The organism is Streptomyces sp. Ru72 (assembly GCF_002920635.1).
In the GTDB taxonomy this organism is placed as follows: domain Bacteria; phylum Actinomycetota; class Actinomycetes; order Streptomycetales; family Streptomycetaceae; genus Streptomyces.
This window is the reverse complement of record NZ_PQSR01000019.1, coordinates 1-55,607: the sequence shown is the minus strand read 5'-3', so window position 1 is coordinate 55,607 and position 55,607 is coordinate 1. Positions and strand designations below refer to the sequence as shown.

The 55,607-nt window shown below is 71.7% G+C and carries 53 protein-coding genes, 4 pseudogenes and 1 riboswitch (1 of these 58 running past the window's edge); of the genes and pseudogenes, 35 read left to right on the top strand and 22 right to left on the bottom strand.

Going from position 1 to position 55,607, the window contains the following annotated elements; genetic code table 11:
* Positions 1-669 carry the 5' portion of a DUF4142 domain-containing protein gene (locus C3488_RS12195; RefSeq protein ID WP_103839403.1) on the bottom strand. The gene continues 93 nt to the left of window position 1, outside the view, so only the first 669 of its 762 coding nucleotides appear in the window; its start codon is at positions 667-669; its stop codon lies beyond the left edge, outside the window.
* Positions 670-919: 250 nt separating this feature from the next.
* On the opposite strand from C3488_RS12195, the gene C3488_RS12190 reads away from it, so the two are divergent.
* The 3 genes from C3488_RS12190 (at position 920) to C3488_RS12180 (ending at position 3,463) form a co-directional block, all read left to right on the top strand.
* On the top strand, positions 920-1,945 hold the full coding sequence (locus C3488_RS12190) for a permease (protein WP_103839402.1): 1,026 nt from the start codon (positions 920-922) through the stop codon (positions 1,943-1,945).
* Positions 1,942-2,700: a TIGR03943 family putative permease subunit gene (locus tag C3488_RS12185; protein ID WP_103839401.1), complete on the top strand. Its 759-nt coding sequence runs from the start codon at positions 1,942-1,944 to the stop codon at positions 2,698-2,700. Before C3488_RS12190 ends, C3488_RS12185 begins: the two co-directional genes overlap by 4 nt.
* Positions 2,701-2,929: 229 nt before the next feature.
* Complete coding sequence (locus C3488_RS12180) at positions 2,930-3,463, top strand: hypothetical protein (protein ID WP_103839400.1); 534 nt, start codon at positions 2,930-2,932, stop codon at positions 3,461-3,463.
* Between the two features lie 16 nt (positions 3,464-3,479).
* On the opposite strand, the gene C3488_RS12175 is transcribed toward C3488_RS12180, so the two are convergent.
* The 6 genes from C3488_RS12175 to C3488_RS12150 form a co-directional block, all read right to left on the bottom strand.
* Positions 3,480-4,160, bottom strand: coding sequence for a DUF6445 family protein (locus tag C3488_RS12175; protein ID WP_103839399.1), 681 nt, complete (start codon positions 4,158-4,160; stop codon positions 3,480-3,482).
* 101 nt (positions 4,161-4,261) lie between these two features.
* Positions 4,262-5,446 carry a serine/threonine-protein kinase gene (locus C3488_RS12170; protein ID WP_308460664.1) on the bottom strand — a complete coding sequence of 395 codons (1,185 nt, stop codon included), beginning with the start codon at positions 5,444-5,446 and terminating at the stop codon, positions 4,262-4,264.
* Between the two features lie 338 nt (positions 5,447-5,784).
* On the bottom strand, positions 5,785-6,663 hold the full coding sequence (locus tag C3488_RS12165) for a hypothetical protein (RefSeq protein WP_103839397.1): 879 nt from the start codon (positions 6,661-6,663) through the stop codon (positions 5,785-5,787).
* 819 nt (positions 6,664-7,482) lie between these two features.
* Entirely contained in the window at positions 7,483-7,974 is a 492-nt protein-coding gene (locus tag C3488_RS12160; protein WP_103839396.1) for an RNA polymerase sigma factor, read from the bottom strand.
* A 138-nt stretch (positions 7,975-8,112) separates the two neighbouring features.
* Complete coding sequence (locus C3488_RS12155; protein WP_103839395.1) at positions 8,113-8,739, bottom strand: class F sortase; 627 nt, start codon at positions 8,737-8,739, stop codon at positions 8,113-8,115.
* Positions 8,736-9,098, bottom strand: a complete 363-nt coding sequence (locus C3488_RS12150) for a Tat pathway signal sequence domain protein (protein WP_103839394.1) — start codon at positions 9,096-9,098, stop codon at positions 8,736-8,738. Before C3488_RS12150 ends, C3488_RS12155 begins: the two co-directional genes overlap by 4 nt.
* Before the next feature lie 338 nt (positions 9,099-9,436).
* On the opposite strand from C3488_RS12150, the gene C3488_RS12145 reads away from it, so the two are divergent.
* Positions 9,437-10,363 carry a LysR family transcriptional regulator gene (locus C3488_RS12145; RefSeq protein ID WP_181138984.1) on the top strand — a complete coding sequence of 309 codons (927 nt, stop codon included), beginning with the start codon at positions 9,437-9,439 and terminating at the stop codon, positions 10,361-10,363.
* 140 nt (positions 10,364-10,503) lie between these two features.
* Positions 10,504-10,623 (top strand): annotated as a pseudogene (locus tag C3488_RS41505) (esterase); the annotation flags it as partial.
* A gap of 8 nt (positions 10,624-10,631) precedes the next feature.
* Here the strand turns inward: C3488_RS41505 and C3488_RS12135 are convergent.
* The gene (locus tag C3488_RS12135) at positions 10,632-11,417 is read right to left on the bottom strand and encodes a TetR/AcrR family transcriptional regulator (protein WP_103839393.1); all 786 of its coding nucleotides are present in this window, start codon (positions 11,415-11,417) and stop codon (positions 10,632-10,634) included.
* A 186-nt stretch (positions 11,418-11,603) separates the two neighbouring features.
* Here C3488_RS12135 and C3488_RS12130 point away from each other — a divergent pair, with 186 nt between their 5' ends.
* The 3 genes from C3488_RS12130 (at position 11,604) to C3488_RS12120 (ending at position 15,472) form a co-directional block, all read left to right on the top strand.
* Entirely contained in the window at positions 11,604-12,626 is a 1,023-nt protein-coding gene (locus tag C3488_RS12130) for an aldo/keto reductase (RefSeq protein ID WP_103839392.1), read from the top strand.
* A 26-nt stretch (positions 12,627-12,652) separates the two neighbouring features.
* Positions 12,653-13,399 carry an SDR family oxidoreductase gene (locus C3488_RS12125; RefSeq protein ID WP_103839391.1) on the top strand — a complete coding sequence of 249 codons (747 nt, stop codon included), beginning with the start codon at positions 12,653-12,655 and terminating at the stop codon, positions 13,397-13,399.
* A gap of 282 nt (positions 13,400-13,681) precedes the next feature.
* Positions 13,682-15,472 (top strand): LPXTG cell wall anchor domain-containing protein, encoded by a 1,791-nt coding sequence (locus C3488_RS12120; protein ID WP_258053378.1) that lies wholly within the window; start codon positions 13,682-13,684, stop codon positions 15,470-15,472.
* Between the two features lie 109 nt (positions 15,473-15,581).
* On the opposite strand, the gene C3488_RS12115 is transcribed toward C3488_RS12120, so the two are convergent.
* Positions 15,582-16,076, bottom strand: a complete 495-nt coding sequence (locus C3488_RS12115) for a GNAT family N-acetyltransferase (protein ID WP_103839389.1) — start codon at positions 16,074-16,076, stop codon at positions 15,582-15,584.
* Between the two features lie 114 nt (positions 16,077-16,190).
* Between C3488_RS12115 and C3488_RS12110 the strand changes: the two genes are divergently transcribed.
* The 6 genes from C3488_RS12110 to C3488_RS12085 all read left to right on the top strand — a co-directional run bounded on the left by C3488_RS12110 (position 16,191) and on the right by C3488_RS12085 (position 22,943).
* On the top strand, positions 16,191-16,976 hold the full coding sequence (locus tag C3488_RS12110) for a DeoR/GlpR family DNA-binding transcription regulator (protein ID WP_103839388.1): 786 nt from the start codon (positions 16,191-16,193) through the stop codon (positions 16,974-16,976).
* Positions 16,977-17,009: 33 nt separating this feature from the next.
* A complete protein-coding gene (locus C3488_RS12105) occupies positions 17,010-17,390 on the top strand; it encodes a DUF4406 domain-containing protein (protein WP_258053377.1) in 381 nt (126 codons plus the stop codon).
* Complete coding sequence (locus tag C3488_RS12100) at positions 17,387-18,061, top strand: NUDIX domain-containing protein (protein ID WP_103839387.1); 675 nt, start codon at positions 17,387-17,389, stop codon at positions 18,059-18,061. The genes C3488_RS12105 and C3488_RS12100 overlap by 4 nt, the downstream gene beginning before the upstream one ends.
* A gap of 186 nt (positions 18,062-18,247) precedes the next feature.
* Entirely contained in the window at positions 18,248-19,192 is a 945-nt protein-coding gene (locus C3488_RS12095) for an RNA polymerase sigma-70 factor (RefSeq protein WP_103839386.1), read from the top strand.
* A 117-nt stretch (positions 19,193-19,309) separates the two neighbouring features.
* Positions 19,310-20,518 carry an NAD(P)/FAD-dependent oxidoreductase gene (locus C3488_RS12090; protein ID WP_103839385.1) on the top strand — a complete coding sequence of 403 codons (1,209 nt, stop codon included), beginning with the start codon at positions 19,310-19,312 and terminating at the stop codon, positions 20,516-20,518.
* A 124-nt stretch (positions 20,519-20,642) separates the two neighbouring features.
* The gene (locus tag C3488_RS12085; RefSeq protein WP_103839384.1) at positions 20,643-22,943 is read left to right on the top strand and encodes a hypothetical protein; all 2,301 of its coding nucleotides are present in this window, start codon (positions 20,643-20,645) and stop codon (positions 22,941-22,943) included.
* Between the two features lie 118 nt (positions 22,944-23,061).
* Here C3488_RS12085 and C3488_RS12080 read toward each other — a convergent pair whose 3' ends face one another.
* The gene (locus C3488_RS12080) at positions 23,062-24,438 is read right to left on the bottom strand and encodes a YncE family protein (protein WP_103839383.1); all 1,377 of its coding nucleotides are present in this window, start codon (positions 24,436-24,438) and stop codon (positions 23,062-23,064) included.
* A 161-nt stretch (positions 24,439-24,599) separates the two neighbouring features.
* Between C3488_RS12080 and C3488_RS12075 the strand changes: the two are divergent.
* Both C3488_RS12075 and C3488_RS12070 read left to right on the top strand, forming a co-directional pair.
* Positions 24,600-24,875: pseudogene (locus C3488_RS12075) on the top strand (alpha/beta hydrolase); the annotation flags it as partial.
* 78 nt (positions 24,876-24,953) lie between these two features.
* Positions 24,954-25,697, top strand: coding sequence for an SCO4225 family membrane protein (locus C3488_RS12070; protein ID WP_103839382.1), 744 nt, complete (start codon positions 24,954-24,956; stop codon positions 25,695-25,697).
* Positions 25,698-25,936: 239 nt separating this feature from the next.
* On the opposite strand, the gene C3488_RS12065 is transcribed toward C3488_RS12070, so the two are convergent.
* Positions 25,937-26,149 (bottom strand): hypothetical protein, encoded by a 213-nt coding sequence (locus C3488_RS12065; protein ID WP_181138983.1) that lies wholly within the window; start codon positions 26,147-26,149, stop codon positions 25,937-25,939.
* Between C3488_RS12065 and C3488_RS41500 the strand changes: the two are divergent.
* The 4 genes and pseudogenes from C3488_RS41500 to C3488_RS12045 form a co-directional block, all read left to right on the top strand.
* Positions 26,109-26,195 (top strand): annotated as a pseudogene (locus C3488_RS41500) (DNA-binding response regulator); the annotation flags it as partial. The gene C3488_RS12065 and the pseudogene C3488_RS41500 overlap by 41 nt on opposite strands.
* Positions 26,196-26,336: 141 nt before the next feature.
* Positions 26,337-26,879 (top strand): MOSC domain-containing protein, encoded by a 543-nt coding sequence (locus tag C3488_RS12055; RefSeq protein WP_103839381.1) that lies wholly within the window; start codon positions 26,337-26,339, stop codon positions 26,877-26,879.
* Positions 26,880-27,169: 290 nt separating this feature from the next.
* Positions 27,170-28,519 carry a DUF5933 domain-containing protein gene (locus C3488_RS12050; protein ID WP_181138982.1) on the top strand — a complete coding sequence of 450 codons (1,350 nt, stop codon included), beginning with the start codon at positions 27,170-27,172 and terminating at the stop codon, positions 28,517-28,519.
* 105 nt (positions 28,520-28,624) lie between these two features.
* Positions 28,625-29,845, top strand: coding sequence for an FG-GAP-like repeat-containing protein (locus C3488_RS12045; RefSeq protein ID WP_103839380.1), 1,221 nt, complete (start codon positions 28,625-28,627; stop codon positions 29,843-29,845).
* Between the two features lie 436 nt (positions 29,846-30,281).
* Here the strand turns inward: C3488_RS12045 and C3488_RS12040 are convergent, their stop codons facing one another.
* Positions 30,282-30,863: a histidine phosphatase family protein gene (locus C3488_RS12040; protein ID WP_103839379.1), complete on the bottom strand. Its 582-nt coding sequence runs from the start codon at positions 30,861-30,863 to the stop codon at positions 30,282-30,284.
* Positions 30,864-30,957: 94 nt separating this feature from the next.
* Positions 30,958-31,114: riboswitch (cobalamin riboswitch) on the top strand.
* Between the two features lie 34 nt (positions 31,115-31,148).
* Here C3488_RS12040 and C3488_RS12035 point away from each other — a divergent pair.
* Entirely contained in the window at positions 31,149-31,370 is a 222-nt protein-coding gene (locus tag C3488_RS12035; protein ID WP_103839378.1) for a CbtB-domain containing protein, read from the top strand.
* Between the two features lie 25 nt (positions 31,371-31,395).
* The gene (locus C3488_RS12030; protein WP_103839377.1) at positions 31,396-32,169 is read left to right on the top strand and encodes a CbtA family protein; all 774 of its coding nucleotides are present in this window, start codon (positions 31,396-31,398) and stop codon (positions 32,167-32,169) included.
* A 202-nt stretch (positions 32,170-32,371) separates the two neighbouring features.
* Here the strand turns inward: C3488_RS12030 and rpsN are convergent, their stop codons facing one another.
* The gene (gene rpsN, locus C3488_RS12025; protein WP_103839376.1) at positions 32,372-32,677 is read right to left on the bottom strand and encodes a 30S ribosomal protein S14; all 306 of its coding nucleotides are present in this window, start codon (positions 32,675-32,677) and stop codon (positions 32,372-32,374) included.
* Entirely contained in the window at positions 32,677-32,913 is a 237-nt protein-coding gene (gene rpmB / locus C3488_RS12020; RefSeq protein ID WP_103839375.1) for a 50S ribosomal protein L28, read from the bottom strand. The genes rpsN and rpmB overlap by 1 nt, the downstream gene beginning before the upstream one ends.
* A 75-nt stretch (positions 32,914-32,988) precedes the next feature.
* Here rpmB and rpmG point away from each other — a divergent pair, with 75 nt between their 5' ends.
* The 4 genes from rpmG to rpsR all read left to right on the top strand — a co-directional run bounded on the left by rpmG (position 32,989) and on the right by rpsR (position 34,903).
* Positions 32,989-33,153: a 50S ribosomal protein L33 gene (gene rpmG, locus C3488_RS12015; RefSeq protein ID WP_026252351.1), complete on the top strand. Its 165-nt coding sequence runs from the start codon at positions 32,989-32,991 to the stop codon at positions 33,151-33,153.
* A 5-nt stretch (positions 33,154-33,158) separates the two neighbouring features.
* Positions 33,159-33,416, top strand: a complete 258-nt coding sequence (locus tag C3488_RS12010; RefSeq protein WP_103839374.1) for a type B 50S ribosomal protein L31 — start codon at positions 33,159-33,161, stop codon at positions 33,414-33,416.
* Positions 33,413-34,588 (top strand): GTP-binding protein, encoded by a 1,176-nt coding sequence (locus C3488_RS12005; protein ID WP_103839373.1) that lies wholly within the window; start codon positions 33,413-33,415, stop codon positions 34,586-34,588. Before C3488_RS12010 ends, C3488_RS12005 begins: the two co-directional genes overlap by 4 nt.
* 72 nt (positions 34,589-34,660) lie before the next feature.
* Complete coding sequence (gene rpsR, locus C3488_RS12000; protein ID WP_103839372.1) at positions 34,661-34,903, top strand: 30S ribosomal protein S18; 243 nt, start codon at positions 34,661-34,663, stop codon at positions 34,901-34,903.
* A gap of 15 nt (positions 34,904-34,918) precedes the next feature.
* Here rpsR and C3488_RS11995 read toward each other — a convergent pair whose 3' ends face one another.
* The 7 genes from C3488_RS11995 to C3488_RS11965 all read right to left on the bottom strand — a co-directional run bounded on the left by C3488_RS11995 (position 34,919) and on the right by C3488_RS11965 (position 40,810).
* Complete coding sequence (locus C3488_RS11995) at positions 34,919-35,377, bottom strand: Fur family transcriptional regulator (protein WP_103839371.1); 459 nt, start codon at positions 35,375-35,377, stop codon at positions 34,919-34,921.
* Positions 35,378-35,391: 14 nt separating this feature from the next.
* Positions 35,392-36,261 (bottom strand): metal ABC transporter permease, encoded by an 870-nt coding sequence (locus C3488_RS11990; RefSeq protein ID WP_103839370.1) that lies wholly within the window; start codon positions 36,259-36,261, stop codon positions 35,392-35,394.
* Positions 36,258-37,193, bottom strand: coding sequence for a metal ABC transporter permease (locus C3488_RS11985; protein WP_103839369.1), 936 nt, complete (start codon positions 37,191-37,193; stop codon positions 36,258-36,260). The genes C3488_RS11990 and C3488_RS11985 overlap by 4 nt, the downstream gene beginning before the upstream one ends.
* A complete protein-coding gene (locus C3488_RS11980; RefSeq protein WP_103839368.1) occupies positions 37,180-38,130 on the bottom strand; it encodes a metal ABC transporter ATP-binding protein in 951 nt (316 codons plus the stop codon). The genes C3488_RS11985 and C3488_RS11980 overlap by 14 nt, the downstream gene beginning before the upstream one ends.
* A 9-nt stretch (positions 38,131-38,139) precedes the next feature.
* A complete protein-coding gene (locus tag C3488_RS11975) occupies positions 38,140-39,114 on the bottom strand; it encodes a metal ABC transporter solute-binding protein, Zn/Mn family (protein ID WP_103839367.1) in 975 nt (324 codons plus the stop codon).
* Between the two features lie 304 nt (positions 39,115-39,418).
* Positions 39,419-39,811: an SCO5389 family protein gene (locus C3488_RS11970; RefSeq protein WP_103839366.1), complete on the bottom strand. Its 393-nt coding sequence runs from the start codon at positions 39,809-39,811 to the stop codon at positions 39,419-39,421.
* 39 nt (positions 39,812-39,850) lie between these two features.
* Entirely contained in the window at positions 39,851-40,810 is a 960-nt protein-coding gene (locus C3488_RS11965; RefSeq protein WP_103839365.1) for an adenylyl-sulfate kinase, read from the bottom strand.
* 389 nt (positions 40,811-41,199) lie between these two features.
* On the opposite strand from C3488_RS11965, the gene C3488_RS11960 reads away from it, so the two are divergent.
* Positions 41,200-41,730, top strand: coding sequence for a TerD family protein (locus C3488_RS11960; protein ID WP_258053376.1), 531 nt, complete (start codon positions 41,200-41,202; stop codon positions 41,728-41,730).
* A 94-nt stretch (positions 41,731-41,824) separates the two neighbouring features.
* Positions 41,825-42,418: a hypothetical protein gene (locus C3488_RS11955; protein ID WP_103839363.1), complete on the top strand. Its 594-nt coding sequence runs from the start codon at positions 41,825-41,827 to the stop codon at positions 42,416-42,418.
* Between the two features lie 113 nt (positions 42,419-42,531).
* Here C3488_RS11955 and C3488_RS11950 read toward each other — a convergent pair whose 3' ends face one another.
* The gene (locus tag C3488_RS11950) at positions 42,532-43,590 is read right to left on the bottom strand and encodes a CdaR family transcriptional regulator (protein WP_103839362.1); all 1,059 of its coding nucleotides are present in this window, start codon (positions 43,588-43,590) and stop codon (positions 42,532-42,534) included.
* Between the two features lie 240 nt (positions 43,591-43,830).
* On the opposite strand from C3488_RS11950, the gene C3488_RS11945 reads away from it, so the two are divergent.
* From C3488_RS11945 to C3488_RS11915, 7 genes and pseudogenes are all read left to right on the top strand, one after another.
* Positions 43,831-44,235, top strand: coding sequence for a hypothetical protein (locus C3488_RS11945; protein WP_103839361.1), 405 nt, complete (start codon positions 43,831-43,833; stop codon positions 44,233-44,235).
* An 81-nt stretch (positions 44,236-44,316) separates the two neighbouring features.
* Positions 44,317-46,350: an SPFH domain-containing protein gene (locus tag C3488_RS11940; protein ID WP_103839360.1), complete on the top strand. Its 2,034-nt coding sequence runs from the start codon at positions 44,317-44,319 to the stop codon at positions 46,348-46,350.
* 79 nt (positions 46,351-46,429) lie between these two features.
* Positions 46,430-51,364 carry a DNA repair ATPase gene (locus tag C3488_RS11935; protein WP_103839359.1) on the top strand — a complete coding sequence of 1,645 codons (4,935 nt, stop codon included), beginning with the start codon at positions 46,430-46,432 and terminating at the stop codon, positions 51,362-51,364.
* Between the two features lie 253 nt (positions 51,365-51,617).
* Positions 51,618-52,079, top strand: a complete 462-nt coding sequence (locus tag C3488_RS11930) for a CBS domain-containing protein (protein ID WP_103839440.1) — start codon at positions 51,618-51,620, stop codon at positions 52,077-52,079.
* Positions 52,080-52,264: 185 nt separating this feature from the next.
* Positions 52,265-52,465 (top strand): annotated as a pseudogene (locus C3488_RS11925) (cation:proton antiporter); the annotation flags it as partial.
* A 142-nt stretch (positions 52,466-52,607) separates the two neighbouring features.
* Positions 52,608-53,912 carry an SLC13 family permease gene (locus C3488_RS11920; protein WP_103839358.1) on the top strand — a complete coding sequence of 435 codons (1,305 nt, stop codon included), beginning with the start codon at positions 52,608-52,610 and terminating at the stop codon, positions 53,910-53,912.
* A 310-nt stretch (positions 53,913-54,222) separates the two neighbouring features.
* The gene (locus C3488_RS11915) at positions 54,223-55,299 is read left to right on the top strand and encodes an NAD(P)/FAD-dependent oxidoreductase (protein ID WP_103839357.1); all 1,077 of its coding nucleotides are present in this window, start codon (positions 54,223-54,225) and stop codon (positions 55,297-55,299) included.
* Positions 55,300-55,607 lie beyond the last annotated feature (308 nt).

Genomic DNA, 55,607 nt, shown 5'->3' with positions numbered 1-55,607 from the left:
CGTCGGCTCGCCCGGCTGCGGGGCCGGCGGGGTCAGGCTGGACTTCGGGAGCTTCGGCGGGGTCGTCTCCTGGAACACCAGCGAGTCGAAGTCCACCAGGCCCGTCTGCTCCATCACCGTGATGTGGTCGAGGACGGTGTCGTTGGCCACGTCGGCCAGCTGGCGGACCAGCGTGTTCTTGGTGGTGGCGCGGATGTTGGCGATGGCGGGGAAGATCTGTCCGTGCGTCAGCCGCAGGATGTTCGCGAGGTCGTCGTCGAACTGCTTGCCCGTGTCGTTGGTCAGCGTCGTCACGAATCCCTGCTGCTGGGGGCTCGGCTGGTTCGGCAGCGTGATGCCCAGCTCCGCGGCCACCTTCCGGTCGACGGCGTCGAGGTTGACGTGCCCGTTGACCAGATGCGCCCCGGCGGTGCGTACGGCCGGGGTCGTGCCCTTCTTCATGGCCAGTTCACCGGAGGGGAACTCCCACAGGCCGGCCGCCCGTACTTTGACGACGAAGTCGCGGTCCGCCTCGGTCAGGGGTCCCGCCGAGGTGTTCGCGATCACACGTGAGGGGGCGCTGGAGACCGTCTGCACTCCCAGCATCGACGGATAGACGAGTGCCGTGAGTGTCAGGGTGAGGGCGCCCGTCACGAAGAGGGTTCCCGCCGCGGTCCGCGAAATGCGCATGGCACCTCCTGGTTGTTCCAACGCCCAGGGGTACGGGTCCGACCGAAGCCGGAAACCTTTTCCACAGGCAAAATCAACGGCCCGCGTTGTGGGGGCCGTCACAGATGTCGACCGGCACCGTCGGAGTATCGCCGTCGGCCCACCGCGGACCGCGCGAGTCCGCCCCGGCGGACTGAGGGCGTGGCGGTGCCGGAAGGGGAGGCCGGGTGCCCGTTATGTTCGATCCGAACATCCGACAGTCGGAGCCGGCATGCAGAAGACAGACGAACTGGCCGCGGAGGTGGTGGCGGCCCCCGCGACGCCCGAGCGCGCCCCCGCTCGCGGCTGGCCCGCGTCCTGGCCGCTGCTGCTGGCGGCTGCCGTCCTCGCCGGTCCGGCGCTGCTCCTGCTCGGCCGGTGGATGGACGAGCCCGCGATGCAGGCCTGGCGCACCGTCGCTCTGGCCATCACCGTGCAGGCCCTGCCGTTCCTGCTGCTCGGCACGGCCTTGTCCGGCGCCATCAACGCGTTCGTGCCGGCGACGGTGTTCAGCCGGGCGCTGCCCCGCAACCCCGCGCTCGCCGTTCCGGTCGCCGGGGTCGCCGGGGTGGTGCTGCCCGGCTGCGAGTGCGCGTCGGTGCCGGTCGCGAACAGCCTGATCCGGCGGGGTGTCACCCCGGCCGCCGCGTTCGCGTTCCTGCTGTCGGCTCCCGCCGTCAACCCGGTGGTGCTGACCGCCACCGCCGTGGCCTTCCCCGGCAGCCCCCTGATGGTCCTGGCCCGGCTGCTCGCCTCGCTCGTCACCGCGGCCGTGATGGGCTGGCTGTGGCTCTGGCTCGGCAGGGAGGAGTGGCTGCGGCCGACCGTGCGGCACACCGGTCACCGACCGGGGCACAGCCGGTGGCGGGAGTTCCGGCTCGGCTTCCAGCACGACTTCCTGCACGCGGGCGGCTTCCTGGTCGTCGGGGCCATGGCGGCGGCCACCTTCAACGTGGCGGTCCCGCGCTCCGTGCTCGACGTGTTCTCCGGCTCCACCTGGCTGTCGGTGCTGTTCCTGGCGGGGCTCGCCGTCGTGCTCGCGGTGTGCTCCGAGGCCGACGCGTTCGTGGCCGCCTCGCTCACCGGCTTCTCGCCCGTGGCACGGCTGGCGTTCATGGTGGTGGGGCCGATGGTCGACCTGAAGCTGATCGCCCTTCAGGCGGGCACGTTCGGCCGCGCCTTCGCGGTCCGCTTCTCCACCGCCACGACCGTCGTGGCGGTGCTGTGCAGTGCGCTGATCGGAGGGGCCCTGCTGTGAAACGGCCCTTCCCGGCGGTCCTGCTCGTCCTCAGCGGCCTCGGTCTGCTGCACGCCTCGCTCTTCACCGACCTGTGCCTGAGGTACGTGAGGCCGGGACTGCGTCCGTATCTCATCGCCTCGGGGGCGCTGCTGCTCGTGCTCGGGCTGGCGAGTGCGGCCCTCGACCGCGGGCGGGGCGGCCATGACGCGCACGACGCGCACAGCGGTCACGACGACACCGGCCACGGTCACGACCACTCCACAGCCCCCCGTGTCGCCTGGCTGCTGTTCCTCCCCGCGCTCAGCCTGCTCTTCCACGCCCCGCCCGCCCTCGGCTCCTACACCGCCTCCCGTGAGCCCGCCAAGGCCGTCGCGCAGCAGCGGCACTTCGACCCGCTGCCCGCGACCTCGCCGCTGCCGATGACGCTCACGGGGTTCACCAGCCGTGTGCAGCAGGACCGTACGCAGGCCATCAAGGGGCGCAGCGTCACGTTGACCGGTTTCGTCACGCCGGACAAGCGGGGCGGGGGCTGGTACCTGACCCGGATCATCTTCTCGTGCTGCGCTGCGGACGCGCAGTCCGTCAAGGTACGTGTCCACGGGGCCCCGGCGCTGCCCGCCGACACCTGGGTGGCCGTCACGGGCACCTGGCACCCCGGCGGGACGCTGGGCACACGGTCGGCGCCGGCCGCGCTGGACGCCCGTACCGTCGAGCGGGTGGACAAGCCGGTGAACGCGTACACGGACGACCTGCCGCTGACGCCGTCCCGCTGACGGCCGCCGTCGACGACCCCGGGCGGGAGTCGGCGGCGCCCGCTGTACACCTGGGTGAACCAATGCCCAAGCGCAGCCCATGACTTCACTGGCCGGGGCCTTCGCGCGGACAAACCTTCGACCAAACTTCTCCCGGTCCCGCAAAGGGCTCTACCCGCATAGACCACCCCGTGTTGTCATGCTCACGACCGCCCGGAACCGTGCCGGGCATCCCCACCGGGAGACTCCCATGTCCCGAATATCGCGCCCCCTGGTGACCACCCTGTCCACCCTCGCCCTCACCGCCGCGGGTCTGACCGTCACCGCCGGCAGCGCGCACGCGCAGTCGTGCAGCCAGGACTACCTCCCCCTCCCCGACCCCAGCTGCCAGCCCGGCGCCGTCAACCCGGACGTCACACAGGACACGATCGACTCCACCATCTGTGTCTCCGGCTGGACCGCGACCGTGCGGCCGTCCAGCTCGTACACCACCGCGCTGAAGAAGAAGCAGATCGTCGAGTACGGCTACGGCGACACCAGCACAGCTGACTACGAGGAGGACCACCTCATCCCGCTGGAGCTCGGCGGCAACCCCACCAGCCCCGAGAACCTGTGGCCCGAACCGCGCTACGACACGGGTTCGGGCGAAGTCGCCGCCGACAAGGACACCGTCGAGAACACGCTCAAGAAGGACGTGTGCAACGGCGAGGTCGGCCTCGACGACGCACGCAACGCCATCGCCACCGACTGGACGACCGCGCTCTCCAGCCTGGGCCTGAGCTGAACCGGCACCGCTTCCGCTAGGCCATCCAGAAGAAGACGGCCGTCATGCGCCTGTCCTCCAGGTCGCTGCCCCAGTAACCGGTGGCGCTGTGCATGAGATTGGCCTTGTACAGGAGCAGCCGGTTGTAGCGCTGCGGCACGCGGACGTCCTCGGTGAACGCGTCCGGCGAGACGTACCGCGTGCCCAGCGCCTCGACCAGGTTGGTGTGCGGCGCCTGCACCATGTTGCCGCCCAGGACGCCGCCCGGCAGGCTCTGCCGGTAGAAGCTCGTGCCGCAGTCCTTGGGGATGTTCGGGCTGAGGTAGAGCACGGCGGCGTACCGGCACAGGGCTCGCGAGTCGGTGTGCGGGCGCGGTTCGCCCTCGTCCTTGCCGACGACCTGGACGCAGTTGTGGTTGAGGGTGCCGCCGCCGGGCGCGGTCTCCTGCCAGAGCCTCTGCGCGCCGGTCTCCTTGCGCACCAGCCGCTCGATCCGGGCCAGTTCGGCCGGTTCGAGGCCGGGCAGGGTGCGCATGCCCGGCCAGCTCTCCTGCGTGTACGGGTATCCCTTGACCCAGTCGTCCTTGGCGAGACAGCGGGCCCGGACCTCGTCCACGTTCGGCAGCACGTCGTCGAGGATCCAGTAGTCGCGGCCACGGGTGGGCTTGCGGTACGGCAGGACGGGCAGGCGCGCGGGCTGTGGGGGCTGTGGGGGCATGCGGGTGAACCTACAGTTCGCCCCCGCCGTCGTTTCTTTTCGTTCGGTCAAGCCTTCGTCAACTCAACTCTCCTGCTCGACAGACGAGTTGGGCAGGAGTGTCACGGCGTCGGCGAGACCGGGCCCGACCGGCCCGTGTCCTGCGGTGTCTCCGCCGAGCTGCTGTCCGGGCTGAACACCGACATGCCCACGTACATCGCCGTCAGGAACAGCAGCGCCGCGGCGATCAGTCCCACCGCGCGCGGCCGCCCGGTGACGAACGTGCGCAGCGACGGCTGCGCGCGCCGGTTCCCCGACGCCGGCCGCTGGCGGGCCGCGCGGTGGCCGGGGAGCGCGGACGGGAGCTTGTACGTCGTCGCCGGCCCCTCCATCCGGGGCGGAATCGGCAACTCCGGGACCGGAACCGGGGTCGGGGTCGGGACCGGGATCGGTGCCGCGGCCGGGAGCGGTTCCGGGCGGCCCCGCCAGGCGCCCGTGGCGAACCAGTCGGCGGCCTGCCGCGCCGTGGGCCGGTCCTCGGGCCGCTTGGCGAGCAGGCCGAGCAGATAGTTCTCGAAGGCGGGCGGCAGCGCGGCACCCAGCTCGCGCGGCGGTACGGGCGTCGCGTCCAGGTGCTGGTGCAGGATCGCGATCGGGCTGTCGGCGCGGAACGGAGGGCGTCCGGTGAGGAGTTGGTAGAGGACGCAGCCGAGCGAGTACACGTCGCTGGCCGGCCCGGCGGGCTTGCCCAGGGCCCGCTCCGGCGCGATGTACAGGCTCGTACCGACGATCTGCCCGGTCGCCGTGAGCGCGCCCGACGGGTCGTCCATGAAGCGGGCGATGCCGAAGTCGCCGATCTTCAGGGTGCCGCCCGCGTCGAGGAGCAGGTTGCCGGGCTTGATGTCGCGGTGCACGATGCCCTGTTCGTGCGCCACGGCGAGTCCGGCAGCCGCCTGGGCGGCGATGGCCGCGACCTGTTCGGCGGGCAGCGGCCCGTCGTCGGCGAGCACCCGGGCGAGGCTCGAGCCCTCCACCAGCTCCATGACCAGGAACAGCCGCCCCTCGTGCTCGCCGAAGTCGAGCACGCCGACCACGTGCGGGTGGTGGAGCCGCCCCGCGGTCTGTGCCTCGAGGCGGAAACGGGAGTCGGCGGTGGGGTCGGCGTTCCGGTCGAGCAGCACCTTGACGGCGACGGGACGGCCGAGCATCTGGTCGTACGCCCGCCAGACCTCTCCCATCGCGCCACGTCCGATGGTGGTGTTCAGCTGGTACCGGCCCGCGATCAGCACCTGTTGTTTCATCCTCATGCCGGGAGACGAATGCCGTGCGGCGACTCGACCGCCGCCGGACAGGATTCCGCCAGGGCGGGTGAAGGTGGGGTGCCGCAGCGATCACAGCCTACTGGCACGGACACACGATTCGATCACGGTCTCCCTCATCCGGTGACCACCGGGTGACGATCCGGCCGCGCAATCCTCGCGTGTCCGGCACTCCTGACCGGCCGGTTGTCTCAGGTGCTCGGGGTGCGGGCCATCCGTGAGGGCAGCCGCGCGGTCATTCCGAGCGCATCGCGTGGGCACGCCGAAACCGCCCACCCGCGTGATCGCGGGGGGCGGTGAGCGGCTGTGGTGGCGTCCGCCCGTGGTCAGCCGAGGCAGACGACGAGCAGGCAGACCTGCGACGGCGAGGTGGCCGCCGGGGACGGGCTGGTCTGCGGGGTGCCCGGGTCCGTGCCGCCGCCGGTGCCGGTGGTCGGGGAGGACGTGTGCTGGGACGTCCCCGTGGACGACGAGGAGCCCGTACCCGTACCCGACTGGGAGGGGGAGCTCGCCGTGGTGTGACTCGTGCCCGCGCCCGCCGCACCTGCCGTGCCCGTCGTGTGCGTCGTACGGGAGGAGGTGGCCGCGTCCGGCTGGGCGCCCGACGGCGTGGCGTATGCCGAGCCCGGCGAGGACGGACGGGTCGGATCGGCCGCGGGGGACTGGGCGGCCGGAGTGTGCGGGGCCCGGGGCGCGCCGGAGCGCGCGGTGCCGGAGCGGGGCGGCGCCGGACTGCTGTACAGCGACGTCGGTTCCTCAACACCGCCGAGAGCCGACGCGTCCGGAGCCGGGGCGGCCTGGGCGCGGTCGGCGGTGTGCCGGTCCATCGAGGCCACGGTCAGACCGCCTCCGACGAGGGCGACGGCGGTCGCCACCAGGGCCTTGCGCTGGGTCTTCTTCCAGCGCGCCAGCCGGCGCCGCCGCGCGGCACGCCCTTCCGTGCGGCGCGTCGGGCCCGTGAGGTCGGCGGGCGGGCCGGCGTGCGGGGGCTCGTCGACGTCCGGTGCTTCGTCGATGTCCTGGGCCGCGAACTCCCATGCCGCCGTGGCCGCGGTCGCCTCCATGACCGGCTTCGCCGTGGTGGCCGGGCCCGGAACGGTGTGGCCGTCGGTGCCGGCCGGGGCGATGTCGGGGGCGTAGGCACCGCATCCGGGGCACACCAGGGCGCCGTTGAGATGCCGACGACACGAGGAGCAGTAGTCCATTGCGGTCTTCCTGTGTTGGCTCGCCGCCGCCCCGACGGGCCGCGTTCGCACCTGGAATCGAACGGGTTGCCACGCTAACGGGGCTATCGAAAGACCGTGTGCAGGCTGTGTGGGGTTCGTGAGGGGATTCTCCGGGGGGCTTGCAGGGATGCCTCCCGTGCCTTGCGGCTCTCGGGGGCGGCGGTGGTGGGACTGACGGTTGCGCCGGCACACCGCTGATCAGCGGCCGGCCTGCGGGGTCGGCCTCACGGATCGTGTCACGGCGTCGGGTGGCGCGCTGCACGCGGGGCGTCGTGCGGAGCACCGGGGGCGGGTGCGGGGAGCGGCAGTGACTACCTCTGCCGTGTGGAGGGGCTGTCCGACGGTGCGGTGTCGGCCCCGGTCCGGCTCGCCGAGGGCACGGAACGTGCAGGGGTGGGTGTCGCCGACGGTTCCCGGGTGGCGGTCGGCGGGCGGCTCGGGGTGCGGGAACCGCCGGTCGGAGGGGTCCTGGTGGGGCGCGGGGTGGCGCTTTGGGGCGACGCCGGCGGGGAGGGCGACGCCGAAGGGCCGGCGGGCGCCGGACGGCCGCTCGGGGGCGGCGGTGCGAGAGGGGCCGACGGGGGCGCGGGTGTCCCGGGCGCCGTCAGGTGGAGCGGCAGGGCGACGAGGACGGCGACGGCGGCGGTGAGGCAGGCCCCGGCCGCGGCGCGGAGGAGCCGGCGGCGGGCCGCGGCGCGGCGGATCGCGCGGAAGCGCCCGGGGGGCGGGCCGAGGTGGTCCGAGGGGGGCCGCAGGATCACCGTGAGGGGGTCGTCGGGTGCCAGCTCCGGGTCGTCGTCAGAGCGTGTGGTCAAGGCTTCTCCTCAGGTGGACGCGGAGCAGTTCCCGGGCCGCGTGCAGGTCGGCCTTGACGGTTCCTTCCTTGCGTCCGGTCAGCACCGACACCTCCCGGATCGGCATGTCAGCGTAGTAGTGCAACAGGATCGGGACACGCAGTCGCTCCGGCAGCGACTGCACGAGCAGGCGCACCGAGGGGTCGGCCTGTTCGGTGTGGGGGCGTACGGCGGCCTCCGTGGTGGCACGGTGCACGGCTCTGCGCTCGCGCTCCAGCTTGCGCCAGTGGTCCCGGACGAGGTTGGCCGCGGTGACGTAGAGGAACCCGCGGGGCTCGTCCACGGACGTCCAGCGGGCCCAGAGCCGGGTGAACGCCTCCGAGGCGATCTCGTGGGCCGTCTCGTCGTCGTCGACGAGACGGCGGCACCAGCCGGCGAGGCGTGGATAGACGGCGGCGAACAGCTCGGACGCCGCCCTCTCACGGGACCGTTTCAACGCTCTCCATGGTCGTGGGGCAGTCGTGGGATAGGACCCCGGGCCACCGGCGTACGTTCCGAAGACCCGGGATCCGCACGGCGGATCAGGCGTCGTCGGCATACCGGCGGATCAGGCAGTGGCGGTATGCCGGCCGGGTCAGGGCGCCGAGGTGGTCAGCGCGGCGAAGACGATCACGTTGTCGAGGTATCCGTCGCCGGTACGGGGACCCCCGCAGGTGATCAGCCGCAACTCCGGGCGCTTCACGTTCCCGTAGACCTCCTCCGTCGGGAAGTCCGCCTTGGCGACCGTCCGTACGGCGCCGACCGTGAACACGGCCGCCGTTCCGTTCTCCAGGCGCGCCACGATCCGGTCGCCCCGGTGCAGGTCCGCGAGGTGGCGGAAGACCCCGTCCCCGTAGCTGCCGACCGTGACATGGCCGAGGATGACCGACGGCCCGACCTGACCCGGTGTCGGCGAGTGCCAGTACCAGCCCGCCTTGTCGTGTGCGGTGACCGGCGGCACCTGCACACTGCCGTCCTGCGCCAGCCCCAGCCGCATGACCGGGGTGTCGACGCCGATGGCCGGGATCTGCAGCCGGACGGGGGCCGAACGCTTCAGCGCCGGCGCCACCTTGGCGGAGGTCGACGCGGGCGGTGGCGTACTGCCGGGACGGACGGTTCCGGGGCGGGTGTCCGGGGCCCGGCCGGCCTCGTGACCGCCGCAGCCCGCGAGCAGCGCGGCGGCCGCCGCGGTGGCGAAGGCGCGCCTGGAGAGCCGGGTCATGCCCCGGTCGCCCGCCGGCGGCGTACGACGTGGAGGGCGGCGCCGCCTCCGACCAGTACCAGGCCGGCGCCCCCGCCGATCAGCCCGGGGGAGACGGACCGGGAGGTCCCCGCCGTCACACCGGTGTCGGGCGCGCCGCTGGGGACGACGGAGACCTGGCCGCGCGCCCTCGTCGGCGCGGCACTCGGAACGGCGCTCGCGGCGGTCGGCGCCGGGGTCCGTTCCGGGGCGGTGGACGGGGCGGCGGTGGCCGCGGGGGCGGTCGGGGAGGGGGACGCCCCGTGGGCGAACGCGGGCACGGTGCCCGCCAGCCCGGCGGTGCACGCAAGTGCCAGGGCGCTGAGGACAGTTCGGCGCATCGAATCGCTCTCTTTCGTCGGTCCGCCCGGTACTGCGGCGGGCTGAATCACGGATCGAGCGGAGAGACGAGACGGCGCCGGAGCAGGTTGTAAAGAGATGGCAAAGCCGTCGAGTGCGGCCGGGGCACGCACGCAAGGACGTGAGCCGGGCCCCCGCCGCGTCGCGGTGCGATGGCGCACAGGACGGCGACGAGGGCGGTGCCGGCCGACCTGCCGACTCCCCCGACCGCCGACGAGCCGGCCGACCGCCAACCAGACGATCGCAGCGGGGCGTTGGTCGATCAAGGTCGAAGTACTGCACAATCCATGAGCCGGGCTCATCGATGCGGGAGCACTGAGTGGACCTCACGGAGATCGAGACGTTTCTGGCGCTGTCGGAGGAACTGCACTTCGGACGCACCGCGGAGCGCATGAGACTGTCCCAGTCCCGTGTCAGCCAGCTGATCCGGGCGCTGGAACGACGCATCGGCGCACCGCTGTTCGTCAGAACCAGCCGCCGCGTCGCGCTGACCCCGCTGGGCGAGCACACCCGGCGCACACTCGGCGCCGCCTACGAAAGCCTCAGGAAGAGCTACGACGAGGCCTGCGCCATCGCGCAGGGCATGGTCGGCACCCTGCGCGTCGGCTTCCTCGGCTGTCTCAACGGTCCGCCGCTGACCGACACGGTCGTCGCCTTCGGCCGTCGGCACCCGGCCTGCGAGACCACGGTGACCGAGGTGCCCTGGCGCGACCCCTACGGGCCGCTGCGCAGCGGTGAGGTCGACGTGCTGCTCACGCTGCTGCCCGTCGACGAACCGGATCTGAAGGTGGGGACCGTCCTGGTGTCGCACGGCCGGGTGCTGGCCGCCGGCGCCGGCCATCCGCTGGCGCGGCGCGCGTCGGTCGACATCGAGGACCTGGCGGACTGGGTTCTGCTCGACGGCCCCGCCGAACTGCCGGAGGCCCTTCGGCACGGCTTCTGCCCGCCGTTCACACCGCGCGGCAGGCCCCTGCGCCGCGGGAAGGGCGGACGGACCTACCAGGAGGCGCTGCACAAGGTCGCCACCGGCGAGACGGTCTGGACGACCCATGAAGGGCTGTTCCACGCCTACCGGCACCCCGGCGTCCTGCACCGGCCGCTCAGCGGACTGCCCCCGGCCAACGGCGCCCTCGTCTGGCGCGCGGACACCGAGAACGCCAAGGTCCGCGCGTTCACCGCACTGGCCGCACAGATGGCCTCCGGCCGAGCCTCCGCGCAGGGGGGTGCGGGTGGACGGGAGCCCTGACGCTCCGATCGGGCCCACCAGGCATTCGACGAGGTGGTGGACTCGCGGCACCTGCTCCCGGATCGGCGACGGGGCGCAGCGCCCGAGGGCCCGGCGCCGACGCTGATCGCCAAGGGCCGCGAAGGCCGGCGCCGCCCGGGGTCCGCTGTCAGGGCATCATCCACGACTTCGTCATGCTGGGCGCCCTGCGTGGGACCCACGCCGCCGAGGCCGCGATCCAGCAGGCCGTCGCCGCCCTGCGCACGGCGCTTACCGCCTGATCGGGCCGTTATCGCCGCCGCGGGGGTTGCTCGCCGGGCTTGGCGGCGCCGGTCTCCTGACCGTCCTCGGCGGCGATGCGGTCCAGCCACTCGCCGAGCAGGGCGCGCTCTGCGGAGGTCAGGGACCGCACCCCGTCGCGCATCAGGGACTTCAGGGCGACGGCGTGCACGGCAGCGTGGCCGGCGCCGGCACTCTGCGGGGCGGCGGCGTCGTCGGCCGGGACGAGCACGGCGTCCAGCACGGCTTCCCGGACGTTCTCGGACAGACCTTCGTAGTCCGAGAGCCTGCCGTCGGCCTGCGCGGCGATCAGCGTGAGCGTCACCCCCATGCCCGAGGAGTGGATCATCGTCGCGGCCGCCTCGACACCCGTCCGCAGCCGGCCGGCCCTGGCCACCCGTTCGACGATGCGCAGCAGCACCTGGTGGGCGTCGCCGGTGACCGCGAACTGCTGGCCGGGCCGCGGCTCGGTGTACAGCAGCCGGTAGAGCGCGGGATCGGACAGTCCGAAGGCCACGTGCATGTCCCAGCCGCTCCGCAGTTGCGCCACGGGGTCGCCGTCCTCGCCCTGGGCCTGCTTGGCGGCCAGATAGGCCGCGTATCCGCGCCGGGCCACCTCGTCGAGCAGTCCCTGCATGTCGCCGAAGTGCCGGTAGATCGTCTGCGCCTGCACTCCGGCGGCCGCGCTGACCGCACGGGTGGACACCGCGTCCCGGCCGCCTTCGGCGAGCAGGGCTGCCGCGGCCCGCAGGATCCGCTCGCGGGGTTGCGCTGTAGTCGTCTCGACCGTTGCCATGCAATCGATGATAACGCTTGCGCTACATCGCTGATGTGTTAGCGTTGATGTGTCAGATCGGTTATCGGTGATTTGGGTGATCGGGTGATCCGCTGCCCGACGCCTTCTTCGCTCCCGAGCCGATGCTCCCGAAGCCCGACGTCCGCGAACCGGGTGTGTTCGACCCCGAGACCAAGGAGAACCGTCATGACCGTCGCGACCCGCAAGCTCGGGGCGAACGGACCCGAGGTGTCCGCCATCGGCCTGGGCGCCATGGGCATGTCCGACCTGTACGGGCCCGCCGACGACGCCGAGAGCATCGCCACCCTGCACGCCGCGATCGACGCGGGCCTGAACCTCATCGACACCGCGGACTTCTACGGATCGGGCGCCAACGAGATGCTCATCGCCCGGGCGCTGAAGGAGCGCAGGCGTGACGAGGTCGTGCTGAGCGTCAAGTTCGGCTCCCGCCGGACCCCCGACGGCGGCTTCCAGCCCGTGCCGTACGACGTCTCCCCGGCGGCGGTCAAGGACCGCCTCGCCTACTCCCTGCGGCGGCTGAACACGGACTACATCGACATCTACCGTCCCGCCCGGCTCAACCCGGACATCCCCGTAGAGGAGACCGTCGGCGCGCTCGCGGAGATGCAGCAGGCCGGCTTCATCCGGCACATCGGTCTGTCGGAGGTCGGCGCGGACACCATCCGCCGCGCCGCGGCCGTCGCGCCCGTCAGCGACGTACAGATCGAGTACTCGCTGCTCTCCCGCGGCCCGGAGGCGTCCGTCATTCCCGCGCTGCGCGAACTCGGCATCGGCCTGACCGCCTACGGAGTGCTCTCCCGCGGCCTGCTCAGCGGCCACTGGAGCGCCGCGCGGAACCTGGGCGCCGACGACTTCCGCGCCCACAGCCCACGCTTCCAGGGCGAGAACCTCGAGGCCAACCTCCGCCTGGTCGATGCACTGGGACGCGTGGCCGAGCGCCTGGGCGCCACCACCGGCCAGGTCGCCATCGCCTGGGTGGCCGCACAGGGCCAGGACATCGTCCCCCTGGTCGGTGCCCGCCGAAGGGAGCGTCTGGCCGAATCCCTCGGCGCCGCCGGCATCGACCTGGACGCCGACGCCCTCGCCGAGATCGAGGCGGCGGTCCCCGCCGGGTCCGCCGCCGGGGAGCGCTACGCGGCCCCCCTCATGGCCACGCTCGACAGCGAACGCCGACCCACCCATCCGTAACCCACACCCACGAAGGACGGAACACCATGACCGACCACACCACCACCACGCCCCGCGTCGCCCTGGTCACCGGCGGCTCCGGCGGCATCGGCCGCGCCGTCGTCGAGCGCCTCGCCAGGGACGGCATCGCCGTCGGCGTGCACTACGCCGGCAACAAGGCCCGCGCCGACGACACGGTCGCCGCGGTCACCGCGGCGGGCGGCCGGGCGCTCGCGGTCGGCGGTGACGTCGCCGACGAGCACGCCATGGCGGAGGCGTTCGACACCGTGGAGCGGGAGTTCGGCGGCATCGACGTCGTCGTCAACACGGCGGGCATCATGCTGCTGTCGCCGATCGCCACGCTCGACCTGGACGACCTGGACCGGATGCACCGCACCAACATCCGCGGCACCTTCGTGGTCTCCCAGCAGGCGGCCCGGCGCGTGCGCGCCGGTGGCGCGATCATCAACTTCTCGACCTCGGTCACCCGCCTGCAGTTCCCGGCCTACGGCGCCTACGCGGCGAGCAAGGGCGCGGTCGAGGCCATGACCCTGGTCCTGGCCCGCGAACTGCGCGGCAAGGACATCACCGTCAACGCCGTCGCCCCCGGCCCCACCGCAACGCCCCTGTTCCTTCAGGGCAAGGACCAGGCCGCGATCGACAACCTGTCCAAGGCGGCTCCGCTGGAGCGCCTGGGCACGCCGGAGGACATCGCCGAGGCGGTGGCTTTCCTCGCCGGCCCGGCGCGCTGGATCAACGGCCAGGTCCTGTACGCCAACGGCGGCGTGGCCTGACCCGGCCCGCCCGGCCCGCAGGAAGGACCCGGCGAGCTGCCCCTCGTCCGGGTCCTCGGTGAAGTGGCCGAAGGGCCTGCGCTGTTCCTCGCGCAGAAAAGCAGGTCGGCACCGCCCTTCCGGCACCCTCGGCATCAGGGCCCACGGCGAGATCGGCAAAAGATCGATTGGAACGGCAACCTTTCCGCTCCGCCCGGCCACCCAGGGGTGCACCAACCGCGGCGAGCCCAGTCAGCTGCGCTACGCCGCCCGTATCCACGCACTCCGATCGGGAGCCACAACGTGTCACCTGACGACCCGACAACCGCCGAGCAGCCGATGCCTCGGGACCGTACGCACCGCCGTAGCCGAACGCGCCGCCGCATCGTGGCGGGGGCGGTGGCGGCCCTGGTGGCCGGGGCCGGCGCGGGCGCCCTGGCGCTCAGCGCGGACGCCGCGCCGACCGTCGCCGTCACCGTCGATGCAGGCACCTCGCTGGGCACGGTGCCCAGCACCGGGGTCGGCCTCAACACGGCGGTCTACGACGCCTACATGAACGACGCCTCGGCGGCGTCACTGATGAAGGCGGCCGGGATCCGGCAGCTGCGCTTCCCCGGCGGCTCGGTCGCGGACGCCTACCACTGGAAGACCCACACCGTCACCGGCGGCAGCTGGGCCGCGCCCGGTACCGACTTCGACCACTTCATGGCCACCGCGAAGAAGGTCGGCGCCCAGCCGATCATCACCGCCAACTACGGGTCCGGCACCCCCCAGGAGGCCGCCGACTGGGTGAAGTACGCCAACGTCGACAAGGGCTACGGCATCAAGTACTGGGAGATCGGCAACGAGGTCTCCGGCAACGGGTACTACGGCAGCAAATGGGAGGTCGACAACCACGCCGACAAAAGCCCGAGGGAGTACGCGAAGAACCTCCTCGCCTACGCGAAGGCGATGAAGGCCGTGGACCCGAAGGTGAAGATCGGGGCGGTGCTCAACACTCCGGGCTCCTGGCCGGACGGGGTGAAGGCCGCCGGCGACGACGCCGACTGGAACAACACGGTGCTCTCCATCGCCGGCAAGTCCGTCGATTTCGTGATCATCCACTGGTATCCGGGCGGTGACAGCACGAAGGACCTGCTGAACTCCCCCGCCAAGATCGCCGGAACCACCTCCGCGGTGCGCTCGCTGGTCAACAAATACGCGGGCTCGCACGCCGCCTCGGTGGAGATCGCGGTCACCGAGACCTCCAGCGCCGAGTCGCCGGCCCAGACCAGCCAGGCCGCGGCGCTGTTCGCGCCGGACACCTACATGAACTGGCTGGAGCAGGGGGCCGTCAACGTCGACTGGTGGGACCTGCACAACGGGGTGGGCAAGCCCACCACCGTCAACGGCGAGACCGACTACCAGGACGGGGGCGTGCTCTCCGTCGGAGCCTGCTCCGGCGGGACCTGCGAGCCGGCCCGCGAAACGCCCTTCCCCACCTACTGGGGCATCCGCTCGCTGACCGCACTCGCGCAGCCCGGCGACACCATGGTCAAGGCGTCCTCGGCCAGCCCGTCGGTCGCCGTGCACGCGGTACGCGCCGGCAACGGCGGCCTGAACGTCATGCTGATCAACAAGAACCCGCAGAACGCGGCTCAGGTGTCGCTCTCCTACACCGGATACACCCCGGCCCCGGGAACGGTCAGGACCGTTTCGTTCACCAAGGGCGGCACCGCCCTGACCACGGCGACGCGCGGAACGGCGGCCGCTCAGACGCTGCCCCCGTACTCGATCACCACTCTCCAGCTGAAGCCCGCGTCGGCGGCCACCCGCACTGACGCCCCGTCTGCTGCCCCCACTGCGACCGCCGCCACGTCCACCGCCGCTGCCCCGGTTGCCTCCGCCTCAGGCACGATCGGCACCCGAGCGCAGGCGTCGGCGGCCGGCGTGCCCGCCGGCCTGCCGGACCGGAGCAACACGGCCGGCGACCTGGCCTCCACCGGGGTGAGCAACGCTGTCACCTACAGCGCACTCGGTGGCCTGCTGGCCATCGCCGCCGGCTGCGTGCTGGTGCTTCGCCGACGCCGTGGCAGGGCTTCGCACGGCGGGTGAATCCCCACCGCGCCGGCGGCCGACGGCCCGGCAGCACCGCCACCCGTCCGCGGCGTGCGCCCCGGGCCGTCGGCCTCCGCGCCGGTGTCGACGGCTCCCCGGCGTGTGTTCAGGCCTTGTCGGGGAGGGCGAGCCACTCCTTCCAGGTGAGGTCGCGGCCTATGCAGCGCGGGTTGCGGAAGGGCCAGGCGTCGGCGATCCACTGCGGGACGAACGCGTCCAGGGTGCGTTCGAGGTCGGTGCCGACCTTGTCGTCCACCACCCACCAGGAGATCTCGGCGTCCGCCCCGGTCTTCTCCGGCGGGTCGATGTACACACAGCCCAACAGGGCGGTGCCGGACTCGTCGAAGAGCGCGTAGTTGAAGGCCTTGTGCTCGGCGATCTCCCGCTCGTGGTGCAGCAGGTCCTCGCGGTCCTGGGCGTACGTCATGGTGGCGGGCGGCCAGCCCCATGCCTCGCCGTAGATGGACCACAGCCGTTCCCGCGATCCCATGACCGCCGGGTAGTCGAGGTCCGTGTCGGCGGCGGAGATGGGACGCAGGTGGTGCCCACCGGGGAGTGGCACGCGGACGGGGTGGACGAAGTCGTCGGGAAGCCAGTTCATGGACCGGGAGGCTAACTGCCGCTCTGTCACGACGCCACCGATATCTCACATGAAGGCGCGAGATCGAACGAGACGACGTGTTCATTTGAACGCACACATGGTAGAACTCCGGTCATGGGTGTAGCCGATCGTCTGGATCTGACCCTCCGTCTGGTGCAGGGCTCCGGCCGGGTTTCCGTGTCGGAGCTCTCCCATCGTCTGGGCGTCTCGGAGATGACCGTGCGCAGGGACCTCGACGCTCTGGAGCGCCAGGGCCTGGTCCGCCGCGTGCACGGAGGGGCCGTAGCCACCCGCTCGCGGGAGGAGGACGCCGGATTCGCCGCGCGGGAGTCGTGGCAGACCGCAACGAAGGACCGTCTCGGAGCGGCCGTGGCCGGCCTCGTGGAACCGGGGTCACGCGTGTTGCTGGACGCGGGGACGACCACCGTGCACGTTGCCAGGCACCTGGCGGCGCGGGGCCCGCTGACGGTCGCGGTGCTCAGCCTGCAGGCGGCACTCCGTCTGGCCGACCGGCCCGGCGTCGAACTCCTGGTCGTGGGCGGCCGCTCGCGCCCCGGTGAGCGTTCGCTGGTCGGACCCCTGGCCCTGCGCACCATCGAGTCACTGGCCTTCGACTGCTTCGTGATGTCCATCGGCGGAGTGCACGCCGAACACGGCTGGTCGGAGTTCTCCCTGGACGACGCGGCTGTGAAACAGGCCGGCCTCGCCCAGGCCACCCGCACGATCGCGGTGGCGGACGCGACCAAGTTGGGCGTCCGCGCGTTCAGCCAGGTCGCCCCGCTCGACGCGGTCGACACGTTCGTCACCGACGAGGCCGCGGTGGACGAGGCCACGCACCCCAGTGGCCCGCGGACTCTGGACGCGCTGCGCGATGCCGACATCGCAACCGTCCTCGCCTGACCCCTGCCGCCCTTCGAGAAGGAGCCCTCCCCCATGACCACCGCAGCTGCCCGTCCGCTGATGATCCTGGTCGCCGGCCCATACCGGTCGGGCACCGGCGACGACCCCGCCAGGCTCGCGGCCAACGTCCGGGCGATGAACGAGACCGCCCTCGTCCTCTTCCGCGCCGGACACCTGCCCGTCACCGGCGAAGCCCTCGCCCTGCCGCTTCTGGAGACGGCGGGCAGCACCCGCCCCGGCGACCCGCTCTTCGAGGAGATCTTCCATCCCATAGCCGAACATCTGCTGTCCCGCTGCGACGCGGTGCTGCGCATCGGAGGTCCCTCGCAAGGAGCGGACCGGATGGTCGCCCAGGCCCGCGCGCAGGGCAAGGACGTCTACACCGACGTCGCCGACATACCGGCCGGCCGATGACCGCCGGCGTCGACACCCCCGACCGCCGCGGCCGTACCGGACTGGACCGGCACGGCCGCGACCTGACCGGCAACCCGCGCGTCCGCATCCGCGACGTGGAGGTGCTCTCGTGTGACTGGTACGTCCTGCGTAAGACCACCTTCGACTACCAGCACAGCGACGGCCACTGGAGTCGCCAGCAGCGCGAGACCTACGATCGCGGCGACGGAGCCACGATCCTCCTCTACAACACCGAGCGTCGCACCGTTCTGCTGTCGCGTCAGTTCCGGCTTCCCGCCTACGTCAACGGGCATCCCGACGGCATGCTGCTGGAGACAGCGGCCGGACTGCTGGACGGCGACAGCCCGGAAGAGGCGATCCGCCGTGAGGCGGCGGAAGAGACCGGTCACACCGTCGGCGCCGTGCGACATCTCTTCCAGGTCTACATGAGCCCCGGCTCGGTGACCGAGCGCCTCCACTTCTTCGCCGCCCCCTACGACACCGCAGTCACCGGCGGTGCGGGCGGAATCGCCGCGGAGGGCGAGGACATCACCACGGTGGAGGTCCCCTTCGCCGAGGCACTCGACATGATCCGCAACGGCGCCGTCGCCGACGCCAAGACGATCATGCTGTTGCAGTGGGCCGCCCTCGACGGCCCCTTCCGGCCCACAGACACCCCTGACAGGACGTGAGAACGATGCGGTCGCGAGTCAACGGCACGCCGGCGGTGGAACTCGGCACCCCCGGTGACACGCGTGCCGGACCGAACGCGCTCGCCATGGCCGGATGACGGCGTCGACCAGCATCCGCCGAGCGGCGCAGGGGCCGCCCCCGTAATGCGGAGGCCGTCGCGCAACGCGAGGGCTAGGATCCCCGGCATGGCCCTGACCATGAGCGACGTGGACCGGTTCGAGGCCTCCAGGTCCCGCCTGGAGGCCATCGCCTACCGCCTTCTCGGCTCCGCGAGCGAGGCCGAGGACGCGGTGCAGGAGACCTTCCTGCGCTGGCAGGCCGCCGACGTCGACCACATCGAGGTCCCCGAGGCCTGGCTGACGAAGGTTCTCACCAACCTGTGCCTCAACCAGCTCACCTCGGCCCGGGCGCGGCGCGAGACCTACATAGGCCAGTGGCTCCCCGAGCCGCTGCTCGCCGGGGACCCGATGCTCGGTCCGGCCGACACCGCCGAACAGCGCGAATCGGTCTCGTACGCGGTCCTCGCCCTGCTGGAACGCCTCTCCCCGAACGAGCGGGCGGTGTACGTCCTGCGGGAGGCGTTCGACTACCCGCACCGGGAGATCGCCGAGATCCTCGACATCACCGAGGCCGCCAGCCAGCAGATCTTCCACCGCGCCAAGAAGCACGTCGCCGACGGCAGGGCCCGCAGGGAGATCGACGAGGCCGCCGCCCGGCGGATCGTCCACGAATTCCTCGCCGCCGCCACCAGCGGCCGGACCGAGCCGCTCGTGCGGCTGCTCACCGAGGACGCCGTCTCGATCGGCGATGGCGGCGGGAAGGTCCCGGCCCGCGCCAAGGCGTTCGAAGGCGCCCTCGCTGTCGCGAAGTTCATGCGTGGCCTGTTCAAACCGAGCAAGGCCAAGCAGGCCCTGATCGGTGGCTCACCCGAGGTGTACGTCACGACCGCCAACGGCGACCCGGCCGTCGTGGCGGTCGTCGACGGCCGGGTCGTCGGCATCATGTGCCTTGAGATCACCGCGGAGGGCATCGCCGCCTTCCGCAACCAGGTCAACCCCGACAAGCTCGAACGTGCGACCAGGCGATGGGCGGCCGCCGACCACGGCGAACCCCTGCTGAGCGCCTTCTGACCCTTCCGGTCCCTATGTGAGGTGCTTCACATCGCACTCCTGTCAGGAAACGGCGGGCCGCCCGGTTCAAGGGGCGAACCCGCCCACGACAGCAGCGCTCAAGACAGGAGCAAGGAGATGCAGCACCGCATCGTCGTCCTCGGAGCCGGATACGCAGGAGCCATCGCCGCCGGGCGCCTCGCCAGGCGGCTGCGCCGTGAAGACGTCGCCATCACCCTCGTCAACGCCGAGCCCGACTTCGTCGAGCGCGTCCGGATGCACCAGCTCGCGGTCGGCCAGGACCTCCGGCCCCGGCCGTTCGACGAGATCTTCGCGGGAACCGGCGTCGAACTGAAGCTCGCGAAGGTCACCGGCGTCGACGTCGACCGCAGGACCGTGACCGTCATCGACGCGAACGGCACCGCCGGGCGGGAGGAGCAGCTGTCGTACGACACGCTCGTGTACGCCCTCGGCAGCGGCTGGAACGACCAGGGCGTCCCCGGCACCGCCGAGCACGCCCATGAGATCGCCGGTCGTCCCGGAGCGCTCCGGCTGCGTGAGCGCCTGGCCCGCCTGGACGCCGGGCAGCCCGTGGTCGTGGTCGGCGGCGGCCTCACCGGCCTGGAGGCCGCGACCGAGATCGCCGAGGCCCGCCCCGACCTCGACGTCGCCCTCGTCGCCCGCGGCGGCCTCGGCGACTGGCTCTCGCCCAAGGGCCGCCGGCACGTGCGGAAGGTCTTCGGCAGGCTCGGCATCACCGTGCACGAACACGCCGACGTCACCGCCGTCGAGGCCGACGGCGTCACCACCGCCGACGGCACGTCCGTCCCCGCCGCGGTCACCGTGTGGACCACCGGCTTCGCCGTCCACCCGATCGCGAAGGCCACCACCCTGGAGGTCACCGACACGGGCCGGATCGTGGTCGACGGAACCATGCGCTCGGTCTCGCACCCCGACGTGTACGCCATCGGCGACGCGGCCATGGCGATGGGCCCCGGCGACAAGCCGCTGCGGATGTCGTGCGCCTCCGGCACTCCCATGGCCTGGCAGGCCGCCGACGCCATCGCGGCGCGCCTGACCGGCGGGAAGCTCCCGAACGCGCCGCTGCGCTACTTCAACCAGTGCATCTCGCTGGGCCGCAGGGAAGGCCTGATCCAGTACGTCACCGCCGACGACCGCGCCGTCCGCGCGGCCCTGACAGGGCGGCTCGCCGCCGTCTACAAGGAGCTGGTCTGCAAGGGCGCGGCCTGGAGCATCGCCAACCCGACGTTCGGGATCCCGACCCGGACCCGCCGCGTCGTGCGGGAGCCCGCCCAGGCGGGTCCGGCGGTCAGGACGCCGGCCTGAGGCGCCCGGCGGAGCGGGCGTCCTCGAGGCGAGGGCGCCCGCTCCCTCCGCCCCGGGTATGGGGACCTGATCTTTCCGTGCTAGGTTGCGCCCCTTGATCGTGAGGGTTGGGTGGGGGCCTTTCATGAAGCTGGCGCGATTCTCGCCGCCGACCGCCGCAGCGCTGCTCCTCGGACTGACGACCGTCATCGGTCCCGGCGCGGCCGACGCGTACGCGGCGTCGGACGTACCGTTGCCGATCGCGCACTTCGCGCACCTGGTGGTGGACGCCCCGCACGGGCACCTGTTCATCAGCGGCGGCTCCGGCACCGACGGCATTCTCGTCACCGACCTCGACGGCGGGAACCCGACGATGATCGGTGGTGAGCCGGGCGCCACCGGTCTCGCCCTCTCCGACGACGGATCCGCACTGTACGCGGCTCTGCCGGACCAGGACGCGATCGCGGCGATCAGTACCGAGAGCCTGACCGAGTCCGCCCGGTACAGCACGGGCACGGGCACCCGTCCGGACTCGCTGGCCGTCGCCGGGGGCACCCTCTGGTTCGGGTACGGCACGGCGGGCGCCGGCGGCATCGGATCGGTCGACGGGGCCGGTACCGTCAGTCTGGGGCAGGATTCCGGCAGTTGGGCAGCACCGCCGATGCTGGCGACGACCCCGACGCCCTCCGGCGTCCTCGCCGCCGCCGTGCAGACGGGCGACACCTCCGCCGTCGTCACGTACCGGGCCGAGGGCGGTGCGCTGACCCGGCAGGCCGCGAAGGCGCTGCCCGTCCCCGACCTGAGCGACTTCGCGGTCACGGCCGACGGGCAGCATCTGGCGGTCTCGTCCTGGGAGCGTCCGAGCGACAACCGGTACCGCACCTCGGATCTGGCGGTGGACGGGCGATTCGCCATGCCGGTGGCCGCCGACGCCGTCGCCGTGGCCCCGGACGGCACCGTGGCCGGCGGCGCGGGCCCTTACGGGTTCATGGCATTCCCGGAGACGGGCGAGGGCTACTACCGCGAGTACTACTTCGACGACCCGCTGCGCCTGGCCCCGGACGGCCTTGCCTGGACACCGGACGGGAGCCGGCTCTACGCCGTGGGTGTGGACGCCTCCGGCGGTACCCCGACACTCCGGACAGCTCGTGACTCCGAGACCGCCGGGGTGCGTCTCCTCGGCAGCTCGACCATCACGCCGCTCGCCCCCGGCGAGGCCTACACGTTCCGTGCGGTCTTCGACTCGCCCCTGAACCTCAGTGCCGGTGAATCCATGATTCCGGGCACCGTACGGATCACCCGCTACGACGACGCCGATCCGGACGGCCTGCTCATCCCGGACCCGACAAGCACCCCAGCACACATTCCGGTCGACTTCTTCGGCTCCTACTCCGTCGCCGGCACCGCTCCCGCCACCGGCTCCCTGAGCTTCCGCGTCGACTACTCGGGAGGCGGCCACTACGCCCCGGCGAGCCGGACCTTCGACATCCCGGTGGCGAAGTACGCGCCCACCATGGCGCTGACCGCTCCCTTTGCCGCGAACCGTGCCTCGGCGACGACCATCACCGGTCGGCTCACCTGGCCGCACGCGCATGTGACGACCGGCGCGGTCCACGTCGTCAAGACCGACCAGGCGCACCCCTCCGGCTACGCGGTGGCCACCGTGCCCGTCGCCGCCGACGGCGGCTTCGCCTTCCACGACACCCCGCAGGTCGGCGGGGCGAACACCTACGCCTTCACCTACGACGGCGGCACGTCCTACCTCCCGGTGACGGCGTCGGCGAAGGTGCAGGTCTCCCGCGCCACTCCGAGCCTGAGTGTGGCGACCGACGCGAAGTCGTACCACTCCGGCGCCACCGTCAAGGTCACCGCGCACCTGGGGACGACGTACAACTCCCGTGCGGTGACGCTGTACGCCCAGCCCGCGGGCGCCTCGCGGACGCAGCTGAAGAGCGGCAAGGTCGACGCGCAGGGGAACCTGGTGGCGTACTACAGGATCAGCCGCAACACCGTCTTCAGCGCGGCCTTCGCGGGTGACTACCGCTATGCGCCGCGCACGGCGACCACCGGTGCGACCGTCACGCCCACGGTCCGGACGCAGACGCAGTGGCCCACCGGGACCACCCGCATCGGATCCACCACCTACCAGGTCTTCTACAAGTCCGAAGTCAACATGGGCTTCAACCTCCTGGTCACCCCCCGCCAGTCGGGCGGTCGCATGACCGTGTACCTCGAGCACTACTACTCGGGGGCCTGGCACCAGGTGACCGCGCAGGACTGCGGGAGCGTGTACGCCGACGGCTGGTACGGCTACGTCCGGGCTCTGAAGCTCTTCACGAGCAACGACCCCTACCGCATCCGCGGCCACTACACGCCACCGGCCGAGGGCGCACAGACCGGCAGCGTGTGGAGCCAGTGGACGTACCTCACAGTCCACCCCGGATGAGTCCGAAGCGCTCGGGCCGCGCGGCGCCCGCGGTCGAACCGGGGCCGCGACACGCTCGGCTGGGAAACCCCGGCCGAGCGCGGTCCGAGCGGAGCCCGTGACGCGAGGCGGACGGGACTCAGTCAGAGGTGATGTCGACCGTGACCGTGCCGTAGGCACTGGTGTGCCGCGCGTCGCCCCCGTACTGCACGGTGTACTGGACGTCGCCCTTGGCCTTCGGACGGTCCGTGTAGCCGAACGTGCCGTCGGCGGCGACGGTCGCGGACCCGATCAGCGTGCCCTCACCGGCGGCGGGGTCGTCGAGCCGCCAGATGTCGACGGTGGTCCCCGCGCCGAATCCCACGGGCGCCTCGAGCCTCCCGGTGAGGGTGAGGTCCTGGTTCCGGGGTGACGAGGCGGGTGCCTGCACGGTGACCGTGGTGGTGACCTGCGGGAAGTCGAGGACCTGCAGCGTCAGGGACGAGGAGCCGCTGTCCTCGGTGACCGCGAAGATCCTGCTGCCGTCCGGAGCCCAGGCCAGACCGGCGGACTGAAGGGTGTTGGTGGCGTACGGGGACGACGCCGGGAAGTCCCAGGTCTTGAAGGCCGTGGAGCCGCCCTGCGTGAACAGGTAGACGTCGGGCGAGGAGGCGCCGTCGACGCCCGCCGCGATCGTGCCGTCAGGGGCGATGGCCACGGAGTCGGGGTAGTGGCCGGTGGTGTAGCGGCCGTCGTCGGCCAGGTCGGCCGTGCGGAACGCCTGGTGGTAGTAGGGCGAGGCGCAGGCGACCACCACCCGCGCGCCGTCCGGCGTCAAGGCGAGGTCCCGCAGGCTGGTGCACCCCTCCGGACCGGGGTCGACACGCTTCGCCCGTACGTCGGCCTGGCCGCTGCTCACGTCGTACACGGCCAAAGTGGCGGCGTTGCCGTCCGATTCGGCGGCGACGAGGGTGTCCGGATCCTGCGGTGCGGCAGCCAGGCGGGGGGAGCCGCGGAACGTGTCGAGGCCCTGTCCCCGTGCGACCACCGGCTGCGCTCCGCTCAGGTCCAGGGAGCCGAGGGCGCCGTTCCAGGAGTCGGTGCTGTAGCCGAACCAGATCTTTCCTCCGGCCGACGCGAGCGAGGTCGGGCCGGCGTAGGCGCCCGCTCCGGTTCCGGTGTCGTACCGGGCGGTCTCCTGCAGGGTGGCGGTGTCGATCGCGGCGATCGCGCCGGCGTCGCGGAGTGCCACGTACAGCGTCGTGGAGTCGCTGGAAAGAGCCATGCCCCAGGCGCCGGCCTCACCGCCGATCTGCTTCACGACCTGGCCCGTGTAGTCCGTCACCAGAACGCTGCCACCGAACGGGTCACTGAGAAAGACCTGTTGATGAGCCGCGTCGACGACCATGTCCCGATACGAGCTGATCGGCAGTGGGGCACTGGTGTCCGCGGCGGCCGTGGTCGTACCCAGGCCGAGGAACGACAGGCTCAGGGCGGCGGAGAGCGCTGCTCTCCCCGCGAACTGTCTTATGCGCATGCGGTCGGTCGCTTCCTTCAGTAGGACGTCTGCAAGTGGGCTCCGCGGAAGGCGCGACGAGCGGAGCGGTCCGGCGCTTCGCCCGTCACTGCCACTGTCATGATCGACAGGCGGCCACTTATCAAGCGCAAAGGCCCGGCAGGACGTCACACACGGTGGCTGTGCACGGCACCGGTGCGGCCATCGGGTTCCAGCTCTATCTGATGGCGCGGCCTCCGCACCTGCCCGAGCGGATGATCGCGGCAGCCCCGGACGCCTTCTTCGGCCACTTCCTCGACATCCGGGCCCACGACCCCGGCGCCGTACCTGCCGACATCCGCGCCGCCTGCCGGGACGCCCGCCGTGACGCGGTGCCCTCGATCGCGGCCGACTACCGCGCCTCCGCCGGTGCCGACGCACGCACGCGGCGTGGGAGGTCCCGCGCTCTGCCGGTGAGTACCCGTACTCATGTCTGAACGCGCCCTCCGGTCCACCGTTGAGGACATCGCCCACGGATCGACCCGAAGGAACCCGCGATGCCGAACTCCTCCGTCCCACACCGCCTTCCGCGCCTGCGCCGGCTCCTTGCGCTCGCCACGGACAACTGGCTCGCCCGGGGCTATCTGGCCGTGTTCGCCGCCTGCGTCCTGGCCGGCTTCGTCTTCCCGGACGGCGGCTTCGCCCCGGATCCCCTGATGCTCACGGCGCCGCTCTCCTTCCTGAGTGTGATCCTCCCCTTCGGCCCCGGCACCGAGGGCGGGGTCGGCGAGGTGCTCGCCATGAGCATGTGGAGCGTGTGGCTCCTCCTGTGCGCCCTCGTGAACGCCGCCGTACTGGGCGCCCTCGTCGCGAGGTCCACGGCGGCGGCACCGGCCGGCGGGCGTGAGCCCCGTCTCCCGGTCTCCTCCGAACAGGAGGGGACGGACATGGCGCGTACCGCGCGCCTCAGCCTGCAGGGAATTCGGGCCCTGCTGACGCCCGCGGTGGACAACCGGCTCGCGCGCGGGTACCTGGCGGTGGTCGCGGCGGCGCTGGCGTTCTTCCTGTACGCGGTGTACCTGTCGCCGGACCCGGGGTTCGCCGGGATCTGGCCGCTCATGGCCACCGCGCCGCTCGGCATCGCCGCCACCGTGGTGGCGGCACCCGCGCGGTACTCCTCGCTCTCCTGGCTGAGCCCGTTGCTCTTCTCCGCCGGGGTTGCCCTGTCCGGGCTGGTCAACGCCGTGCTGCTCGGCCTTCTCGCACGCAGGCTGCGGGCGCGGGAAGCAAGCCCGGCCTGAGCGAGACGCCGGATCAAGTCGGCGGTGCCGTCCTGGGGGCGGAGGCTCGAGGAGTGACGACCAGGAGCTGCCCGGGCGATCAGGTGACCGCCGCTGGCGGGTTCACCGGCGAACTCCACTGAGTCGGACGGCCGCCGCCGCCCGCTGTCCCTGGTCGTCACCGGCGGACGGCGGCGGGCGGACTGCGCGTCCCTGGGCCGCGTCACCCTGACGGGACGCGTGATCGCCCGGACAGGCTCCTAGGCGATGTTGTCGAACTTGGTGCCCTCGCCCGCGTAGAGGTTGGTCGCGAGCCGGCTGAACACGGTCGTGGTCGAGCCGGTCGAGCGGTAGACGTCCGTGCCGTTCGGGCCGTAGGCGATCAGGTCGCGGCGGCCGTCGGCGGTGACGTCGCCGGCGCCGAGGAACTGGGTGAAGGCGGGTGCCCGAGACCGCGCCCAACTCGTCGTCATCGCCTACCAGTCGGGCCTCGTACAGGCCGGCCCGCCCGCGCTCTGACACGGCAGGAGCATCGCACCGGCCACCGACCTCGGCAGCACTCGGAGATTTTCACGAGAACCGAACTCACGCATCCACGCCTCGCGGAGCGAGGGTTAGGCTCGTGCCGATCATTGTTACCGAAGAGGGGGTTTCCGCGATATGAGCGGAAGAGTGACGGCGGTCAGCAGTAACGGGGAGTACTCGTTCACCAAGCCGAACCGGGACAGCATCAGACTGCTCGCGGGGCTCGGTGTGGAGGGGGACGTGCACGCCGGGGAGACGGTCAAGCACCGCTCGCGCATGGCGCAGGATCCCACCCAGCCGAATCTGCGCCAGGTCCACCTCATCCACGAGGAGCTCTTCGCCGAGGTCGGCGAAGAAGGATTCGAGCTGGGGCCCGGCGAACTCGGCGAGAACATCACCACGCGCGGCATCGATCTGCTCGGTCTTCCGGCCGGCACCCTGCTGCGCATCGGCGAGTCCGCGGTCCTGGAGGTCACCGGCCTCCGCAATCCCTGTGTGCAGATCGACAACTTCCAGGGCGGGCTGCTGAAGCAGGTCGTCGGCCGCGACGAGGCGGGGAACGTCGTGCGCAAGGCCGGAGTCATGAGCATCGTCCGGGAGGGTGGCGTGGTGCGCCCCGGTGACACGATCGAAGCGGAACTTCCCGACGGCCCGCACCGGCCCCTGGACCGGGTCTGACCGGCCTGCCGGCCGAGCCGTGACACGGCTGTCGTGACAGCGATGCGTGCCTGTGGCCGTCCGGGACGGCAACGCGGCGGCCTTCCTTCGAACCACCCGTGGCTGTCTCGCACTGTTCCGATAAGATGTTCGAACTTGCGACGAATGCCCACTGCTCTTCATCGTCGGAAAAGCGTGATGTCCAGCACGATAAACAATCTTCTTCTACCAACATCTAGCAAACGGCTGACTGATTGAGACCTATAGCATCACGGCTGCTTTCGCGAACAGGCGGCAGAACTGCGCTCCCCGTGTGGCGTCGACCACGGGCGATACTGTGGGCCACGGCGGGTGCGGTGGCCCTCGGGTTGCTCGTCACGCTGGAGATCGTCGCGCGTCGCTACGGCCTGCCGGGGCCGATCACCAGCCAGGCGCGAGAGCTGATATTCCCGCCCAAATCGGGCTTCTTGTTGTACGCCAGTATGGCGTTGACGATGGTGGTGCTCACCCGGCGGCAACGGTTCATCGCGGCCGGTGCCGCGATCGGCATCGACGTCGTCTTCGTGCTGGTGCGGTGGGCGGTCGGTGCCAGGGTGACCGAGGGGCACCCCTTCGGCAACGGCGCTTTGTGGGTGATGCTGGGCTGTGCGGTCATCGCCGTCACGCGCCGCACCGGCCGGGAACGTGTCCTGATGCTGAAGGGCGTCGGGCTGGGCCTGCTGCTGGTGGCAGGCCGCAAGACCGGCGACACATGGCTGCTCGTCACGTCGAAATCCCGCCCGATGGTGTTGGACCAGTACGTGGCCACCGCCGATCACGCGTTGGGTAATCCGTCCTGGCTGGTGGGCCGGATCGTCACGGCGACCGGACCGATCGGCGCCCACGTCCTCAATTACGTCTACGCCCAGCTTGCGGTCGCCGCGGTCGTCGTCGCGCTGTACCAGCTGCGTCATGTGGCGGTCGAGCGGCGCTTCCCGGGCCATCATCTGGTGCGCACCTTTCTGGTGATCGGCCTTCTCGGGCCGGCCATCTACATGATCTTCCCGGTGGTCGGACCGCTCTACGCCTACGGCGGCGGCAACGAGCACTGGGCGTCGGCCCACCTGTGGCCGGCGACGCCGCCCACCGTGCACTGGGCGGTGGCCGATCTGTGGCCGGACACGCCGCCGCCGGTCAGTACCCCGCACCCGATGCCGTTCGACCAGATCACCCCGCGCAACTGCATGCCCAGCCTGCACACGGCGTGGGCCACCACCATCTTCGTCCACTCCCGAAAGGGCCCACGGGTCCTGCGATGCGCAGGCGCGTTCTGGCTGATCGCCACGCTCGTCGCAACGCTGGGGTTCGGCTTCCACTACGGTGCGGATCTCGTCGCCGGCGTGGTCTTCGCACTCACGATCGAGGCGGCTCTGCGCTCGGTCCACCACGGCTGGGATCGATCGGGGATCCAGTTGGTCGCCCACGGCGCGACGGTCTTCGCCGCCCTCCTGGTGTCGTACCGCTGTCTGCCGGTGGAGATGGCCGAACATCCATGGGTGTTCGGACCGCTTCTCCTTCTGGCGATGGCCTCGGTGGTCTACGGCTACGTACGGACCACCACACAGTGGGAACCGAAGGCCGCTCCACCGCGGCAGCCGGAACCGCAACCCGAAGCAGTCTGAATCGCGATGCCGGCGACGCGCGCGATGGAGTGATCGCGCGGGCAAGGTATCTTCCTCGCGCGGCGCGTCGAGCTTTTCTCCGTGCCGCGTCAGGGAGGGAAGAAAATGCGCGTATCACTACTCCGACGCCTGGCCACACTGGCCACGACGCTGGGGCTCACCTCGCTCGGGCTCCTCGGTGCCGGCGCGGGAACGGCTCAGGCCGCGATCAGCGACTGCCCGGCGGGCTATTTCTGCGCCTGGAAGACCGACAACGGCACGGGCGCCATGTTCAAGACGAACACGAACAAGGCGACGCTGGGGACCTGGGACAACACGTTCCAGTCCGTGGTGAACCGAACGTCCAAGTACGCCTGCCTGCACGACGATCCGAACTACAGCAAGACCGGCGGCGTCACCTCGTGGGCCCCCGACCCCGCGGGGACCGAGTGGGGTGGCTCGCAACGTACCGTCAGCTCGGTGAGCCTCGTCGCCACCGAGCGGGAGTGCTGGTTCCCGGCCTACCCGGAGTGGTACGCGTCGACCGCGCCCCAGGCCGCGGGCTTCGGCGACCTGAACGCCGACCGCAAGGCCGACGTCCTCGTGCGGGACAAGGCGGGCCGGCTGTGGTTCCTGCGCGGCGACGGCACAGGGCAGCTGGTCGGCAGTGGCGGCTGGAACGTCATGAACGCCCTGGTCCGGCACGGCGACTTCAGCGGTGACGGCCGAGAGGACGTGATCGCCCGCGAGGCGTCCACCGGGAAGCTGTGGCTGTACCCGGGCGCCGGCACCGGCAGCCTCGGTGCGCGCAAGCTCATCGGTAACGGCGGCTGGAACGCGATGAGCCGGCTCATCGCGTACGGCGACCTCTCCGGCGACGGCCGCACGGACGTGCTGACCGTGGAGAAGGCCACGGGCAAGCTCTGGCTGTATCCCGGCACCGGCAGCGGCACCCTCGGTGCGCGCAAGCTCATCGGCAGCAGTGGCTGGAACGGCATGAGCGCGCTGGTCGGGGCGGGCGACATGAACGGTGACGGCCGTGCGGACCTGGTCGTCCGCCAGGCGTCGACCGGGCAGCTGTGGCTGTACCCCGGCAAGTCCGGGGCCCTCGGGTCCCGTGTGCTGATGGGCAGCAGCGGCTGGAACGTCATGGACACGTTCCTGGGCCTGGGCGATGTCACCGGCGACGGCCGTGCCGACCTCGTCACCGTCACCAAGAGCAGCTATGTCGGCGCAAGCTGCCGAGGCGTCGGCTGCCAGCTGGTGTACCCGGGCCGCGGCAACGGCACGCTGGACTCGCGCGTGGAGACGGCAGACGGCTGGTTCGGCCTGAACGGCTTCTTCTGACCCAGGGAAAGGGCCTCCGCTTCCGGGCGGAGGCCCTTTCGCCTGTGTGGCGCCGGACAGCGATGGGACGACGAAGCGAGCAGTCGTCCGGTCTGGGAAATGAGCAGTCGTCGCGGCGAGTCTGCACACCACCCGGTGCCCGGGTCCGGTGAGCCGGTGCCGCCGGCGTTCGGTGGCCGCCCGGGAGCCGGGCGCCGAAGCACGACTCCTCTACGGGATGGCGCACTTGTGGATGCTGCAGGAGCCCAAGCGTGCGGCGGCGGTGCCCAGCGAGTTCTGGCGCTCCGTGGGCGGCCCGAGCCGACCTGAGGTTGCAGCGGTCGAGGCCGGGGCGGCTCCGGTGCCGACCCGGTGGGACACCGACTACGGCTTCTGCGCCGGCTGCACGGGGGGTGGGCGGCAGCCGGCACGGTGTCGACGCCGCGGGGAGCCCCGGTCAGTCGTCCTCGGCTCGCGCGAGCGGTCGGCCGAGTGTCAGGTTCCAGCGCCCGGCGCGGCCACTGAACACGGTCGCGGTCAGCGGCGGTACGTCGATCCGCCAGAAGGACGGCTCCGGCGCCCCCAGCACCCGGACGGTCACGGCCCGTACGACATCCGGCTCGACCACGGCGACCGTCCTGCCCGGGAGGTGCGCGGCCTCGCCCAGCCAGGCTCCGACCCGCTCGCACAGATCGTGCACCGACTCCCCGCCGTGCGGGGCGGCCGCCGGGTCCGTCAGCCACAGGGACACCGATTCCGGCTCGGCGGCGCCCACCTCGTCGAGCGTCCGGCCGCGCCAGCGACCCACGTCGAGGGCGGCCAGTCCCGGTTCGTCGTCGGCGTCCAGGCCGAGCGCGGAGGCCGTCTGCCGACAGCGCACGGTGGGGGAGACCAGCACTCGCCCGGCCCGCGCAAGGGCGCCGGCCGCCGAGCGGGCCTGCGACGTCCCGACCGCGTCGAGTGAGCAACCGTCGTCGAAGCGAGCCGCCCGCAGGGACGCGTTCATAGCTGGTGAGATCAACATCACTCGGTTCGTCACGTGCTCACTCTCGTGATCGACACCCCTGTCCGCACAGGGAGTTCACAGAAGACAGCGACCTGAAGGGCGCCCGTGAAGCGCCCGTGCGCCCTTGGCCGCACCTCCGCTTCGCGGTACCTTCTCGGCGATATCGACGACGGATCGCGGAAGCCGGTGGGATTCCGGCACGGTCGCGCCACTGTAAGCCCCCACGACACATCTCCGTTGTGTGGTGGGCAAGTCAGACCCGCGCCGTCGTCCTGTGCACCACCGAGACGGGACGCGAGTTCCCCAGGAGGTCCTGCCATGGCCCAGTCCGTCGCTCAGTCGACCACCACCCCCACCACCGCACCGGCCAAGCTGCCGATCGGCGCGATCGTCCCCTGGGCGGTCTTCTTCGGCATCCTGATGCTGGTCCTGCTCTACTTCGTCGGCGCCGAGCAGGGCGCCACCTCCGTGATGTCCGGCGAGGACGTGCACGAGTGGGTGCACGACGCCCGCCACCTGCTCGGCTTCCCCTGCCACTGACGACAGGGAGGAAATCGAGCGTTCCATGAACTCGGCAACCGTCCGAAATCTGCTGGTGCGTGGCATGCTCGCGGGACTCGCCGCGGGCCTGCTCGCCCTCGTCGTCGCCTACTTCCTGGGTGAGCCGCGCGTCGACTCGGCCATCGCCTACGAGGAGTCGCACTCCCACGAACACGGCATGGAAGTCGTCAGCCGCACGATGCAGTCCACCGGCGGCCTGGCCACCGGAGTCCTCGTCTACGGCGTCGCGTTCGGCGGCATCGCCGCCCTCGCGTACTGCTTCGCGCTCGGTCGGATCGGCCGCTTCGGGCCGCGCGCGAGCGCGCTGCTCCTCGCGGCGGCCGGGCTGATCGCCGTGTACGTGGTGCCGTTCCTGAAGTACCCCGCCAACCCGCCGTCCGTCGGCGACCCCGACACCATCGGCAAGCGCACCACTCTGTACTTCCTGATGATGCTGCTCAGTGTGCTGCTGGCGATCACCACCGTGATCGTCGGCAAGCGCCTGGCACCACGTCTGGGCAACTGGAACGCGACGGTGGCCGCGGGGGCGTTCTTCGTCCTGGCCGTCGGACTGGCGTACGCGTTCCTTCCGGCCGTCAACGAGGTCCCGAAGGACTTCTCGGCCACCCTGCTCTGGCAGTTCCGCCTGGCGGCCCTGGCCGTCCAGGCGACCCTGTGGACCGCCTTCGGGCTCGTCTTCGGGCTGCTCGCCGAGCGGGTCCCGGCCCTGAAGGCTGCGGGTGAGGCGACCGTGCAGGGGACGAGCGCCGGAACAGGAGCGACACCGGTTCCCCGCTGACGACGCCGCCACGACCAGGCAGCCGAGCGCCGCGGGGTTTCTCCCGCGGGGCGCACACTCGAGAGGACAAGGAACCCCCAGGTCTCTGACCTGGGGGTTTCGCATGGGGCGGGTGACGAGAATCGAACTTCGGCCCACCACCGGTGGGGGGCCGCTGCGGCAGCCCGGGGGGTGGCTCGCGGCCTGAGCGGTCGGGGGCGGCTCACCAACTGCTCTTGGTCACACCGGGGAGTTCGCCCGCGTGTGCCATCTCGCGTACGCGGATGCGGGACAGGCCGAAGGCGCGGAGGTGACCGCGGGGGCGGCCGTCCACGGAGTCGCGGTTGCGCAGGCGGGTGGCGCTGGCGTCGCGGGGCTGTCGGCGCAGTTCCCTCTGGGCGGCGGCGCGTTCGTCGTCGGGTGTCCGGGGAGACGAGATGATCGCCTTCAGTTCGGCGCGGCGCGCGGCGTAGCGCGCCACGATGAGCCGCCGCTGTTCATTCTTCGCGATCTTGCTCTTCTTCGCCATCAGACCTTCCCTCCCCGGGCGCGGATGCGGGCCACCGCGGCCTCGATGCCGATGGTGTCGACCGTCTTGATGCCTTTGGCGGAGAGAGTGAGCCGGACGTGGCGGGCTTCGCTCGGCAGCCAGTAACGCCTGGTCTGGATGTTGGGGTCGAAGCGCCGCTTGCTGCGCCGGTGGGAGTGGGAGATGCGATGGCCGAAGCGGGGCTGGCGTCCGGTGAGTTGGCAGTGGGCGGACATGGTTCCTCCTCGTGTGCTGGCAGCACACTAGCAGTTTGATGAAAATGAAAACCAGTTCACTGTATGGTGCTGTCCATGGCCCGTAACGAACTGCGCCCGATCATCAAGCTGAGGTCCACCGCCGGCACCGGCTACACCTACGTCACCCGCAAGAACCGCCGTAACGACCCCGACCGGCTGACGCTGCGCAAGTACGACCCGGTCGTCGGCCGCCACGTCGACTTCCGTGAGGAGCGCTGAGAGCCGTGAAGCCCGGAATCCACCCCGAGTACCGCCCGGTCGTCTTCCGTGACCGGGCCGCCGACTTCGCCTTCCTCACCCGGTCCACGGCCACGAGCGACAGGACCGTCGAGTGGGAGGACGGCAACACCTACCCGGTCGTCGACGTCGAGATCTCCTCGGCGAGCCACCCCTTCTACACCGGCACCCAGCGGGTCCTGGACACCGCGGGGCGGGTCGAGCGCTTCGAGCGGCGTTACGGACGCGGACGGGGCAAGCAGTGAGCGGGGACCAGGCGCGGCTGCCGGTCGCGATCGTCGCCGGGGCGCACGCCGACGCCCGCAGGGCCGCCGTGGAGGAGATCCTGCGCACGGTCCCGGGCTCGGTCGCGCTCCACCACGACCTGACGTTCGCGGTCGACAGTGCGGTGCACCGGACGGTGCGCGACGCCGACGGCCTACTGGACAGCGGTGACGCACCCCTGGTGAACGACTGCGCGTGCTGTGCGCTGCGCGAGGACCTCGTCCCCGAACTGCTGCGGCTCGCGGAGCAGGGCAGGTACCGACTGGCCGTCGTGGAACTGTGGGACTCCGTCGAACCTCAGGGCATGGCCCCGGTCATCGCGGCCGCAGGCGCACCGCTGGCGCTGACGGGGGTCGCCACCGTGGTCGACCCGGCACTCGTTCTGCCGTACCTGTCGAACGGCGACGACCTGGCCGATGTGGGTCTCGCCGCCGCCCCGACCGACCAGCGCACCGTTTCCGACACCTTCGCCCGGCAACTGGAGTACCCCACGGTGATCGCCCTCGTCGAGGGCGGTTCGTGCGGGGAGGGCGGCGAGGCCGCCGACGAAGCCGACCACGCGCTGCTCGCCCAGCTCAGCCCAGGCGCACGCAAGGTGCGCGTGGACAGCGGCGCCCTGGGTGCTGCTCTGCTGGAGGGCTTCGACGTGGCGGCGGCCGCCGCACGTGTGCATCCTGCGTGCGCGCTGCTGCCGCAGGAGTGCGAGGAGCACGGCGTGAGCACCTTCGTCTGGCGGCGCGAACGCCCCTTCCACCCGAAGCGCCTCTATGCGGCGCTGGAGGACCTGACCTGCGCCGCCGCCCGCAGCCGTGGACGGTTCTGGCTGGCGGACCGTCCCGACACACTGCTGTCGTGGGACGCCGCGGGCGGTGCGCTGTGCGTGGAGTCGGCGGGCCCCTGGCTGGCCGCCCTGCCCGATGCCGCCTGGGAGATGGTGCCCGCTGAACGCCGCCTGGCCGCCTCCGTGTCCTGGCATCCCGAACACGGCGACCGCTGCCAGTACCTCACCTTCACCTCGCCCGGCCTGGACCGCGACGCTCTGCTGGCCCTGCTCGACTCGTGCCTGCTCACCGATGACGAGTACGCGGCGGGCAGGGAGCGCTGGAAACGATTCCCGCACGCCTTCGACGACTTGCTCGACCCGGTGACCTGAACCGCGATCGCGCTCCGCCGTGCGGCTCGCGCACTCCACCGCATCCCGTTGAAAGAGAGGACCGACCTCACCATGCCCCGACGTACGAGCACCGGTCGGCAGACCGCCAAGCGTCAGCGCGTCAACCCGTTGGACGCCGCCGGCATCACCTGCATCGACTACAAGGACACCGATCTGCTGCGGAAGTTCGTCTCCGACCGCGGGAAGATCCGCAGCCGCCGGGTGACCCATGTGACCCGTCAGCAGCAGCGGCAGATAGCGCGGGCCGTCAAGAACGCACGTGAGATGGCCCTCCTGCCCTACGGCTCCCGCTGACCGAGCCGCTGGTGCTCACCGGCGTCCGACCGCCGCATGCCGTCCGCCGCAGTCCGGGCACACCCCGGACAGCTCCACCGTGTGCCGGACGTTCGCGAACCCGGAGGTCTGTGCGATGGTGTTTGCCCACTCCTCGACCGGGCCGGAGTCGACGGGCCGGCTCAGACCGCATTCGGTGCAGATGAGGTAGTGGCGGTGCTCGGGACCCGGGCGGTGGCGGAAGAGGCGCTCGCCGCCCGGGTCGCGGACCACGTCGGCCCGGCCGGCGTCGGCCAGGGCGGTCAGGGTGCGGTAGACCGTGGAGAGGCCGACCGGTGAACCGGCGGCGGCGAGCCGGCTGTGGAGGGACTGGGCGCCGACGAAGCCGTCGGCCCGGATGAGCGCCTCCACGACGAGGGTGCGTTGCTGGGTGCGCCGGCCGATCAGCGTGACGTCGTACGACCGGGTGGGGGTGCGCTGTCGGTTGCGTGCCATCGGCGTGCCTCGGCTCAGGTCCCGGTGGGGACGGCGGTTCGCGTACGAGGAACGGGGGCGGGCCGTCGTATCAGGAACGTCGCGGCGTACACGGCCGTGGCGGCGGCCATGATGCCGAAGCTCGGCGGCATCTTCGGCACCGCGTACGAGGCGAACAGCCCCGCCCACGTCTCCAGCACCGCGAGCCCGGCGGAGAGGGCGAGCGCACGGTAGGGCCGGTCGGTGAGCCGGATCGCGGCACCGGCGGGGGCGGCCAGCAGACCGAGCAGCAGCAGGGAGCCGACCGCCTGGGTCGCCTCGGCGGCGATGATGCCGGCCAGCGCGAGGAAGCCGTGGCCGAGCAGCCGTACCGGTACCCCCCGCGCGGCGGCCACGGCCTCGTCGAGCGTGGCGAACAGCAGCGGCCGGGCGATGAGCACCACCAGCAGGCCGACCCCGGCGGCCACCAGGGCGGCGACGATCGCGCTGCCGGAGGAGATGCCGAAGACGGAGCCGAACAGCACACTCACCCCGGCGGTTCCGTTGGTGGTGCTGCGGGAGGTCGTGTAGAGCGTGACGAAGAAGGCCCCGAGGCCCAGGATCCAGGAGAAGACGCTTCCGATGACCACGTCGTCGGGCCGTGCCCGGCGGCCGAGGGTGCCGAAGAGCAGCGCCATGCCGACGGTGGCGGCGAACAGTCCCAGACGTAGGTCGGTGCCGAAGGCGAGGGCGGCCATCGCGCCGGTGAAGGCGACGTGGCTGAGGGCGTCGGCGGTGAAGACCTGGGCGCGCAGTACCAGGAAGTAGCCGACCAGTCCGGAGGCGGCGGCGATGGCCGTCCCCGCGAGGAGGGCGTGCTGGAAGAACGGCTGGGACAGCGGGGAGTCGGCGAGCAGGACGGTCATACGACCACCTCCCCGGCGGCGGCCGCGGCTCCGGTCCGGTCGTCTCCGCTCCGGCCGGGCCAGGTCCGGCCGGCCGGCTCGCGCAGCGAGCGCCAGCCCAGGGCGAGCAGGTATCCGGCGAAGGCGATGGTCGTCACGAAGAAGCCCAGGGGGTAGGGCGAGTAGTAGGCGGCGGTCAGTCCGAGCCAGGTGGCGGCGAACGCCAGCAGGACGGCCAGGGCCAGGCTCAGCACCGGACGGGCGGTGAGGGCGTGGGCGGTGGCGGCCGGGATCACCATCAGGGCGAAGACCAGCAGGGTGCCGGTGATCTGGCTCGCCTCGGCGGTGGCCGCACCGAGCAGGACGAGGAAGACGACCGACAGGGCCCGTACCGGCACCCCGCGCCCGGCGGCCACCTGCGGGTCGACGGACGCGAACAGCAGCGGACGCCCGATCAGCGCCAGTACCGCGAGGACCACCGCACCGACCACCGTCAACACCGTCACCTGCGACGACGTGATCCCCAGGAAGGTGCCGAAGAGGATGGTCTGCGGCCCCTCCAACAGCCCTCTGTACAGCGCGGTGAACAGAAAGCCCGAGGCCAGCAGGAATGCCTGCACCGTCCCGGTCAGCGCGGACTCCTGGTGGTCACCGCCGCCGCGCAGGGCCGCGATGACCAGCGCGGCGGCCACGCACAGCGTGAAGTACCCGTAGACCGCGCTGGCTCCCAGCAGGAGCGCCCCGGCCGCTCCCGGGAAGGCGACGGCGGAGACGGTGTGCGCGGCGAACGTCTGCCGTCGCAGCACCACGAACCACCCCACGAGGGCGGAGACCACGGCCACGACCGAGCCCGCGCGGAACGCGTTGACCATGAACGGGTACGACCACATCTCCTGGAAGTCGGTGAGGAGGTTCCATGACCAGGCCGGTGCGCCCGTCTCAGCGAGCGTCATGACCGCTCCCCGGGGTGTCGTGCCGATCGGCGTGCACCGCCGGCGGTTCCGGCTGGCCCACCACCACGAGCCGTCCGTCGGAGGTCCGCAGTACCTCGACCGGAGTGCCGTACAGCCGGGTCAGTGTCCCGGAGGTGATGACCTCTCCCGGCGTGCCGGTGGCGGCGCCGCCCCGGGCCAGGTACACCACCCGGTCCAGGTGGTGGAGTATCGGGTTCACGTCGTGGGCGACCATGACCACGGACACGCCCTCCTGGCGGCAGATGCGCCCGATCAGCGCGGCGACGGCGCTCTGGTTGGGCAGGTCGAGGCTGTCCAACGGCTCGTCCAGCAGCAGCAGTTCGGGCCTGCGGACAAGCGCCTGGGCGATCAGCAGCCGCTGCTGCTCGCCGCCGGAGCACTGCCCGATCGGCCGGTGTGCGTACGCCGATGCCCCGACCAGTTCGATGACCTCGTCCACGCGTGCACGGACGGCCTGCCGACGGAGGCCGGGGAACGGCAGTGGGATTCCCCACCGGTCGCCGTCACAGCCCATGCGCACCACGTCGATTCCCCGGATCCGCAGGGTGGCGTCGAAACTGCGGCGCTGCGGCAGATAGCCGATGCGGTCGCCTGCCTGCCCCGGCCGGGCCCCGAGCACCCGGACCTCGCCGGCCGCCGCGGGCAGCGCGCCGAGCAGCACCCTGATCAGGGTGGACTTGCCGACTCCGTTGGGACCGAGCACGGCGGTGAACTCGCCGGCCCCGATGCGAAGGTCCACCCCCGACCACAACGTCCGGCCGCCGACTCGCACGGAGGCGCCGCGCAGGGCGACCACCGGGTCGCCGTCTGTTCCTGCGGCCGTTCCGTGGCCGTCGTCGTGGCCGCCGCTACGGCGGGTGGGGACGGTGTGGCCGCTGTGCGTGACGGCTCGGCGTGCCTTCGCTGTCGGGCTCATGACTCTGTTTCACTTCCCGGTGGCTTTGGCCAGGGCCTGCTCGATGTCCTGCAGTTCGGTGGTCTGCCACTGCTGGAAGGTGGCCCCGGCGGGGGTGAGGGTCTCGGTCACGGTGGCGACCGGGATGCCCTGCGCCTCGGCCGCCTTCACCTGCGCCTGCACGTCCGGCGTGGAGTTCTGGGAGTTGTAGACGTACATCTTGATCAGCTTCTTCTTGATCTGCCGGTCGATGGTGGCCTTGTCCTTGGCCGTGGGGTCGGAGCCCTCGCTCATCGCGTCCAGGAACGTCTCCGGGGTGAGCATCTTCAGCCCCAGGCCGTCGGCGAGCGGCGTGACGATGGACTCGGAAGCACCGATCGGGGTTCCGGCGTACGTCGCCTTGATGTCGGCGATGAGCTTGTTGTAACCGGCGAGGGTCTTGGTCTCGAAGGTCGTCTTCTGCCGGTCGAAGTAGGCGGCGTCGGCCGGGTCGATCTTCTTGTAGTCGGCGGTGATCCTTTCGATCACCTGGTGGACGTCGTCCGGGGAGTACCAACGGTGCGGGTTGCCACCCGGCTTGATCCCGACCAGGTCGCCGACCTTCAACTCGGTGCGCCCTCTGCCGGGGTTGGAGGCGAGCAGCTTGTCGGCCCAGGCGTCGTAGCCGATGCCGTTGAGGATCGCGTACCGGGCGCCCGCCACGGTGCGGGCGTCGGCGGCCGTCGGCTCGTAGTCGTGCGGGTCGGTGTCCGGGTTGCTGATGATGCTGGTCACCTTCACATGGCTGCCGCCGAGTTGGGCGGCGATGCTGCCCCAGAAATTCTCCGCCGCCACCACCTGGATCGTCCCGCCCGAACCGCCGCTTCCCGTCGCGTCGGTGTCGCCGGTGTGAGGGGAGGAGGTCGAGCAGGCGGTCGCCGTCACGGCCGTCAGGGCGGCCGTCGCGGTGACCAGCGCGATCCTCGCGGACGGCCGGGTGGAGCGGGAGGCGGGGACGGTGGACATGCGGAGCTCCTTCGGGCGGTGCCGGACGCGCGGCGGACACGCGTCGGCCGAGTGGCGACGCACTCGACGCTAGATGGAAATGATTTTCAGACCAATGAGCTATTGAAAACCGTTGCCATCTTTTGACCCGGCGACCGACTGCCCGGGTGCTGCGCGGGTGGACGCGGTGGGTGTCGCGCCGGGACGAGCCGGCGGCCGTCGGCCACGAGGGGTGCAGTGCCCTCGCGTCCGACGGCCGCCGATGACTCGAAGTGGCCGGCCTGTTCGCCGAACGCCGGATGCGGCTGCCGGCGGCAGCGGCGGTTCAGCAGTCGCGGAACTCCGGCGACTGGTTGAGGATCTGCGAACGCAGGGAGGTGAAGCGGGTGTGCGTTTCGCCCCCGCGGGCCTCGGGGCGGAAGGCGGCCACCCTGTGGCAGTTCTGGAAGGCGAGGGCGATGCCGAAGTGCCGTTCCAGGCTGCCCCGGATCGCGTCGCTGGACAGGGCGCGCAGCAGCTGACCGCGCTCCTTCTCCGACGGCGGAGGGGTCTGGTTGTCGGTGAACTCCGCATCGGTGGAGCCCAGGTCGGCGGTCAGGCGGGCGATGAGGTCGTAGGCGTACGGCAGGGACGTACGGACCGTTTCCACGAAGTCCTGTTCCCGCACCTCGCCGTTCTCGGCTTCGGCGAGCAACTGCGGGGAGACGTCGAGTGACATGAAGCTTCCTGTTCTGTTTCCGGGGTTCTGTTGAGCGGGTCAGACGATGGCGGTCGGTGCTGCGGGACCGTGCTGGAAGTCCGGGTCGACCTGGGTGGCCAGGTTCCGGCCGGTGGCCTCGTTGGCCCAGGCGGTCGCGTTGCGCAGGTGGAACTCCACGGCGTGCTTCTGGAAGGCCGCCCAGTCCTTGGGACGGGCGTCCACGGCCGCGCGCAGCAGGTCCAGCGTTCGGGTGTTGTGCGGCTCCAGCTCGCCGTGGCCGCGGCCCTGTTCATGGGCGCGGACGTAGGGGGACTGCTCGCAGTGGGCGAGCAGGTCGTCGCCGACGTGCTCCTTGAGGAAGAGCAGGTCGTCCTCGCCGGTGACCTTGTTGCCGACCACGGCGATCGGGACGCCGAACTCGGCCGCATGCTCACGGTACTGGCGGTACACGGAGACGCTCTTGCGGGTCGGCTCGACGACCAGGAAGGTCAGGTCGAAGCGGGTGAACAGCCCGGAGGCGAAGGCGTCCGCGCCCGCGGTCATGTCGACGACGACGTACTCGCCCGGGCCGTCGACGAGGTGATTGAGGTACAGCTCGACCGCGCCGAGCTTGGAGTGGTAGCAGGCCACTCCGAGGTCGCTCTCGCCGAAGGCGCCGGTGACCATCAGCGGGACGCCTGCGGCCTCCTGAACGTGGTGGCTGTGGATCTCGTCGTCGCCGAGCAGGCGCAGCAGTCGGGAGCCGCGGCCGGGCGGGGTCGTCTTGACCATGGCGTCGCGGGAGGGGATGCGCGGGTTGGTGCCCCGCAGGTAGTCCTTGATCTCGCCGGTGCGCGCGCTGAGCGGCGGCGCGGTGAAGCGTTCGCCCTCGTCGAGGCCGAGGGCGTGGGCCAGGTGCTGGTTGATGTCGCCGTCGATCGCGACGACCGGCGCGCCCGAGCGCACCAGGTGACGGGAGAAGAGGGCGGACAGGGTCGTCTTGCCGCTGCCGCCTTTGCCGACGAAGGCAACGCGCATCGCTAGCCACTCCTATTGAAAATGGATGTCATGCGCATAGGCTGGTGGCGTGCCGGGGCGGTGTCAAATCACGCGCGACTCAACTCGGCCGGTCGCCGGGTCAGTTGGTGCAGCTGTGGCGCAAACAGGGGATTCTTTGACCCATGAGGAGGAGGCGCGGAGATGAGCGATGCGGCAGGGCGGTCGCCAGGGGGCACGCGGCAGCAGGTCCTCGCCGCCTGCGCCCGCGACCACGGGAGTCCCTGAGCCCCCGAAGCGGCCAGGCCGGTCACCGTGAGCCGCATGTCCGGGCGCCGGTAAGAAGGCCGCCAAGGAGGCGTCAAAGCACCGCCGGACGCACATACTTGATCGGAGGTTCTCGCGGCGGTCCGGAGTGGGGGAGCGACAAGGTGAGTGGTGGGGGCCAGGGGCTCGGCAAGGTCGAGGTGCGGCTTCGATGGGATCCGAGCCCGTACGGGGAACCGCCTCGGCACCTCGACATCATCGCGGCGACGTATCCGGCGGACGACCTCTACGGGCGGCCGGCGTATGTCGTGCACTACGACAGCCGCTCGCCGGACGGCACCATCAACATGAGCCGGCACAGCCAGACCGGCATGGGCTTCGGATTCGTGGAGGTGATGGTCCTCGAGTTCGACCGGCTCTCACCCGCGTTCGGGCGTGTGGTGGTCGGGGTGGCCATCCACCAGAACGGCGGCCCACGCACGTTCGGTGACATCTCCAACGCCGGGGTGGTCGTCGTCGAGGGGTACCGGCAGCTGATCGCGGACGACTTCGCGCGGGTCGCCGATGCCACTGCCGCGACGGTGGCCGAGTTCACCCGGGACTCCGCCGGAACCTGGGAGCTGCGCGAGATGATCCGGGGCTTCGACAGCGACCCGGTGCTCTTCACCGCGGAGATGGGCAGCCCGGAGCAATAACCGCTCCCGGAGTCTTTCGATCAGCGGAACGTTTCCTTACCGTTCCGGACAACACCACGGAAAGGCGCTGGTGCTCGCAAGGGGGTGTCGGCCCATGGCGATGACGTCGGGACTGCGCGAGGGGTTCCGTAGGAGGCTGTGGCGGTGGCGGCGCAGTCCGCTTCGGCGGACCAGCGATCTCATCGAGGCGTGGCTGCTGCTCGCCGCGTGGCTCCTGGGGGTGCTGGGTGGCGCGACCGCGGGCATGGTGGCCGCGATGGCCGCCGACCGGGGCTTCGAAGAGGACCGCTCCGGCCGCCGACAGGTCGTGGCGGTCCTTCTGGAGCGTGTCAGGGACGTGGCGCCCACGCACGCGGACGTGAGGAGCAACGCCGACGCGACGGTTCGGTGGACGACGCCCGACGGCCGGATGCGAACCGGGCGCGCCGCGGTGCCCGCTCACACTCCGGTGGGGACTCGTGTGCAGGTGTGGACCAGCCCCCGGGGAGACCTGGTGCCCCAGCCTGCGGACCGGTCCGAGGCGGCTCTGAGGTCCTCTCTCCTGGGCGCGGGTGCGGCCGTGGCCGTGGGCGTCACGGTCTGGGGCTCCGCACGAGCCGCACGCGCTCTGCTGGACCGGCGTCGGATGAGGCAGTGGGCGCTGGAGTGGGAGCGTGCCGACACCCGGCAGGGTGGCGCGGCGGCTTGATCCGTAGCCCCTGCCGAATCAGGCCGTTCTGACGCAGCAAAATCACTGGGGGCAGCCGGCCTCTTGGCGGGGTTCACGGGTCCTTCCTCACCGTCGTCGGCGGCCTTCGACGCTTACAGCTCCTTGGCGGGCCAGTCGAGCAGCCGGGCGCCGATGACGGCGGTCTGGAGCATGTAGCGGTGTGCGGGGTCGGCGGGGTTGGCTCCGGTGAGCTGGTGGATGCGTTCGAGGCGGTAGGTCACGGCCCGCACGCTGAGCGAGAGGCGGCGGGCGGCCTCGGCCGCGACGCAGCCGGAGTCGAAGTACGCGGTCAGGGTGTCGAGGAGTGGCTGGGCTCCGCCCCGGGCCGTGGTGAGCGGACCGAGGGTGCTCAGGACGAGGTCGGCCATGGCCTGGCGGTCGCGGGTGAGGACCGGGTAGACGAGTAGGTCGGCTGCGTGCAGAACCGGATCGTCGATGTCGAGGCGTTCGGCCATCTCCAGGGCGTTGAGGGCTTCCTCGTAGGACTGGACCACTCCGCCGGGGCCCGGCTGCGGGCGGCCGACGGCGACGCGGCCGCCGTCGGTGGCCGCGTGCGCCTGCTTGGCGAAGTAGGGCAGGATCTCGGCCTCGTGTCCGGGGGCGATGCACAGCAGCCGTCCGTCCTTGGTGGTGAGCAGCACGCTGCGGTTGCCGAAGCGGGTGATGAGCGCGCGCTCCACCTGCCGGATGACGGGGGCGCCCTCGTCGTAGGCGGTCGGGCCCTGTGCGACGGCGACGGCGTGGGCGTGGGACAGGCGCAGGCCGAAGCGTTCGGCGCGTTCGGCGAGGCGGCCGAGGTCGCTGCGGCCGTAGAGGAGGTCGTCGATGAACTCGCGGCGGGCGGCCTCCTCCCGGCGCACCGCGAGGCGCTGGGCACGCTCGTAGCCCTCGGCGAACGCGTCGACGACCTGCTGTACGGCGGCGAGCGTGCTGTCGGCCGAGCCGGGCGCGGCGGGCCATGCGGCCCGTGCCGCGGCCAGATGGGCGTTGACGAGCGCACGCAGTCCGTGGCCGGCTTCCGCGGCCAGCTCCCCGAGGGCGCGCCGTGACTCGATCTCCCCGCGGGTGAGGCGACGCCCGGTGGCCGAGACCTCGGTCAGGATCCGGGCGTAGCCGTCCAGGTACCGCCCGGGTATCTCCCGCTCCGTCACGCCGTCCCCCCGAATCGTGATGCGCCGGTGACGGCTTCTTGGCGGCTCACCGGCATGCAGACCCTAGTGAACACTGCCGGGAACCGGCAATGCGCGGTGCGGATGCGGCCGTGCACCATGGCCCGCGGGGAGCACTGCGGATGGTTCCGGTGCCGGGCACCGGCAGGTGCCCGGCACGGGGGCCCGGACGCAGGCGCCGTGCTCCCCATATGCGTCACACGTGGGAGAGGGGGTCGCAGGATGCGGGTGTTCGTGGAGGCCGCCACCGGCATTCCCGTGCTTGTGTTCACCGCCGCTCTCGTCGTGGTCGTGTGCTTCTGGCTGCTGGTCGCCCTCGGCGTCACGGCCTCGGGCAGCTTCGATGCGGACGTCGACCTCGACGGCTGGGGGATGGGCGGTGTGCCGGTGGCGGTCGCGCTCTCCGTGCTGACGGTGCTCGCCTGGTTCCTCGGGGTCGGCGCGAGCGTGCTGGTCGCCTTGCTCGTCCCCTCGGGAGCCGTGACCGGGCTTCTGCGCCCGGTGGTGTCGGCCGCCGGACTGTTCGCCGCCTGGCGGCTGACCTGTCTGTCCGTCCGGCCGTTGCACCGGCTCTTCCCCGACGAACCCGGTTCCGTCCGCCCCCTGGCGGGCGACCGCACTGCTTGATCCCCGGCTCACCGCTGCCGGGGCCGGCTCCACCGTCCCTCCCTCCCACTTCAACCGCCTTATGCCTCAAGGACGTATGCCATGGATGCCATCGGCGTGCTCGCTGCCGCCTGCCTGATCGTCGTTCTCCTCGCGTTGCTGGTCCTCTCGCGGTTGTTCCGCAAGGTGGAGCAGGGCAAGGCGCTGATCGTCTCCAAGGCGCGGAAGGTCGATGTGACCTTCACCGGGCAGGTCGTACTGCCCGTGATCCACAAGGCCGAGGTGATGGACATCTCGGTGAAGGCGATCGAGATCACACGGGCCGGGCGGGACGGACTGATCTGCCGGGACAACATCCGTGCGGACATCCGGATCTCGTTCTTCGTGCGGGTCAACAAGACCGTGGAGGACGTGATCAGGGTCGCCCAGTCCGTCGGGACGGCACGCGCGAGTGACCAGGCCACGCTGCAGGAGCTGTTCCACGCGAAGTTCTCCGAGGCGCTGAAGACCGTGGGCAAGCAGCTGGACTTCACGGACCTGTACACCAAGCGCGAGGAGCTGCGGTACCGGATCATCGAGGTCATCGGCGTCGACCTCAACGGCTACCACCTGGAGGACGCCGCGATCGACTACCTGGAGCAGACGCCGCTGACCCAGCTGGACCCGGCCAACGTGCTGGACGCGCAGGGCATCCGGAAGATCACCGAGCTGACGGCGGTGGAGCACGTGCGCACCAACGAGGCCCGGCGCACCGAGGAGAAGGAGATCACCCGGCAGAACGTCGACGCCCGCGAGGCGATCCTGGAGCTGGAGCGCCGGCAGGCCGACGCCGAGATCAAGCAGAAGCGCGAGATCGAGACCTCCCGGGCCCGGGAGGAGGCCGAGACCGCGCGGGTGGTGGAGGAGGAACGGCTGCGTGCGCAGAGCGCGTTCCTGCGGACCGAGGAACAGCTCGGCGTCCAGCGCGAGAACCAGGCCCGCGAGGTCGCCGTCGCCGCGAAGAACCGCGAGCGGGTCATCGCCGTGGAGAACGAGCGGATCGAGAAGGACCGTCTGCTGGAGGTCATCGCCCGGGAGCGGGAGACCGAACTGACACGGATCGCCAAGGACAAGGAGGTCGAGGCGGAGAAGCGGGAGATCGCCGAGGTCGTCCGCGAGCGCGTCGCCGTGGACCGTACGGTCGCCGAGCAGGAGGAGTCGATCAAGAAGCTCCGCGCCGTCGAGGAGGCGGAGCGGCAGCGGCAGGCCGTGATCATCGCTGCGGAGGCCGAGGCGCAGGAGAAGCTGGTCAAGGACATCAAGGCCGCCGAGGCCGCCGAGCAGTCCGCCACGCACCGTGCGGCGGAGGAACTGACCCTGGCCGAGGCGCGGTTGAAGACGGCCGACCTGGATGCGCGAGCGAAGCTGCGGCTGGCCGAGGGGATCCAGGCGGAGGCCGCCGCTGAGGGGCTCGCCGCCGTGCAGGTCCGTGCCAAGGAGTCCGAGGTCATCGAGAAGGCCGGCCGGGCGGAGGCCGCCGCGACCGAGGCCCGGATGCGAGCCGAGGCCGAGGGCGCCCAGGCCAAGGCGCTGGCGGAGGCCACGGCCATCGGCGAGAAGCTGAAGGCCGAGGCGGCGGGCCTGACGGAGAAGGCGGCGGCGATGGCCGCCCTCGACGAGGCGTCCCGTGGTCACGAGGAGTACCGGCTGCGGCTGCAGGCCGAGAAGGAGATCCGGCTTGCCGGGCTGGACGTCCAGCGGCAGGTCGCCGAGGCGCAGGCCACGGTCCTCGCGACCGGACTGGAGAACGCCGACATCGACATCGTCGGCGGGGAGTCGGTCTTCTTCGACCGCCTCATGTCCTCCATCGCGCTCGGCAAGGGTGTGGACGGATTCGTCGAGCACTCCGGGACCGCGCAGGCGCTGGCCAAGCCTTGGCTGGACGGTACCTCGAGCTTCACCGACGACCTGGGCCGGATCCTGGGCTCCGTCTCCACGGCGGACGTGCAGAACCTCACCGTCTCCGCGCTGCTGATGAAGCTGATGAGGCCGGGCGCCACGAACGCCGGACAGGTTCAGCAACTCCTCGACAAGGCCGGGGAGCTGGGGCTCGCCGACACGCCGCTCACCGCCCTCAACGGCACGGCCAGGGCCTGACGACCAGCGGTGCCGGAGCTGCCGCACAGGGGACGGCGGCTCCGGCACCGCACCACCTGAAGAAAGGGACGCAACGTCCATGGCGACCGCCCTGGAGACGGGCTCGTACGACGCAGTCGACGCCGGAACGTACGAGGTGCTGCGCGACCGGCTCACCGCACAAGCAGCGGAACTCGCCCGCGGCGCCGAGCTCCTCAACGCCCGTCGCGTCGAGGAGTTCGGCGCCACGCGGCTGGACCTCACCGGTACGGGCCGGCTGCGCACCGAGCACGCCTGCGTGCCCCGCGACGTCGTAGCAGTCGGGGACCGCCTGTTGTTCGGATACAGCGGCGCCCGTCCCGAGCCGCAGGTGGGCGACGTCCTCGCGCTGTACGACCGCGACCTGAGCCCGCTGCCCGAGGGCGCGGTGCCCGGCCTGCTCGACGACCCGGCCTTCGTACGGGAGTTCGCTGCCCTTCACCGCTACTACCGTCAGGCGCGGCTTCTCCGGCTCCGCCGCGCGGACGGCAAACTGCTGGCCGTCTTCCAGACCGGCGACGCGACCGACGACATCAGGGTGCTGCGGTGGAGGCTGGGCGACGACGGGCAGGTGACGTTCCTGGACGCGCGCGGCGACCGCGACCACGTGCTGCCGCCCTCCCACGACTTCGAGTGGACCGAGGCGACCCGCGAGGACCACGTTCTGGGCCGCCACCCGCACGTGTCCGTCCGCGGCGAGGTCTTCGTCGACACCCTGGGCGGGGCGTTGACCGTCAAGGTGGAGAACGACACCGAGACGGGCGAGGGCATCCACCGCGAGCCGGTCGACGAGCCGCTGCAGTCGCTGGCCGACGCGGACATCGCGCACGCGCGCGTGGGCGCGCTGATCCTGCTGCGGATCCGCCCCTACAAGGAGGATGCCCACCGCTACCTGGTCTTCGACACCCTCACCAGGTCCGTGGTGCGTCTGGACGCCATCGGGCAGGCGTGCCGCCGCCTGCCCGAGGACCACGGGATCGTGTTCCCCGGCGGCTACTGCCTGGCGGGAGGTGTCCACAAGACGTACGACCTCGCTGCGGCCGGTCTCGCATTCGAGCGCGAGGTGCGCTCGCCCTACGGCGAGGACGTCCTGTACGCGTTCCGCGCGCGTGCCGAGGGCCGCAGCGTGCTGCTGTCGTACAACACCGTCCGCAAGGAGATCACCACTCCGCTGCCGTGCCACGGATGGGCCCTCTTCGACGACGGCACCCTGATGACGCTGCGGGCCGACGGCGGCGAGCCCGGCCGGGTCCACCCGCTGCAGCAGTGGACCTCCCCCTATGCCGCCGACACCTACGCAGCCCCCACGGGCACCGGCCCTCTGGGCCGCGTCGGCAACGCCGACCTCGTGCGCGGCATCTCCGACTGCCTGTCCATCAGCCGCGCGGCCGCCGAGACCCCGCCGACGACCGAGGCGTACGAGGCGCTGGTCGCCGCCTGCGTCCGCGCCGCCGACAGCCACCACTGGCTGGGGGAGGCCGGCCTGGGCGACCTGCGCACCGCGCTGGATGCCGTACGGGCAACGGCCGAGCAGGTGCTCGCCGAGTTCCGCACCGTCCAGACGCTCACCCGCCGGGCCGCCGACGCGCTGGAGGAGGCCGCCGGCCGGCTGGCGGCGGTGGTGCGCCGGCTGCGCGGCGAGGCGCCGCGCGGTGCGGCCGCCTGGGTGAGCGGACTGACCGAACTACGGCGCGCTCAGGGGCACCTGCTGACCCTGAAGGAGATGCGGTACGCCGACACGGCCCGCATCGACGGACTCGCCGCCGAGGCGGAGGCGGACCTCGCCGCGTTCGGGAAGCGGGCCGTCGCCTTCCTGGCCCGCGAGGACGCCTTCGCAGGGCACCAACGGGACGTCGAACAGCTCGTCGCGGACGCCTGGGCGATCGGCAGTGTCGCCGAGGCGGCACCCGTCGCGGCCCGGCTCGACGAACTCGCCGACACACTGCGCACGGTCACCGAGATCGTCACCGTGCTGGACATCGGCGACGCCACCGTCCGCACATCCGTCCTTCAGCGCATCGCCGACATGCTGGGCGGGATCAACCGCGCCCGCGCCACCTTGGACGCCCGCCGTCGCACCCTTCGCGACAGCGAGGGGCGCGACGAGTTCGCCGCCGAGTTCGCCCTGCTCGGCCAGGCGGTCACCGGCGCGCTCGCGATGGCCGACAGCCCCGAAGCGTGCGACGAGCAGCTCGCGGGCATCCTGGTACGGCTGGAGAACCTGGAGTTTCGTTTCGGCGAGTTCGACGACTTCCTCGGCGAGCTCGCCGACAAGCGCACCGAGGTCCACGAGGCGTTCTCCGCCCGCAAGCAGAACCTCCTCGATACCCTCGCCCGCCGCGCCGAACAGCTCGCGGCCTCCGCCGCCCGCATCCTGGAGACGGTCGCACGGCGCGCGGCCACGCTCGCCGACGCCGAGGCGGTCTCCACCTACTTCGCCTCCGACCCCGTCGTCGCCAAGGTCCGCCGCACCGCCGGCGAACTGCGAGCACTCGGCGACAGCGTCCGGGCCGAGGAACTGGACGGCCGTCTGAAGGCCGCACGCCAGGAAGCCACCCGCGCGCTGCGCGACCGCACCGACCTCTACACCGACGACGGCCGCACCATCCGCCTGGGCGGCCACCGCTTCGCCGTCACCACCCAGCCCCTCGACCTCACCCTGGTCCCGCACGGCGACGGCCTCGCCCTCGCCCTCACCGGCACCGACTACCGCTCACCCGTCACCGACCCCGCGTTCGCCGCCACGCGCCCGTACTGGGAGCGCACCCTGCCCTCCGAGTCGCCCGAGGTGTACCGAGCCGAGCACCTCGCCGCCCGCCTGCTGAGGGAACACGGCCCAGCCGCCCTGGCGGCGGCCGACCTGCCCGCCCTCGTACGCGAGGCGGCGCAGGACGCGTACGACGAGGGCTATGAGCGGGGCGTCCACGACCACGACGCGACCATCATCCTCACCGCGCTCCTGCCGTTGTACGAGCAGGCCGGGACGCTGCGCCACGAACCCGCCGCCCGCGCCGCCGCCCAGCTGTTCTGGGCCCACGGCACCACGGCGGAGGCACGCGCGACGTGGGCCCGGCGCGCGGTGTCCCTGGCCCGGGCCAGGGACACCTTCGGCGCGGCGCCCGCGATCGCCGACCTGGAAGCGGAACTGGCGTCGGCGATCGGCGCCTGGCCCCCGGCCGGCGGGCCACTGGCCGCCGCGGCGGCGTCGTACCTCTTCGAGGAACTGACGGCCGGCCCCGGCGGTTTCGTCATCAGCGCCGACACTCGCACGCTGCTCGACAAGTTCCGGCGCACGGTGGGCACGTCGGCCTACGCCGAGGACCTGGCCGCACTCGACGACCTGACCGCTCGCCGCCAGCTGGCCGAGGCGTGGCTGTCGGCGTACGCCGCCTCCACCGGCGCGGAGGCCACCGCCGGGGACCTGGCCGAGGCGGTGGCCGCCGAGCTGTGCCCGGACCTGCCCCGCTACGACTCCGACGTCTCGCCGGTGACGACCGCCGAGGGGCTGCTCGGCACGCACCCGCGCATCAGCGGCCGCGCCCTCACCGTGCGCATCGACGAGTTCCTCGCCCGGACCAGGCGTTTCGCCGAGCTCGAGGCGCCCGCGTTCCGCGCCTACCAGCGCCGGCGCACCGCCCTGGTCGCCGCCGAACGCACCCGTCTGCGCCTGGACGACCACCGCCCGCGCTCCATGGCGGCCTTCGTGCGGGGCCGCCTCATCGACGAGGTGTACCTGCCCCTCGTCGGCGACAGCCTCGCCCGGCAGCTCGGCACCGCCGGCGAGAGCAGGCGCACCGACACCGGTGGCCTCCTGCTGCTGATCTCCCCGCCCGGCTATGGCAAGACGACGCTGATGGAGTACGTCGCCGACCGCCTCGGCCTGATGCTCGTGAAGGTCAGCGGCCCGGCACTCGGGCACACCGTCACCTCGCTCGACCCGGCCGAGGCCCCGAACGCCACGGCCCGCCAGGAGATCGAGAAGATCAACTTTGCGCTCGCCGCGGGCACCAACACGCTCCTGTACCTCGACGACATCCAGCACACCTCGCCGGAGCTGCTGCAGAAGTTCATCCCGCTGTGCGACGCCACCCGCCGCATCGACGGCGTACGGGACGGCGAGCCGCGCACGTACGACCTGCGCGGCAAGCGCTTCGCGGTCTGCATGGCCGGCAACCCCTACACCGAGTCCGGCGCCCGCTTCCGCGTACCCGACATGCTCGCCAACCGTGCCGACGTCTGGAACCTCGGCGACGTCCTCACCGGCAAGGAGGACGTCTTCGCGTACAGCTTCCTGGAGAACGCGCTCACCTCGAACCCGGTGCTCGCCCCGCTCGCCGGACGCGACCGCCGCGACCTCGACCTGTTCGTCCGGCTCGCCGCCGACGACCCCGCCGCCCGCGCCGACCGGCTCGCCCACCCCTACGCTCCCGCCGAGGCGGAGCAGATCGTGGCCGTGCTGCGCCACCTGCTCACCGTGCGCGAGACGGTCCTCGCGGTCAACGCCGCCTACATCGCCTCCGCCGCACAGTCCGACGCCACGCGCACCGAGCCGCCGTTCCGGCTGCAGGGCTCCTACCGCACCATGAACAGGATCGCCCAGCGCGTGCGGCCCGCCATGAACGACGCCGAAGTCGCCGCGGTCATCGACGACCACTTCACCGCGGAGGCCCACACGCTCACCGGCGAGGCGGAGGCCAACCTGCTGAAACTGGCCGAACTGCGCGGCACGCCGACCACCGAGGAGGCGGCACGCTGGGCCGAGTTGAAGGCCGCCTACGTCCGTACGCATGCTCTCGGGGCGCCCGCGGAGGGCTCCATGACCCTCCCCCAAGCTCTCGGCTTCGCCCGAGCAGGGGGGACCCCCATGGGGGCCGCCCTCGGTCTCCTCGCCGACCGTGTGGCCGCCATCGAGTCCGCCATCACCCGTGCCACCGGTCCGCGCGATCCGCTCACGAACACCCGTGCCGGGGACGCGGCGCGGCCCGGGGAACAGTAGGGGGCGAGCCCATGCAGTGCGCCCTGCCGCTGTCCGCGGGCGGCCCTCGGTACCGCCCGCGGATCGTCGACGCGATCGGCGCCCGTCACCGCGTCACACCTGGTCGAGAGACGGACTGAGGCCGTCCTGCGCCGTCGGCTGCCGGGTGCGTCACAATGTCACGGTACGGAGCCGCCGCGCGACCGGTGGTCCGCGCACCTCGTCCGCGGGACGCTGCCTTGCGGCGGGACTCAGAGCGAACTCGGAGCCGATGATGCGGGCACGCGATCTGGCAGTGGAGTACGAGACCGTCGGCGTGGACGCCGACGCGATGGCGGCGGCACGGCTGATGGCCGAACACCGGCTGCCCGCCCTGCTGGTGGTCGATGACGAGGGCGTGCCGAAGGCGGTCCTCCCCGCATCCCAGATGATCAAGATCCTCGTTCCCGCCTATGTGATCGACGATCCGACGCTGGCGGCAGTGGTCGACGAACGGCACGCGGACCGGCTGTGCCAGGCACTCAAGGGCCGCACGGTGCGCGACTGCCTGTCCAAGAGCGTGCCGGCGCCGCCCGTCGCCGAGCCGGACGCGACCGCGCTGGAGGTGGCGGCGCTCATGGCGCAGGTCCGCAGCCCCCTGGTGGCGGTGGTGGAGGAGAACGAGGGCGGCATACGGCTCCTCGGCGTGATCACCGCGGCCCACCTGCTGGAACGGCTGCTGCTCGCCGCCTCGTGAGACGACGTTGCCGGAGTCCGGCAATGTTCACGCCTGAGCGGTGCGCGTGAGCAACCTGTCGAAGACGCATCGGGGACAGGTAGGGTTCCACCCGGTGTGCCGGGAAGCCTGGTCGGCGAGCAGGGGAACAGATCTCTCTTCCGATCGGGGGGCTTCCGCCATGGTGCTGGTGGTGGGCTTCGGCGTCGCGGACGACGTCCTTCCTGGTCGGCGCCGCCCTGGCGGCGACCGACCCGGTCTTCGCCTCGCCGATCGTGGGCCGCAGCGAGGCCCCGGCCAAGCTGCGCCGGCTGCTGAACGTGGAGAGCGGCATCACCGACGGGCTCTCCCTGTCGGTCGTCCTCGTCCTGATCGCCGCCGCCGGCCCCACTGCCGAGTCCTTCGAGCCGGTGGGCGAGGCGCCGGCGGAACCGGCGAAGTCACCCGCGCCTTCGACGTCGACGACCTGGCGGGCATCCCGGACGGCCGCAACGACGCGGACGTCCCCCAGACCACGGCACTGCGGGCGCACCGAGGAGCCGGAGGAACGTGAACGACTGGCACAGCTGGGCAGCGATCGTCGTCTTCGTCGGCGCCTACGCCCTGATCATCAGCGAGAAGATCCACCGCGTCGCTGTGGCCCTCGGCGGCGCAGGCCTGATGCTGGCGATCGGGGCGACCGACGACGTCTCGGCGTTCTACTCCGAGCACTCCGGCGTCGACTGGAACGTCATCTTCCTGCTCATGGGCATGATGACGATCGTCGGCGTGCTGAAGAAGACCGGCATGTTCGAGTACTTGGCGATCTGGGCGGTCAAACGTGCTCGTGCCAAGCCGTTCCGGGTGATGGCCATGCTGGTGGTCATCACCGCGGTGGCGTCGGCGCTGCTCGACAACGTCACCACGGTGCTGCTGATCGCTCCGGTCACGCTGCTGGTCTGTGAACGTCTGGCGCTGCCCGCCGCGCCGTTCCTGATCGCCGAGGTGATGGCCTCCAACATCGGCGGCACCGCGACGCTGGTCGGCGATCCGCCGAACATCATCATCGCCAGCCGGGCCGGACTGACCTTCAACGACTTCGTCGTCCACCTGGCCCCGCTCGCCGCGGTGCTCGTGGTCGTGCTGCTCGCGCTGTGCCGGGTGATGTTCCGGGCCTCGTTCGTCTACGACGAGGACCGCGCTGTCGAGATCATGGCCTTGGAGGAGCGCGAGGCGATCCGCGACCCCCGCCTCCTCGTCCAGGGGCTGGTCGTGCTGGCGCTGGTGGTGGCCGGCTTCGTCCTCCATCCGGTGCTGCACTACGAGCCCAGCATCGTCGCCCTGCTGGGCGCCGGACTGCTCGTCGCCGTCTCCGCCGTCGACACCCACGACGTGCTGGCCGAGGTGGAGTGGCCCACCCTGGCCTTCTTCGCCGGCCTGTTCATCATGATCGGCGGCCTCATCGACACCGGTGTCGTCAGCGAGGTCTCCCGGCGGCTCGCGGACGCGATCGGCGGCAACGAGCTCGGCGGCTCCATGACCCTGCTCGGCGGGTCGGCGGTCCTGTCCGGCATCGTCGACAACATTCCGTACGTCGCCACCATGGCCCCCATCACCGCCGACCTGGTCAAGGACATGGGCGCTGCGGGCGACGCCCAGCACGTGCTGTGGTGGGCGCTGGCCCTGGGCGCCGACCTCGGCGGCAACGCCACGGCGATCGGCGCGTCCGCCAACGTCGTGGTCCTCGGCATCGCCGAACGCAGCCGTCAGCCCATCTCCTTCTGGCAGTTCACCAAGTACGGCCTGATCGTCACGGGCACCACCGTGGGCATCTCCCTGCTCTACGTGTGGCTGCGCTACTTCGTGCTCGCGTGAGCTGGTGCCTCCCTCCGCCCGGTGGCGTGCGGTCTGCGGGGCGCCGGGTTGCCGCACTCCCTCGAGCAGGCAGGTCGGACCGGTGTCAGACCGCGAGTCCGGTCGCCCGCTGTCGACCGCGGTTGTCCGCTCTCATCGGCACGCTGTGGGCACGGGCAGCGACGCCTGACGGGCAGCACACCCGCGCGAACGAGCACTGGACGTCGGTGACGGTGCCGCGGGGCTGCCGCCGATCCCGCACCGCGCACAGGGATTGCCGGATCGGCAAGAGAAGTGGACGGCCTGGGCGGGCGTGCCGCACGGTGCCCGTATGACCGCACAGAGGGCTTTTGAGGAACTGGACGTCCTGGTGGTGGGAGGAGGTGTCGCCGGGCTGTCGGCGGCGCTGACTCTGGCGCGCGCCCGTCGCTCCGTACTGGTCGTCGATTCGGGTGAACCGCGCAACGCGCCCGCCGCGGCGGCGCATGGTCTGCTGACGCGCGACGGCACTCCGCCGCTCGAGCTGTTGCGCCTGGGCCGGGAGGAGGTGGTCGGCTACGGCGGGCAGTTCGTGTCCGACCGGGCGGTGTCCGCCCGGCGTGTGGAGGGCGGCTTCGTCGTCGAGGGCGCCAGCGGTCGCACTTTCGGGGCGCGGCGTCTGCTGGTGACGACGGGCCTGGTCGATGAGCTGCCGGAGATACCTGGTCTGCGGGAGCGGTGGGGGCGCGATGTGCTGCACTGCCCGTACTGCCATGGCTGGGAGGTGCGCGACAGGGCGCTCGGTGTGCTCGGCGGCAGCCCGATGTCCGTACACCAGGCGCTGCTGTTTCGGCAGTGGTCGCAGGACGTGACGTTGTTCCTGCACACCGGCGAGGACGTGTCCGAGGAGCAGTGGGAGCGTCTGGCGGCGCGCGGGATCGCGGTGATCGACGGCGAGGTGACCGGGCTGGCCGTGGACGACGAGGACCGTCTGACCGGGGTCCGGCTGGGCTCGGGCAGGCAGGTGCCGGTGGAGGCGCTGGCGGTCGCATCGCGGTTGGCGGCGCGCAGCGAGCTCCTCGCCGGTCTGGGCCTGGGCGCGGTGGAGCACCCTGTGGGGGTGGGGACGTATGTGGCGTCGGACGCGAGCGGGCTGACCGAGGTGCCCGGGGTGTGGGTGGCGGGCAACGTCACCGACCTGATGGCCCCGGTCCCGGTCGCGCAGGCGGCCGGGGTGCGGGCCGCGACGGCGATCAACGCGGACCTGGTCGACGCGGACACCGATGCTGCCGTGGCCCGCCGCAGGGCAGCCGCCTCCGGGGGCGTGTTCAGTCCGCCCGGTGAGGCCGAGGTCTGCGCGCGGGTCCTGGGCGAGCACCGTCACGGTCTCGGCTCGCTGCTGCGCTCCGAGGATGCGGCGCGGCCGTAGCAGTGGACCGTCCCTTCCCGGCGCGGGCCGCTCGGATCAGCGCGGGCTGCCGGGACCAGCCGGGACGGGCGCGCAGATGGGCGCGCTCGCCCTGCTGTCCGAAGATGACGAGGAGTTCCGCCGGCTGGTCGTGCGGCGCCACCGCGCTTGTTCAGCCGATGGTGACGACACGTGCCCAGGACGGAGGGCCGTCCGGGGCGTAGTCGGGGTTCTCCTCGTCGACGGCGCGGGCGCCACGGGGGAAGAGACCGACGACGGTGCGGCAGGGCGGCTGCGCGGAGGGCCACGGCGTCTGGCCGTCCGTCAGG

Coding starts and splice junctions, on each gene's coding strand:
- C3488_RS12180 (WP_103839400.1), top strand. CDS start 2,930: ATGTCCCGAATATCGCGCCCCCTGGTGACCACCCTGTCCACCCTCGCC.
- C3488_RS12165 (WP_103839397.1), bottom strand. CDS start 6,663: ATGGACTACTGCTCCTCGTGTCGTCGGCATCTCAACGGCGCCCTGGTG.
- C3488_RS11980 (WP_103839368.1), bottom strand. CDS start 38,130: ATGAGCCCGACAGCGAAGGCACGCCGAGCCGTCACGCACAGCGGCCAC.
- C3488_RS11990 (WP_103839370.1), bottom strand. CDS start 36,261: ATGACCGTCCTGCTCGCCGACTCCCCGCTGTCCCAGCCGTTCTTCCAG.
- C3488_RS12110 (WP_103839388.1), top strand. CDS start 16,191: ATGGGTGTAGCCGATCGTCTGGATCTGACCCTCCGTCTGGTGCAGGGC.
- rpmG (WP_026252351.1), top strand. CDS start 32,989: ATGGCCCGTAACGAACTGCGCCCGATCATCAAGCTGAGGTCCACCGCC.
- C3488_RS12125 (WP_103839391.1), top strand. CDS start 12,653: ATGACCGACCACACCACCACCACGCCCCGCGTCGCCCTGGTCACCGGC.
- C3488_RS11945 (WP_103839361.1), top strand. CDS start 43,831: ATGCGGGTGTTCGTGGAGGCCGCCACCGGCATTCCCGTGCTTGTGTTC.
- C3488_RS12065 (WP_181138983.1), bottom strand. CDS start 26,149: ATGACGACGAGTTGGGCGCGGTCTCGGGCACCCGCCTTCACCCAGTTC.
- C3488_RS12030 (WP_103839377.1), top strand. CDS start 31,396: ATGAACTCGGCAACCGTCCGAAATCTGCTGGTGCGTGGCATGCTCGCG.
- C3488_RS12035 (WP_103839378.1), top strand. CDS start 31,149: ATGGCCCAGTCCGTCGCTCAGTCGACCACCACCCCCACCACCGCACCG.
- rpsR (WP_103839372.1), top strand. CDS start 34,661: ATGCCCCGACGTACGAGCACCGGTCGGCAGACCGCCAAGCGTCAGCGC.
- C3488_RS12135 (WP_103839393.1), bottom strand. CDS start 11,417: ATGGCAACGGTCGAGACGACTACAGCGCAACCCCGCGAGCGGATCCTG.
- C3488_RS12190 (WP_103839402.1), top strand. CDS start 920: ATGCAGAAGACAGACGAACTGGCCGCGGAGGTGGTGGCGGCCCCCGCG.
- C3488_RS11935 (WP_103839359.1), top strand. CDS start 46,430: ATGGCGACCGCCCTGGAGACGGGCTCGTACGACGCAGTCGACGCCGGA.
- C3488_RS12130 (WP_103839392.1), top strand. CDS start 11,604: ATGACCGTCGCGACCCGCAAGCTCGGGGCGAACGGACCCGAGGTGTCC.
- C3488_RS12105 (WP_258053377.1), top strand. CDS start 17,010: ATGACCACCGCAGCTGCCCGTCCGCTGATGATCCTGGTCGCCGGCCCA.
- C3488_RS11985 (WP_103839369.1), bottom strand. CDS start 37,193: ATGACGCTCGCTGAGACGGGCGCACCGGCCTGGTCATGGAACCTCCTC.
- C3488_RS12155 (WP_103839395.1), bottom strand. CDS start 8,739: ATGACCCGGCTCTCCAGGCGCGCCTTCGCCACCGCGGCGGCCGCCGCG.
- rpmB (WP_103839375.1), bottom strand. CDS start 32,913: ATGTCCGCCCACTGCCAACTCACCGGACGCCAGCCCCGCTTCGGCCAT.
- C3488_RS12085 (WP_103839384.1), top strand. CDS start 20,643: ATGAAGCTGGCGCGATTCTCGCCGCCGACCGCCGCAGCGCTGCTCCTC.
- C3488_RS12175 (WP_103839399.1), bottom strand. CDS start 4,160: ATGCCCCCACAGCCCCCACAGCCCGCGCGCCTGCCCGTCCTGCCGTAC.
- C3488_RS12100 (WP_103839387.1), top strand. CDS start 17,387: ATGACCGCCGGCGTCGACACCCCCGACCGCCGCGGCCGTACCGGACTG.
- C3488_RS12115 (WP_103839389.1), bottom strand. CDS start 16,076: ATGAACTGGCTTCCCGACGACTTCGTCCACCCCGTCCGCGTGCCACTC.
- C3488_RS12170 (WP_308460664.1), bottom strand. CDS start 5,446: ATGAGGATGAAACAACAGGTGCTGATCGCGGGCCGGTACCAGCTGAAC.
- C3488_RS11915 (WP_103839357.1), top strand. CDS start 54,223: ATGACCGCACAGAGGGCTTTTGAGGAACTGGACGTCCTGGTGGTGGGA.
- C3488_RS11955 (WP_103839363.1), top strand. CDS start 41,825: ATGGCGATGACGTCGGGACTGCGCGAGGGGTTCCGTAGGAGGCTGTGG.
- C3488_RS12095 (WP_103839386.1), top strand. CDS start 18,248: ATGGCCCTGACCATGAGCGACGTGGACCGGTTCGAGGCCTCCAGGTCC.
- C3488_RS11940 (WP_103839360.1), top strand. CDS start 44,317: ATGGATGCCATCGGCGTGCTCGCTGCCGCCTGCCTGATCGTCGTTCTC.
- C3488_RS12045 (WP_103839380.1), top strand. CDS start 28,625: ATGCGCGTATCACTACTCCGACGCCTGGCCACACTGGCCACGACGCTG.
- C3488_RS11975 (WP_103839367.1), bottom strand. CDS start 39,114: ATGTCCACCGTCCCCGCCTCCCGCTCCACCCGGCCGTCCGCGAGGATC.
- C3488_RS11930 (WP_103839440.1), top strand. CDS start 51,618: ATGCGGGCACGCGATCTGGCAGTGGAGTACGAGACCGTCGGCGTGGAC.
- C3488_RS12150 (WP_103839394.1), bottom strand. CDS start 9,098: ATGCGCCGAACTGTCCTCAGCGCCCTGGCACTTGCGTGCACCGCCGGG.
- C3488_RS11995 (WP_103839371.1), bottom strand. CDS start 35,377: ATGGCACGCAACCGACAGCGCACCCCCACCCGGTCGTACGACGTCACG.
- rpsN (WP_103839376.1), bottom strand. CDS start 32,677: ATGGCGAAGAAGAGCAAGATCGCGAAGAATGAACAGCGGCGGCTCATC.
- C3488_RS12055 (WP_103839381.1), top strand. CDS start 26,337: ATGAGCGGAAGAGTGACGGCGGTCAGCAGTAACGGGGAGTACTCGTTC.
- C3488_RS11965 (WP_103839365.1), bottom strand. CDS start 40,810: ATGCGCGTTGCCTTCGTCGGCAAAGGCGGCAGCGGCAAGACGACCCTG.
- C3488_RS12080 (WP_103839383.1), bottom strand. CDS start 24,438: ATGCGCATAAGACAGTTCGCGGGGAGAGCAGCGCTCTCCGCCGCCCTG.
- C3488_RS11970 (WP_103839366.1), bottom strand. CDS start 39,811: ATGTCACTCGACGTCTCCCCGCAGTTGCTCGCCGAAGCCGAGAACGGC.
- C3488_RS12090 (WP_103839385.1), top strand. CDS start 19,310: ATGCAGCACCGCATCGTCGTCCTCGGAGCCGGATACGCAGGAGCCATC.
- C3488_RS12070 (WP_103839382.1), top strand. CDS start 24,954: ATGCCGAACTCCTCCGTCCCACACCGCCTTCCGCGCCTGCGCCGGCTC.